Here is a 55,250-nt window from a genome sequence, read left to right on the forward strand (position 1 = left end):
GCACAATCGCTTCATCCGCAGTGCTGCCCTCAGTGCTGCCCTCAGTGCCGCCCTCAGCGAGTCGGTATCCATGCTCGGCTACCTCGGCAAATGGCTGTCTCTCGCCTCGCTTGCCGGCCTGCTGGCCGGCGCCGGCTCGTCCGCGCTGTTGCTGGCGCTGGACTGGGCCACGGCCACGCGCCTCGCCCACCCCGCCCTGCTCTGGCTGCTGCCCGTTGCCGGACTGGCCGTCGGCCTGCTGTACCGGCACTTCGGCCAATCGGTCGAAGGCGGCAACAATCTGCTGATCGACGAGATCCACGATCCCAGGCGCGTGGTGCCCCGGCGCATGGCGCCGCTGATCCTGCTCGGCACCGTCATCACGCACCTGTTCGGCGGGTCCGCGGGGCGCGAAGGGACGGCCGTGCAGATGGGTGGCAGCTTTGCCGACTACCTCACGCGGTGGTTCCGGCTATCGCACGACGACCGGCGCATCCTGCTCATGGGCGGCATCAGCGCGGGCTTCGCGTCGGTATTCGGCACGCCGCTCGCGGGCGCCGTGTTCGGGCTGGAAGTGCTGGCGATCGGCCGTCTGCGTTACGACGCCATCCTGCCCTGCTTCGTCGCGGCGGTGGTCGGCGATCTGGTGCCGCCGCTGCTGGGCGTTCACCATACGCACTACGCGATTGCCGCCGTTCCTCCTGTCGCGCCGGCCGCGCTGGGTGCCGTCGTGGTGGCCGGCATCGTGTTCGGTCTGGCGGGCATGGCGTTCGCCGGACTGACCCACAGCCTGTCGCGCCGCCTCAACCACGCCATCGGCTACGCCCCGCTGCGGCCATTCCTCGGCGGCTGCGTCGTGGTGGCGGCCGCGATGCTGCTGCCGGATAGCGGCAAATATCTCGGGCTCGGTATTCCGACCATCGTCGATGCCTTCCATCAGCCGCTGCCCGCCTACGACTTCGCCGGCAAGGCCGCCTTCACGATCGTCACGCTGGCATCGGGCTTCAAGGGCGGCGAGGTGACGCCGCTGTTCTATATCGGCGCGACGCTCGGCAACGCGCTGGCGTGTCTGCTGCCGCTGCCGTTTCCGCTGCTCGCGGGCCTCGGCTTCGTCGCCGTCTTCGCCGGCGCGGCCAACACGCCGATCGCGTCCACCATCATGGCGATGGAGCTGTTCGGTCCCGAGGTCGGCACGTTCGCGGGCATCGCCTGCGTGGTGAGCTATCTGTTCTCCGGCCATTCGGGCATCTATCGCGCGCAGCGCGTGGCGCACGCCAAGCGGGCGCCGGTAACCGCGGAACGGCACGACGGCTGAGCGCCGTCGACGCAAAAAGCCGCATGGCACACGGGTCGGCGCCATGCGGAAAGCCCTCACATCAATCGAACGTTCCTGCTCAAATCATCTGCACGCCGGCTTCCGTCATCAGCGCCTTCCAGCGGGGCAGCTCGTCCGCCAGGAACGACGTCAGCGCGGGACGCGTCAGCGGCGGGTACTTCAGGAAGCCCATGTCGTTCGTGGCCTTCTGAATGCGTTCCTTGGCCAGCGAGACGTTGATCTCCTTGTTGAGCAGGTCGAGGATGTCTTCCGGCGTCTTCTTCCGGGCGAACACCGCGTGCCACGACACGAGGTTGTACTTCTCGCGAATGGCGCTCTGGATCGTCGGCAGCTGCGGCGAGAACGGCAGCGGCTGGTCGCTCGTGACGGCGAGCGCCACGGCACGTCCTGCCTGCACCATCGGTGCCGCCACCGACCACGCTTCCAGCATGAACGTCAGACGGCCCTCGACGAGATCGCTCGTAATGCGGTTGTCCTTGTAGGGAACATGCACGATCGACGACAGCCCGACCTTCTTGAGGAAGATGGAGGCCGACACGTGCGACGACGTGCCGATGCCGTAGCTGCCGTAAGACGCCGCCTGCTGGTTGCGCTTCAGGTAGTCGATAAGGCCCGGAACGCTCGTGACGCCCGTCTGCTTGCCGACGATCAGCACCAGCGGCAACCCAACGGTACGCGCGATCGGCGTGAAATCCGCGATCGGGTCGTACGGCAGGTTCTTGTACAGCAACAGGTTCGTCAGGAACGCGGCCGTGGTGTACAGCAGCGAATGCCCATCCGGCTGCGCGCGCAGCACGCCGGACGTGCCGATACTGCCGCTCGCGCCCGGCTTGTTCTCGGGAATGAACTTACCCCCGAAGCGCGTGCCGACATCCGTCATGATCATGCGGCCCATATAGTCGGTGCTGCCGCCCGCCGTGAACGGGATGACCACATTGACCGGGCCGGTCGGATACTCGACGGCCTTTTCGGCCCAGGCCATCCGCGGCAGGACTGCCGACCCGCCGGCACCGACGCCGAATGCGGCCATCGCACGCAAGAAACTGCGACGCTGATTACTCACAACAAGCTCCCCTAGAACGTTAGCGTCGGCAGATCCGAATGGCGCTCCGCCAGTTCGGTATAGGCCGCATTGACCTTGGCGGGACCGGCATCGCCGATCTCTTCGCCGATTGTGGCGAAGATCGAATTCTTGACGTAGTGGCGCCACGTGATGGGCACCTGCGCAAGGATCTTCGTCAATGCATCGTAGCGGCTGCGCGTCCAGACCGCTTCGAACGCGTCGCGTTTCTCGCCATAGCTGAAGTGGGCACCGTCCTTCCAGAGCGGGCGGGCGGCGCGCAGCACACGCGTCTCGGTTTCGTTCACCGACAGGTCGTCGGTCAGCGACACCCCGTAGACCGATCGCGCGGCCTCGCGGCTCACGAAGCCCGCAGCCACGTCGCGTGCCACGGAATGCACGCAGCGCTCGAACGGGTCGCCGTAGCCGCCGCCGCCCGGGCCGATGATGCGCAGCACATCGCCGGGCATGCAGCTCACCACATCCGAGTTCACGAGGTCGACCTCGTTCGGCTGGCCCGGATTGCGCAGGAACTGCGAATTGCCACCCGCGTTGCCGCCGAGCACGCCCCACGTGCTGAAGCGCGTGCGGTTGCGGTTACGCGCGGTCACCACGGAGTTCGGCGAGAACACCTTGAACTCCATGACCATGCCGAGGCCGCCACGATAGCGGCCCGCGCCGCCGGAGTCCCGCACCAGGCCGTACTTCATGACCTTGATCGGCACCTCGGTCTCGATCATCTCCACAGGCGTGTTCTTCAGGAACGAACGGTTGCCGCCGCTGCCTTCGGCGCCGTCGTCCGACACCGAGCCGCCACCGCCGCCGCTGATCGGGCCGATGGACGCCATGATCAGGCGGCCGCGGCGATCGTTGGTCTTCACGTTCATCAGCGATGCGCTGCCGGCCGGTGCGGCCGCCAGGCGCTCGGGCAGCGCCTGCTGGAACGCGCCCAGCACGGCCAGCTGCGACACGGCCACGGTCAGGCTGCGCATGCCGCAGGCGGCGGGCGCTTCCGCGTTCATCACGGTCCCGCGCGGCAGGATCGAGTTCACCACACGAGACGTACCGGCGTTGAGCACGAGGTGCTCGTTCAGCGTGGCCAGCGTGTAGATCAACGCGGGCGTGACCAGCGCGTGCTGCGGGTGACCGCCGGTGGGCATGTTCAGCGACGAGGCCAGTTGAGGATCGCTGCCCGTGAAGTCCATCGTCAGCGCATCGCCCTTGACCGTGAGGGTCACCGCGATCCGGCACGGGTAGCCGTTGACGGAGTCCTCGTCGGCATAGTCCGCGAAGAAGTACTCGCCATCGGGAATGCCGCGCACGACTTCACGCGCCTGGCTTTCGGCGTAGTCGAGCAGTTCGCCCTGCGCGGCCTTGAACACGTCCACGCCAAAGCGGCGAATGATCTCGTGGATACGACGCTCGCCCGAGTTCATCGCGGCGATATGCGCCTTCAGGTCGCCCCAGTTCTGATCGGGCGTGCGCACGTTCAGCAGCAGGATGTTCAGCACGTCGTCGTTGAACTTGCCGCCTTCGACGAGCTTGGTCGGCGGAATGCGGATGCCTTCCTGATGCACTTCGTTCAACGAGCGCGACAGCGATGCGGGCACCGCGCCGCCCACGTCGGTGTTGTGCACGTGGCCAGCCACGAAGCAGACCAGTTCCCCTTCGTGGAACACCGGCTTCCACATATGGATGTCCGGCGTATGCGTGGCAACGAAACCGCTATACGGGTCGTTGGTCAGGCAGATGTCGCCTTCGCGGTAGTCCTTCACCAGCGGCAGCACGCCCGAGTAGTTGATGCCCGTGTACCACGTCGCGCCAAGGCCCTTGGGCGATGCGAACGTCTCGCCGCCGGGGGTCACCAGTTGCGTCGTGAAGTCTTCCGTTTCCTTGACGAACGAGGAGTGCGCGGTGCGCATCACCGTGTACGCCATCACCTCGGTCGCCGCCGCGCAGTAGTCGGCGAGAATCTGAAGCGTTGCTCGAGTGAGTTTCATCGTTTAATCCTGTTGAGCCGGGTTGGACGTGATGCGCAGGTTGCCGAATGCGTCCACGCGGACTTGCATGCGCTGCGGTACGAAGGTGGTCGTGTCGTCTTGCGTGACGATGGCCGGCCCCGCGAACGTCTGGTTCGCGAGCAGTTGCGCGCGGCGGTACACGGGGGTCTTGCGACGCGCGCCGTCCGACCACACCTCGACGGTCTTGACCGGATCGGGGCTGCCGGTGCCCTCCGCGATGCGCGGCATGTTCGGCTGCGGCGTCTTGCCGCTGACCACCAGACGCAGGCTCACGATCTGGATCGATGCCTCGGGATCGCTGTGGCCGTAGAGCTTCTCGTGCGCGTCGTGGAATGCCTGGCGGATGGCCTCGTAATCGCCCGTCTCGATCGCCTTTTCGTCGATCGTCGCCTCGATCTCGTACGACTGCCCGCGATAGCGCATGTCGGCCGTGTAGACGTACTGCTCCTCGCCACGGTAGTCCTGTTCCTCGCGCAGCCAGTTCACCGCGGTGCGCCGCAGGCGGCGATACTCGTCCTGCAGGATCTTCACGGTCTCCGGCTCCAGATCCTCGTAGACCGTCTTGATGAAGTCGTTCTTGAGGTCGGCGATCAGGCCGCCCATCGCGCTCAGCACGCCCGGCACCAGCGGCACGATGATCTCGGTCATCTCGAGTTCGCGCGCCAGCAGCGCACCCATCATCGGGCCCGCGCCGCCGAACGGCAGCATGGCCATCGAACGCGGATCCACGCCGAAGCGCGTCACCAGGCCGCTGACCTTCGCGAACATGCCCGACACCGCGATATTGATGATGGCTTCCGCCGTTTCCTCCACGGTCTGGTTCAGCACCGTTGCCAGCGTGCCCACGGCCGTGCGCGCGCGCTCGATGTCCACCTTCACCGCGTTGAAGCCGATCTCGCCCTGGCCCACGATGCCGCAGACCGCGAACGCGTCGGTGATGGTCGGGCGCTCGCCGCCGCGGCCGAAGCACGCCGGGCCGGGGCTCGAGCCCGCGCTATCCGGACCCACCTTGAGCACGCCGAGCGAGTCCACCCAGGCGATGGAGCCGCCGCCGTCGCCGATCGACGTCACGGACACCGACGGGATAAAGATCTGGTGCTCGCCGATGTACTCGCCGATGCCGTACTGCGGCTGGCCGTTCACGATCAGCGCCACGTCCGCGCTGGTGCCGCCGATATCGAGGCTCATGCACTCGGGCACGTCGCATTCCTTCGCCACGAACGCGGCGCCGATCACGCCGGACGCCGTGCCCGACAGGATCATCTGCACGCATTCGCGCTTGGCCTGCTCGGCCGTCATCACGCCGCCGTTGGACTTGGTCACGCGCGGCTCGGGCTGCACGCCGGCCTGCTTCAGGGCCTTCTGGAACGACGACAGGTAGTGCTCGACGCGCGGCTGCACGTAGCCGTTGATGATGGCAGTGGTGGTGCGCTCGAACTCGCGCACGATCGGCCAGATCTTTGCCGAGCTGAACACGGGCATTTCCGGCGCGAGGCTCTTGATCAGGTCGCACGCGGCCTGCTCGTGCGCGGCATTGCGATACGAGTGCAGGAACGAGACGACCACGCCTTCGGCACCGGCCTTCTTCGCCAGCGCAAGCGCTTCCGCCACGCTGTCGAGGTCCAGCGGCTCATCGACGGCGCCATCGCGGAACAGGCGTTCCTTGATGCCGAACACCATCTCGCGCGGCACCAGCGGCGCGGGGCGCTTCGACAGCAGATTGAACATGCTCGGCAGCTTCAGGCGGCCCAGTTCCAGCACGTCGCAGAAGCCTTCCGTCGTGAACAGCGCGAGCTTGAGGCCCTTGCGCTGGATAACGGCGTTCACGCCGACCGTCGTGCCGTGCGTGAAGTAGGTGACTTCCGCGGGATCGATGCCATAACGCTCGGTCAGCGTCTTGACGCCGGTGATCACTTCCGCGCCCGGCTCGTCCGGACGGGAGAACACCTTCAGCGCCTGCACCTGAAGCGTTTCCTCGTTCAGTACCGCAAAATCGGTGAACGAGCCACCAATATCCACACCAATTCGATAACCCATGATCGTCCCAACAGGTTGATTTCCCATGCGGGACCACCTGCGAGAGATGGCCACCACAGCGTTGCGGAACGTCGCGCGAAACAATGCGACGTCACGCTGTGATGACAACTGTAGGGGCGTGAAGAAGGACCAACAATTGATCCTTTTTCAGACGGTCATTCCAGAAATTCAGAGCCCCTGGAATGCGGCCGCGTCGAGGAGCCAGCGGCGGAACGCGGCGATGCCGGGCGCTTCGGTGCGGTCTGGCGAATAGAGCAGATAGTAGCGCTGCTGCGGCCGGAAGCACGCGTCCGACAACTTGACCAGCTGCCCCTGCTCGATCGCCTGCTCGGTGAGGTAGTCGGGCAGCAGCGCGCAGCCGAGGCCGCTGACCGCGGCCTGGAAGCCCAGCGAGAGAATGGAGTAGCGCGGGCCGCCGAGATGAGACCCCTTGCTCTGGCACTTGCCGAGGGTCGCCTCGTCGCCCTGCGCGCGGAAGAACTCGCTCCAGGCCTCGGGAAAGAGCGACTGGTGCAGCAGCGGCAGTTCCGCGATCTCGGCCAGTGACGGCATGCCCTTGCCATTCAGCAGCGACGGCGCGCAGACCGGATACGACTCGAGCCCCATCACGAGATCGCTGCCATACCGCGCGGGCGGGTTCGCGTTCGTGACGATGGCCACATCGAGGCCTTCCTCGTTGAGATCGGGAATGCCCGTGCGCGTCGTGATATTCAGCGTGATTTCGGGATAGCTCTTCGCGAAATCGGACAGCCGCGGCAACAGCCAGAACGACGCGAACGACGGGACGACCGACAGGTTGAGGCTGCCGGCCTCGCCGCGCATCGCCATCAGGTCCGCCGTGGCATCGTCGAGGTCGTCGATGATGCGCGTGACGCGCCGCAGGTATTCCTTGCCCGCGACGGTCGTGACGACGCCGTTCGGCGTCCGCTCGACAAGCTTGAGGCCGACGAAGGATTCGAGTTCCGAAACCTGCTTGCTGACCGCGCTCTGCGTCAGGGACATCTCGCGCGCCGCGAGCGTGATGCTGCCCAGGCGGGCGGTGGTGGCAAACGCGATCAGGTTCGAGATTGCCGGCAGGTTGCGTCGGCCAATGCGTTTCATCGGGCAGGTCGTTCCATCAGGCCGGAAGCGCAGCATCCGGAACTTTGGGGGGGCGTCGTGGGGGACAACAATCGCGAATCGTAGCATCGGCCCTCCGCGCCGCTCAAGACCGGCATGGCATTCGGCGATGGTAGGGAGCGCTACCGAACGAATTCCGCACCAACCCGGACCCCTGCAGTCGCAAGTTGGTGCGGAGATTCCCAATCGTGGGGAAGGACGGTCCGCTAGAACGTCACACGAATGCCCGGTCGCCGCGCTCAGCCGCCGCCCGACGAGGGCGGTGCCGCCGCGGGCACCGTCGTCGCGCGCAGCCGCTGGTATTCGGCCAGCTGCTTCTGCAACGAGGGATCGAAGAACGCCGGCGCGCCGTCGCCCCTGTAGCGGTTGCGGAGCCCTGCCTTCTCCCACGCCTCGAGATCGGCGCGCACTTCCTCGCGCGTGAGCCCGCGCGGCGCCCCCTGGTACGCGGGTTCGGCGGCCAGGGCGGCAACCGGTGCCAGCGCGCTAGCCAGCAACGTGACAGATATCAGGCGCTTCATGACGGCTGCTCCTCGCCGACACCCGGGTGCCGGCAAACGACATCGACGATACGACACGTATCAATGAAGCAAGCATAGACGCTATCGCCGATTTGCCTCCGCCAACTGTCGACGTTTCACAGGAATTTGCGCCTGAAGCAGATAAACGCCCCCGAGGATGCACGCGGCGGCAACGATATCGAACGGCCGCAGCGTCTCGCCCGCGATCCACGTGCCCATCGACAGTGCCACCACGGGTGGGATATAGGTTACGCCGGCGGCGGTCAGCGCGCCCAGCCGGCCCACGATGTAGTAGTAGAGCAGATAGGCGATGCCCGTGCCGCATACGCCCAGCCCCAGGACGATCCCGGCAAGCGCGCGCGGGTCTTCCGCGATGCGCCCCATGCCGCGAAAATCGGTCAACGCGGCCACGATGGCCAGCGCAATGCCGATCTGCCATGTGGAAAGCGCGAGCGGCGACATGCCGGTGCCAGACAGATACCGGCGGGCATAGACGAACGAACAACCGACGCTCAGGCATCCGAGCAGCATGCTGCCGACGCCAGCAAGGCTGACGCCATCGCCGCTCACCCGCCATGGCTGGGCAATCAGCAGTACGCCAGCGAAGCCGCACACGAGCCCCATCCCCATGCGGGGCGTGGGCCGCTCGTCCCGGAGCAGCAGCCACGCGCAGACCGCTGACACCAGCGGAATCGCGCCGCTGAGCATGCCGGCCGCGCCCGAAGCCAGCAGGCCCGTGCCCTTGGCGAACGCATAGTAATAGATGACCGTGGCCAGCAGCGACATCACGACGAAGTGGTGCGCATGGCGCAGATCCCGCCAGCGCAGCGCGCCTTTTGCCAGCGCGGACAGCAGCAGCGGCAGAAAGCCGCAAAGCACACGCAGGAACACGATCTGTGCGGGAGACAGGCTCGCACTGGCCCACTTCATGAACAGGAAGTTGGTGCCCCAGATCAGGCCGAGTGCCGCGAAGGCAAGTTGAGGAAGGTACATGACATGGGCAAGCGGATTGGTTCTTGCCCATTGTCTGCAGCGGGAAGATGGAGTACAAACGATTTGATCTGCCCCATGAGATAGAAAAACTGCATCATGAGCGCCATGCCTCCGCTGAAAGCCGTCATTGCATTCGAATCCGCAATGCGACATGCGAGTTTTTCTACGGCGGCCGAAGAGCTCGGGGTAACGCCGGGCGCGGTGGGCCAGCAGGTGCGCAAGCTGGAGGACTGGCTCGGCGTAGCATTGTTCCTGCGGCAGACAAGGCAGATCGTGCCCACGCCCGAAGCCATGACGTATATGGCGCAGATACAGCCAGCGCTATCGGAAATCGTGCACGCCAGCCGGCGCATGCGGGAACGCCGGCACAGCGCCGTGCGACTGTCCATGCCACCGAGTTTCGCCGCCAAATGGTTCGCGCCACGGATGGCGGACTTTCTGCAGCATCACCCTGGCATCGCGCTAAGTCTCAGCACGTCCACCACGCTGGTGGACTTCGAGCACGAAGGCATCGATCTCGCCGTGCGCCATTTCGGCGGCGACGATTCTCGGCTGGCCGTCCAGCTGCTCCATGCCGATGAAGCGCGTGCCTACTGCACTCCCGCGTACGCGCGAAAGTGGAAGCTCAAGGGGCCCGACGATCTGCAATCGGCAACGCTGCTGCACAACACGCTGCACCCGCACTGGGCCGCCTGGCTCGCGCGCTATAGCGGACTGAGCGCGCGCCGTATCCAGTCCGTCGCCGGTATTCAGTTCGACCAGTCGCTGATGGCCATCGACGCCGCGGTACGCGGTCAAGGGGTCGTGCTGACGAGTCCGATCCTCGTGGAGAACGAAGTATCGGGCGGGTTGCTGGTGGAGCCGTTCGGCAAGGGCCTGCCGCTGCCGAACGGCTATTACCTCGTGCATCCGCGCGCCGCGCCATTGCACGATGGCGCGGCCGCGCTCAGCCAGTGGTTTCTGGCACAACGACAGCGCGCGCCGTGACGCTATTCGAGCTTCACCCCCGCCTCCTGCACCACCTTGTGCCAGCGCGCGAGTTCCGCCTCGATATGCGCGCCGAGCGCGTCCGGCGTCGAGCCCACGGGTTCGTAGCCGCTAGCCGCGATCTGCGCGCGTAGTTCGGGCTGCGTCAGCACGCTCGCGATCTCGGTGCTGAGCTTGTCCACGATCGCGCGCGGGGTGCCGGCCGGCGCGAGGATGGCGTACCAGCCGTTGATGTCGAAGCCGGGCACACCGGCCTCTGCCAGCGTGGGCACGTCGGGCGCCATCGCGGCGCGCTTGCTGCTGGTGACGGCCAGCGCCGTCATGCGGCCCGCGCGGATCTGGGGCATCGATGTGGAGATGCTGTCGAAGGTCAGCTGGATATCGCCGGCCAGCATCGCGTTGACCACCTGCGCGCTGCCCTTGTACGGCACGTGCGTCATCTTCACGCCGGCCATCGCGTCGAACAATTCCCCGGCAAGATGACCCGTGTTGCCATTGCCCGCGGAACCGAACGTGATCTTGCCCGGTGCGGCCTTCGCGGCGGCAATCAGTTCGGGCACGGTGCGCGCCTTCAGCGATGCGCTGCCGGCCAGGATCAGCGGCAGGTTGGCGACCAGCGACACCGGTGCGAAATCCTTGCGCGTGTCGTAGGGCAGCTTCGGATAGAGGCTCGGATTGATTGCGTGCGCGGCCAGCACCATGATCAGCGTGTAGCCGTCCGGCTTGCTGCGTGCCAGCGCCTGCGAGGCGATGGTTCCGCCGGCACCGGGACGGTAGTCGAGCACGATCGGCTGGCCGAGCTTTTCCTGCAGCTTTGCACCAAGCGGACGCGCCAGCAGGTCCGCGCTGCCGCCGGGGGGATAGGGAATCAGCAGTTGAATCGGCTTCGTCGGCCATGCGTCCGCAGCCAAGGCGATCTGCGGCGCGGCGCCCGCCGCCACCATCGCCAGCATGGCACGCAGCACCAGCCGTCTGCTTCTCGTCAGCGTCGTCGTCATCGTCGTCTCCTATGGCTATTACGCGGCGCGCAGCACGCGGCAATCCGGTGCCAGCGTCAGTGGTGCGGCCGTTAGCGCCTGTACCGTCTCGAACGGCACGCCGTCGAGCAGTCCCGTCACGCGCAGCCCCTGCCCGGGCACCACGTCGATGATCGCGAGGTCCGTATAGATGCGGTCGACGACGCCCAGCCCCGTCAGCGGATAGCTGCACCGCTCGACGATCTTCGGCTGGCCGTCGCGCGTGACGTGTTCCATCATCACGAACAGCCTTGCCGCGCCGACCACGAGGTCCATCGCACCGCCGACGGCGGGAATCGAGTCGGGCTCGCCCGTGGACCAGTTGGCAAGATCGCCGGTCGCGGAGACCTGGAACCCGCCGAGCACCGTGATATCGACATGGCCGCCGCGCATCATCGTGAACGAGATCACGTGGTCCGAGATGGAAGCGCCGGGTACGAGCCCGATGTGGGCCTTGCTGGCATTGATCAGGTCCGGATCGGTCTCGCCCTCCCGAACGACGGGCCCCATGCCGAGAATGCCGTTCTCGCTGTGCAGCACGATCTCGCGATCGGGCGGCAGATGGTCCGAGACCAGCGTCGGCATGCCGATGCCGAGGTTGACGATGCTGCCGCCGGGAATATCGTGCGCGATGATGCGCGCCATCTCGGCGCGGCTCAGCCGGGGCATATCATGCATGGGAAGTTCCTCCAGCCAGCGCCACGGCCTGCACGAAGATGCCGGGCGTCATCACCGACTCCGGTGGCATCTCGCCGAGCGCCACCACCTCGTCCACCTGCGCGATCGTGTGGCGCGCCGCCGTGCACATCACGGGCCCGAAGTTACGCCCGGCGTAACGGTAGGTGAGATTGCCCCAGCGATCGGCCCGATGCGCCTTGATCAGCGCGAAGTCCCCACGCAGCGGTTGCTCGAGCACGTATCCCACGCCATCGATCACGCGGCTCTCCTTGCCTTCGGCCAGCGCGGTGCCATACGCCGTGGGCGTAAAGAATGGACCTAGCCCGGCGCCCGCGGCGCGGAGGCGTTCCACGAGCGTGCCCTGCGGCACGCATTCGAGCGCCACCTTGCCCGCGCGATAGGCGTCGATGAACGCTTCGGCATTCGTCGAGCGCGGATGCGAGCAGATGACCTTGCGCACGCGCCCCGCGCGGATCAGCGCGGCAATGCCCGTATCGCCGTTGCCCGCGTTGTTGTTGACGATGACGAGGTCCCTCGCCCCCTGCGCCAGCAGCGCGTCGAGCAGCGCATCGGGAACGCCCGAGCCGCCGAACCCGCCGACCAGCACCGTGGCGCCATCGCCGATGCCTGCCACCGCGGCTTCGAGCGACGGCGCGATCTTGTCGATCATGAATGCTCCTTCAGGGATGCTGCATGGCTACTGCTGCGGAATGCCGGTGTCCTTGACCACGCGCGCCCAGCGCTGGCGCTCCTGGTCGATGAACTGCCCGAAATGCTGCGGCGTGTCGCCGCCCGCCTGGCCGCCGAGTTCGGCGAGCCGCGTCTTGATCTGCGGCTCGGCCAATGCCGTGGACGCCGCCTTGTAGAGCTGGTCGATCACGGCGGGCGGCGTGCCCGCGCGCACCACCAGCCCGAACCATGCCGTTACCTGAAAGTCCTCGTAGCCGGCCTCTTTCATCGTTGGCACGTCGGGTAGCTCGGGCACGCGTGCCGCGCTGGTCACCGCGAGCGCGCGCAGCTTGCCAGCCTGTATCTGCGGCAGCGAGCTGGGCAGGTTGTCGACCATCATCGTCACCTGTCCGGCCACGAGGTCGGCCACCGCCGGCGCGGCACCCTTGTACGGCACGTGAATGATGTCGAGGCCCGCGCGCTTCTTGAACAGCTCCCCGGACAGATGCACGGACTGGCCCGTGCCCGACGAGCCGAACGACAGCTGTCCCGGCTGCGTCTTCGCATAGGAGACCAGCTCTGCCACGTTGTGCGCGGGCACCTTGGGGTTGACCACGAGGATGTTCGGCACCGAAACGACGAGCGTGATGGGCGCGAAGTCCTGCGGCTTGTAGGGCAACTGCTTGTAAAGCGCGTAGTTGATCGCGTTCGGGCCGATATTGCCCATCATCAGCGTGTAGCCGTCGGCCGGCGCCTGCAGCAGTGCCTGCGATCCGATGATACCCGCTCCGCCCGCGCGGTTATCGACGACCACCGGCTGCCCGAGGATCTCGCTCATGCGCTTGCCGACGAGCCGCGCGGCGATGTCCGTGGTGCCGCCGGCCGCGGCCGGGACGATCAGCCGAATTGGGTGGTCGGGGTAGGCGGCTTGCGCGTTGCTGGCGATGCCGAGCGGGAGCAACGATGCAAGCGCCCATGCGGCGGCCAGACGACCCGGGGTCATCGATGTGGTCATACCTGTCTCCTGTCCGGCATCGTTCCACCGTTTCGCTGGCAACGCCGTATTGTTTTATGGCGGGTTCACGATAGGCCACGCCGGGAGACAAGGGAATTCTTGATTCCGAAGACTGGGCTTCGGGTTCGTGAAAGGCGGTCAGCCGACCTTCCGGACCTCCGTGCCCGCGGCGGCGATGACGGACCCGTCCTTCGCCAGCGGCTGCATGGGCGGCACGGGCTTGCCCGTGCGCTTGTCGATCAGCACCGAATGCGGCTCGCCGCGCGAGAACAGATGGCGCTCCCCCCACTGACGCAGGGCAACGACGACCGGAAACAGCCGTTCGCCCGCGGGCGTCAGCACGTATTCGAGATAGGAAGAGCCGTCCGACGCGGGCTGCGTCTCCATGACCCCGGCCTCGACCAGCTTCTGCAGCCGGTCCGTCAGGATATTGCGCGCCATGCCGAGCCCGCGCTGGAAATCGCCGAAGCGCCGCACGCCGTCGAACGCGTCGCGCACGATCAGCATCGACCAGCGGTCGCCAACGACGTTGAGCGAACGCGCGACAGGGCACGGCTCTTCGCCGGGGGAACGGATTTTGGTCATGGCGGCGCTCGGCAGTGAATGTGGTTGCATTTTAAAACTGGTAGGCCTAGCATTCAACCAGTTTCGTTTTGCAACCACATAGACCATGACCAGCCTGTCGATGCCACGCGCCCTGTTGATGTTGTTTGCCATTGCCAGCGGGCTCAGCGTGGCCAACGTGTATTACGCCCAGCCGCTGCTCGATGCCATCGCGCGCGATTTCGGCCTGGCGGAGGCCGCCGTGGGCAGCGTGGTCACGATGACGCAGGTCGGTTGCGCGCTTGCGCTGGTGCTGCTGGTGCCGCTGGGCGACCGCCTCGACAGACGCAGACTGATGATGGGCCAGCTGGCGGCGCTGATCGTGGCGCTCGTCGCGGTCGCCGCCGCACGTTCCACGCCCTTGCTCTACGCCGGCATGATGGCCGTCGGGCTGCTCGGCACGGCCATGACGCAGGGGCTGATTGCCTACGCCGCGAGTACGGCCAGCGGCGACCTCGCGCATGAACAGGGCCGCATCGTCGGTGCCGCGCAAGGCGGCGTGTTCATCGGCCTGCTTGGAGCCCGCGTGTTCTCGGGAGCGATCGGCGACATCGCGGGCTGGCGCGGCGTCTACCTCGCATCCGCCGGGCTGATGCTGGCGCTGGCGATTCCGCTCTGGCGATCCCTGCCGCGGCTGTCCGCGCCACGGGTCGATGTCGGCTATGTTCGCCTGCTGGGGTCCATGCTCACGCTGCTGCGCGAGGAGCGCGTCCTGCGGCAGCGCGGCATGCTCGCGCTGCTGATGTTCGCGGCGTTGAACATCTTCTGGAGCGCGCTGGTGCTGCCGCTGAGCACGCCGCCTTTCTCGTTTCCGCATACGGTCGTCGGCGCCTTCGGGCTGGTCGGCATCGTCGGCGCGCTGGCCGCATCGCGCGCCGGACGCTGGGTCGATGGCGGCCATGAACGCCGCACGACGGGCATCGCGCTGATCGTGCTGTTGCTGGCATGGTGGCCCCTGTCGTGCCTGCAGGCGTCGTCGATGCCCATCGCGCTGTCCGCCCTCCTGCTTGGCATCGTGTTGCTCGACGCCGGAGCGCAGGCGCTGCACGTGACCAACCAGAGCATGATCCTGCGCAGCCGGCCACAGGCGTCGGGGCGGCTCATCGGGCTCTATATGCTGTATTACGCCGTGGGAAGCGGCCTCGGCGCGATCGGGTCCACAGTGGTCTATGCCCACGCCGGGTGGCAGGCGGTATGCCTGCTCGGCGCCGGCGTCAGCGCGCTGGCCCTCGGGTTTAATGGCAGAATCTCCAGCATTCAACGCCGTTTAATCCCTCGCCCATGATCAGCCTTGACGATCTGCGCCTGATTCGCGCCGTCGGCGCGTCCCCCTCGCTTGCAGCCGCCGCGCAGCTACTCGATCTGACGCCGCCCGCGGTCACCGTCCGCCTGCAGCGGATCGAGGCGCGGCTCGGCGTACGCCTGGCGGTGCGGCAATCGCGCGGCATTTCGCTGACCGATGAAGGTCATCGCCTGCATCAGGAGGCCATCGAGCTGCTCGACCGCATGGAAGCGCTGCCGGCGCGCATCTCGGGCGACGATGGCGGCATCCGCGGCAAGCTGCGCATCGTGGCGCCATTCGGATTCGGGCGCAAACACGTGGCGCCGATCGTGCGCGACTTTCATCGCCAGCACCGCGAACTCGAGATCTCGCTGCATCTGTCGGAAAGCCCGCTCTCCGATGCCTCCGGTGCCGATCTCGTGGTCACCATCGGCAAGCTCAAGTCTTCCTCGTGGGTCGCGCATCCGATTGCGCCGAACGAACGCATCCTATGCGCGAGCGCGGCCTATGCACGCCGCGTCACCGGCCTCGAACACCCGTCCGACCTCACGCGCTATGCCTGCCTTTGCCTGCGCGAGAACGAGGAAGACGTGACGCGCTGGCGCTTTCTGCCCGGCAACGGGCGGCACGCCGACGCACGCAAGGCGGTGACGATCCGCGTGCCGGGCGTGCTGTCGTCCAACGACGGCACGATCATTTCCGACTGGGCATTGGCCGGGCTTGGCATCGTCGAGCGCTCCGAATGGGACGTGGCGCCCCTGATCGCTTCGGGCAGGCTCGTGCGGCTGCTGCCGGGCTGGAGCCTGCCGCCTGCACCGGTCATGGCCCTATTGCCTTCGCGCACGGGCGTGTCGCTGCGGCAGCGCGCTTTCCTCGAAGCGCTGCGCGCGGCACTATCGCCGCCGCCATGGCGGAGCGTTAAATCCGCTTAAACGAAGCATTCATGCCGCATTAACCACGGCGGGACCGCGGGGTCCTATAGTGGCGGCATCTTTCATCGATAACGCCGCCTCGGCCGACATCATGCGCTTCGACACGCTGAACACCCCCGCCGCCCTGATCGACCTCGACCGCATGCAGCGTAATATCGCGCGCATGCAGTCGCGCATGGACGCCCTGGGCGTCGGGTTCCGCCCGCACGTCAAGACGACGAAGTGCCGCGAAGTGGCGGAAGCGCAGATCGCGGCCGGCGCGCGGGGCATCACCGTTTCCACGCTCAAGGAGGCGGAGCAATTCTTCGATGCGGGCGTCCGCGATATCGTCTACGCCGTCGGCATGGCGCCGACCAAGCTCGCGCAAGCGCTGGCGCTGCGCCGCAAGGGCTGCGACCTCAAGATCGTGGCCGATAGCGTGCAGACCGCGGAAGCCATCGCGGCCTTTGGCAACGCGCATGGCGAGGTCTTCGACGTGTGGATCGAGGTGGATGTGGATGGCCACCGTTCCGGCATTCCGCCCGAGAGCGGCACGCTGCTCGACGTGGGTCGCGCGCTCGTGTCCGGCGGCATGCGCCTCGGCGGCGTGATGGCCCACGCGGGCTCCAGCTACGACTACGACACGCACGACGCCCTCGTCAGGATCGCCGAACAGGAACGCGCGGGCACCGTGCTGGCGGCCGAGCGGCTGCGCGCGGCGGGCCTGCCCTGCGACGTGGTCAGCATCGGTTCCACGCCGACTGCGCTGACCGCCGAACAACTGGCCGGTGTCACCGAAGTACGGGCCGGCGTGTACGTGTTCTTCGACCTCGTCATGCACAACGTAGGCGTGTGCGAGACCTCCGACATCGCGCTGTCCGTGCTGACGACCGTGATCGGTCATCAGACGGACAAGGGCTGGGCCATCGTCGATGCGGGCTGGATGGCCATGAGCCGCGACCGCGGCACACAGCGCCAGAAGCACGACTTCGGTTATGGCCAGGTCTGCACCGAGCAGGGCGAGGTCATCGACGGCTATGTGATCAGCGGGGCCAATCAGGAGCACGGTATCGTCTCGCGCAACGGCGAGCCCGACCTTGCCATCGCCGAGACCTTCCCGATCGGCACGAAGCTGCGCATCCTGCCGAACCATGCATGCGCGACCGGCGCGCAGCATCCCGAGTACCAGGCCGTCAGTGCGGATGGCTCGGTGCGGACGTGGCCGCGTTTCTACGGCTGGTAGTCGCCCCCGCATTGCCGCGCGCGCCGAGCAGCAGCAGTCCGGTGGCCAGCGCGGCAGCGGTACCGAGCCACAACGCGCCCGGGATGCCGAGGCGGTCCGCCACGAGGCCGCCGACCAGCGCGCCCGCGCCGATCGCCACCTGCGCCATCGAGACGAACAGCGCGGCAATACTCTCCAGATGGTCGGGCGCGCTGCTGAACAGGAACACCTGCATCGCGATCGGCAGCATGCCGAATGCGAAGCCCCACGCGACCACCGCGCCGCTGGCGGCCCACATGTTCGCCCCGAACTCGAGCAGCAGCAGGATGGCCGTGCCCAGCAGCGCCACGGTGCCCAGCAGCGCGAGATGGCGATCGCGCGTGGCCGCCCAGCCCCCGAACAGGTTGCCGAAGAAGCCCGCCACGCCATAACCGAGCAGCACCGCGCTCAGGCCGCCGGCCTCGATATGCGACACCTGATTCAGAAACGGCGCGATATAGGTATAGGCCGCGAATTGCCCGAGAAAGATCAGGATCGTCGCCAGCAGGCCGATGCGCGCGGCGCGCCGGCGCAGCACGAGCGGAATGGCCTTGAGTCCCGACCCCGCCTGCGGCGGAATGCGCGGCAGCAGCGTGACGAGCGCCACCACGACGAGCGCGGCGATCGCGGCCGATGCCGCAAACGCGCTGCGCCATCCCATCAGGTTGCCGAGCAATGCGCCCGCCGGCACGCCTGCCACCGTGCCGAGCGATACGCCCGAGAAGATCAAGGCGGTGGCGCGCGGCCCTTCGCCGTCGCCGCGCAGGCGCGGCCCCAGCGAACCGCCCACGGTCCAGAAGCCGCCCACGCCGATGCCCAGCAGCACGCGGCCAGCCAGCAGCATCGGATAGTTGACGGCGGTGGCCACGAGCACATTAGAGATCACGAGCAGCCCGAGCATGAGCCAGAGCACGTGGCGGCGATCGAAGCCAGCCGCCAGCGCGATCGTGGACGGCGCCGCGATGGCCGCGAGCAGGCCGGGCACGCTGACCATCAGGCCGGCCTGCCCTTCGGTAATGCCGACATCGCCCGCGATCTGCGGCAGCAAGCCTACCGGCAGGAATTCCGTGGTCACGAGCGCGAAGGCACCGACCGCGATCGATGCGACCGCGGCCCATGAGGCGGCCCATGAGGCGGCCCATGAGGCGGCCCGCGACGCGGCCGGTCGTTGTGTGGATGGCGTTTCCATATCGGAGGCTAGTGGGTGCACCGTTTCACTGTGGACGGCACGAGAATCGGAATGGCATGCAGCGAACGCGCGGCGATCGCCTGATGGGCGAGTGCGGCTTCGGCAAGCTCGAAATGCACGACGTCGATGTCCCGGAAAAGTCCCGCCCGTATCGCGCCGAACAGGTCCGCGGTCGCCGCGCCGATCGTGCTGGCGTTGACGAACTGCGGGGTGCCACCGCGCAACACGTGCACCGCGCGCGCCTGCAGTCGCGCGGCGTCGTAGCGCTGCTCGCCGGACGCGCCGCCGATGGCAACGATGTCGCCGCCGTCGCGCACCGCTTCCACGGCAATCGCGGACGTGGCACTGCCCACCAGATCGAAGACCACATCGACACCGTTGGGCGCAATCGCGCGAATCCGCTCGGCCAACGCGGGGTCGCCCGCATGCAGGCCGTGGTGCGCGCCGGCGCGAACCCTGGCCAGCTTGTCGCGCGAGCCGGCCACGCCGATCACGGTGGCGCCCATCGCCTTGGCCCAGCGCGAGAGAATGCTGCCCACGCTGCCCGATGCACCGAGCACCAGCACGGTCTCGCCGGGCTGCAGCGAGTGCAGCGCCTTCAGGCCCATCCATGCGGTCAGGCCCTTCGCCAGAAACGTGGCCGCGTTGAACGTGCAGATGTCGTCGGGTAGCTTGACGAGCTTGGCGGCGTCGATCAGGCGCTCGCTGGCGTAAGCGCCCGCGGCAAAGAAGTACGCCACGCGATCGCCGGGCGCAAACCCGCCGGCATCCGGGCCGACCGCGGTCACCGTGCCCGCGGCCTCGAAACCGGGAATCGCCGGCAGCGGGAGCGGATAGCTGCCATCGCGCACCATCGTGTCGACGAAGTTCACGCCGATGGCTTCCTGCGCGATGCGCACTTCGCCGCGGCCCGGCGCGCCGATATCGGCTTGTTCGGCGTGCAGCACCTTCGGGGTGCCGTGTTCATGGATCCGAATCACCTGTGCCATGGTCATCTCCTTGGCGTGTGTTGTGGAACGTTGTGGAATGACGAAACTGTAGAGCGGCGATTCCGTTTTGATTAGGCGGTCTACAATTGATCCGTTTTCAAGCAATCATTGAAGGTGCCATGGAGACCCTCGCCAATCTGGAAAGCTTCGTGAAGAGCGCGGAACTGAGCAGCTTTTCGGAAGCCGCGCGCCGGCTCGGCCTGACGCCGGCCGCGGTCAGCCGCAACGTGGCCATGCTCGAACGCAATCTTGGGGTCCGGCTGCTGCAGCGCTCGACGCGACGCGTCACGCTGACGGAGGCGGGAGAACGGTTTCTTGGCTCGATCGGCACGAGCCTCGATGCGCTGCAGTCCGCGATCGAGGAGACCGCGTCGGGCGCGGCCGAGCCGGCGGGCGTGCTCAAGGTCAGCCTCAGCCCTTCACTCGGCAAGGACTTCATCCTGCCGCTGCTGCCCGCGTTTCTTGCCCAACATCCACGCGTCCGGCCCGAGTTCCATTTCGAGAACCGGCAGGTGGACCTCGTGCACGAGGGCTACGACCTGGCCATCGGTGGGGGGTTCGACCTCTCGCCAGGCATCGTCGCGCGCGCGCTCGCGCCCGTGCATGTCGTCGCGGTGGCATCGCCCGAATGCGTGCACAAGGGGGCGGCGCCGTCGCGCCCGGAAGACCTCGCGAACCATCGCGCGATCGTGATGCGCAGCGTGACCACGGGCCGCATCCGGCGCTGGACCATGACCGACCGGCAGGGCAACGAAGCGCCCGCGATGCTCGGCGAGGACATCGTGATGAGCGATCCGGCGTCGATGCGGGAAGCGGTGCGGCTTGGACTAGGCGTGGCGATGCTGGCCGTGCCGGACGTGCTGGAGGATTTGAGGGCGGGAAGGCTGATCCGGCTGTTGCCCGAGTGGCATGCGGATGCGGGGATGATTTCGCTCTATTACGCGTCACGCCGGCTGTTGCCGGGCAAGACCAGAGCGTTCGTCGATTTTGTCATCGAAGCGTTCAGGCAGCAAGGGCTGGCGGCAAAGTTCGATGCCACCGCCCCCGGATCGAATCCCACATCGAATCCCCCGCGCGCGCGCCGGCCACGCAAGCCGGCGCACCGCTGAGGTATCGACACCCAGCGTCAATCGGCCGTGGCGCCCGACCGCTTCACCACGGTCGCCCATTTGCGGATCTCGCTATCGACGAACTTGCCCGTCTCCGCGGGCGTCATCGGCATCGGCTCCGATCCGCGATCGGTGATGAACTTGTGCAGTTCCGGCGATTGCAGCGCCTTGACGGTCTCCGCGTTCAGCAGGCTCACCGTGGCCTGCGGCGTCCCGGCCGGCGCCATCATCACGGCCCAGCCCAGCGCTTCGAAGCCGGGCACGCCCTCTTCCCGCACCGTCGGCACGGCCTGCAGCTGCGGCACGCGCCTGGCCGTGGTCACCGCCAGCGGCACGGCCTTGCCGGTATTGATCAGCGGCATCGCGGCGGTAACGGAGTCCACCATCAGCGGAATCTGGTTGCCGAGGAAGTCCGCCTGCGCGGGGCCGCTGCCCTTGTACGGGATATGCACGATGAACACGCCCGCCTGCGCCTTCAGCATTTCCGCGGACAGATGCTGCGTGCCGCCGATGCCGGCGCTCGCATAGCTGTACTTGCCCGGCGCGGACTTTGCCTTCGCGATCAGATCATGCAGCGACTTGAACCCCGACTGCGGCGTAGCCAGGAACACCAGCGGCACGGAGAAGACGCCGGTAACCGGTACGAAGTCGTGAAGCGGGTCGTAGTTGACCTTCTTGTAGAGCGTCTGGTTGATGGCCATCGCGCTGCCGGCCATCACGAGCGTATAGCCATCGGGCGCCGACTTGGCCGCGACTTCCATGCCGATATTGCCGCCCGCGCCCGCGCGGTTCTCCACGATGACGGACTGGCCCAATTGCTTGCCGAGTTTCTCCGCCAGCGCGCGGGCAAAGATATCGGTAGCCTGGCCCGGCGGGAATGGCACGATCAGCTTGATGGGGCGGTCGGGATAGGCGGCGTGAGCACTGCCGGCAAGGCCAGCGATGGCGAACAGCAGCGCGGCGGCATGCGTGCGCGATGGCTTCAATGGAGTCTCCTTGTAGCATGCGTCGTCTGCGGACGACGTCTTGTCAAAGGAGAGAGGCTACCATGCCTGCATGCCGAGTTTGACCGCAAGCGCTACGAGCAGCGCGCCGACGATCCATCGCTGCGCCGCCAGCATGCGCGGATGGTCGGCCATCGCGGTCGCCACACGGCCCGATGCCACCGCCACGCACGCATTGACCGACGCAAACGCGATGGTCAATGCGGCGCCGAGCGCCAGCGACTGCGTAAGGATGTCTCCGGCCTTGTCGTCGATGAACTGCGGCAGCACGGAGAGAAACACGAGCGCGAGCTTGGGATTGAGCAGGCTCGTCATCGCGCCCATCGCCAGCAACTTGCGCGTGCCCGTGCGATGCGGCGGGGCATCGGGTTGCATCGTCTCGAGCGGCGAGCGGCCGCCGGGCCGCAGGATCTTCCATGCCATGTAGAGCAGATAGCCGGTGCCGAACAGCGCCAGCGCGCGGCCGGCGCCCGGAATCGCCAGAAACAGCGCGCTGATGCCGAACGCCGCGCCCAGCATGTAGGTGAAGTAGCCGAGCATGACGCCGCCGAGCGAGATCAGCCCCGCGCGCGTGCCCTGCGATACCGAGCGCGCCATCACGTACACCATGTTCGGTCCGGGGGTGATGGCCAGCAGGCCGCCCACCGCCAGAAAGTCGTACATTGCCCGCATGGCCGCCCCTTGATATCGCACGTTCGAGGGCTCCAGTATTGGTTTGCGCAATCGATAAGTAAAACGGAATATACTGAATTGATTACTCAGCTTTCCTGACGAATAGAACCCCCGGACGCACCCCTCATGCGCAAGCTCGATCTCGACGTGCTGGAGATGATCGTCGCCGTGGCCGACGCGGGCTCGTTCGCCCGCGCGGCGGAGGCGCTCCATCGCTCGCCCTCGGCGGTCAGCATGCAGATCAAGGCGATCGAAGATGTACTGGGCAAGCCGCTGTTCGTCCGCGACACGCGCAACGTCGCGCTGACCGATGACGGCCGCACGCTTGCCGACTATGGCCGGCAGTTGCTCGCGATGCGCGAGGAAGCCTGGTCGGCCATCATGCGTCCCGAGATTCGCGGCCGCGTCACGATCGGCGTGCCCGACGACTACGCGTCGTCGCTGCTACCCTCGGCGCTGCGCAAGTTCGCGGCGGCCCATCCGCGCGTGGAGATTCGCGTTATCGGCATGCCGAGCCATGCGCTCGTCCCGCTGCTCAGGGACAACACGCTGGACCTGGCGTGCATCACGAAATCGCGCGGTGTCAGCGGCGAATTCCTGCGGTACGAGCCCGTCGACTGGGTTGCGGGACGCGGCGGCCCGGCCGTCTGGAAGGAACGCCCGTTCCCCATCGCGGTCTTTCCTCAGGGCAGCGCGGCGCGCGCCACGGCCATCCATGCGTTGCAGCGCGCGGGCATCCGCTATCGCATGTCATACGAAAGTCCGAGCCTGCTGGGGCTCATCAGCATGGTCCATGCGGGCCTGGCCGTCGCACCGCTCGCGCGTTGCAGCGTGCCGGAGCAAATGACCGTGCTCGGCGAGGCCGACGGCCTGCCCGAACTGCCGCCGCTCGAGGTCATCCTCGCGCGCAGCGCCCAATCGTCGCGCCCGCCCTGCGATTTTCTGGCGGAGCAACTGCTTGCGGATCTGAAGACATAAGGAGCGATGACTTGATGACGGAGCTTCAAACCCCAACGTCCCCTCCCCCTCCCCCGCCCCGTCCACGCGCCATCGGCCTCGGCAGCGCCGCGCGCGATCTCTATCGCGCGCTGTGGCTGCATGCGGAGGGCGTGCGCGCGCATATGCTCGGGGCGGCGGCGCTGCTCTCCGCCGCGCAATTGCTGCGGCTGACCATGCCGTGGCTCGCCGCGCAGGCGATCAACGCGCTCCAGCAGGGCCAGATGGAAACCGCCGGCCGGTGGATCGTCTACCTCATCGGTATCTATCTGCTCTCGTGGCTGCTGCATGGTCCGGGCCGTGTGCTCGAACGCAATGTCGGCGTGCGCGTGCGCGAGCGTCTGGCCGACCAGCTTTACGCGCGCATCGATTCCGCGCCGCTCGCGTGGCGCGACGGCCATCACTCGGGCGAGCTCCAGCATCGCGTGGTGCAGTCGAGCCGCGCGCTCTCGGACTTCGCGCAGAACCAGTTCGGGTATCTGCAGAGCGCATTCAACTTCGTCGGCCCCATCGTCGCGCTGGCCCTGCTCTCGCGGACCAGCGGCATCATCGCGGTGACCGGTTATGTGATCGTTGCACTGATCATCCTGCGCTTCGACCGCACGCTCATGCATCTGGCCCGCGCGGAGAACGATGCCGAGCGCCGCTACGCGGCCGCGCTGCTCGACTTCGTCGGCAATGCGGGGACGGTCATCGGCCTGCGGCTGCAGGCGGCCTCGCGCAAGCTGCTCGATCACCGCATGGCCGCCGTCATGGCGCCGCTGCGCCGCGCGGTCATGGTCAACGAAGGCAAGTGGTTTGCCGTCGATCTGCTCGGCATGGGCCTTACATGGATTCTGGTCGTGGTATACGTGCTGCAATCGCGCCAGCCCGGGCAGGCCGTGCTGCTCGGCACGATCTTCATGATCTACCAGTATGCGCAGCAGGCCGCCACCGTCGTGGGTGCGATGGCGACCAACTTCCAGAGCTTCGCGCGCATGCATACCGACTACGGGAGCGCGGCGCCGATCTGGGACGCGCCGGGCGACCCCGAGGCCATCGTGCCGGCGGTGGTGCCCGATGCGCCATGGCGGACGCTGGCCCTGCGCGGCGCGACCTGGCGCTACGCAAACGATGCGCGCGGCGGCCTCCATGGCGTGGATCTGGAGCTCGCCCGTGGCGCGCGCGTGGCGCTGATCGGACCGAGCGGCGGCGGCAAGAGTACGTTGCTGCGGGCGCTCGCCGGACTCTATCGGCCGCAGCAGGGCGAACTGCTGCGCGACGGCGAATCACGCGACTGGAGCGAATTGCGGACGCTCGCCACGCTGATCCCGCAGGAGGCGGAGGTCTTCGAAGCCAGCGTCGAGGAGAACCTCACGTTCGGGGTACCGGCCGACGCGGCGGCGCTGCAGTCGGCCGTGCATGCGGGCGTGTTCGATGAAGTCTTGCAGCGCATGCCCGATGGGCTGGCCAGCACGCTCAACGAGCGCGGCAGCAACCTGTCGGGCGGTCAGCGCCAGCGGCTCGCCCTGTCGCGCGGGGCGCTGGCCGCGCAGGGCAGTTCGCTGCTGCTGCTCGACGAGCCGACCAGCGCGCTCGACCCACAGGCCGAAGGCCGTGTGTTCGACCGTATGTTCGCCGCATTCCCGACGGCCTGCATCGTGGCGTCGGTGCATCGGCCCAGCCTGCTCGCGCGCTTCGATACGATCGTGGTGGTGGAAGCGGGCCGCGTGGTCGATGCCGGCCCGCGCGATGCGGTGCTGGCACGGCGGCCGGCATGATGGCTGCGGTCTAGCGAATCTTGCCGAAGCCGTCGGCGGCCCAGCGGCCCGCGCTTTCGCGCGTGAGGCGGAAATCGGGCCGCACATTGACGGTCGCGAGCACGTCGCCGAGCGGGTTCACCGCCGTCAGCGTGCCGAACGGCTCGAACTCGTCGGGCGTGATCGCGAGCCTGACGGAGATCACGTCGTCGCCGAGCTCGATCGACACCTGCTTGTTCAGTTGCGCGTGCAGCTGCTGCTCGTGGCGGCGAATGACCTCGGAAGCCGTCTTCACCAGCGTCTGATGCGCGGTGGCATCGAGCGGCTTCGGATCGACCTTGTTGCGCCCCATGGTCCAGGGACCGACCAGTGCGGGTTCGGCACTGCCATCGCGAATCATCTCGACAGCCCAGCCTTCGCCGTCCTCATTCTTGATGACGCGCGCGGTCCAGCCCTTGTCTTTCCAGAGGCGCGGCTCGTGAATCTGCTCGGGTTCAGCCGAGTCGGGTGCTTCGGTATGCGGGTCCATGCGTGAGGCCGGGAATGCGGAAATGCGTGCGGGGCATGGATTTTAGCCCAGTCCGCAGCGCGCAATGCCCGATTCCGACCATTGCAGGCCTAACCCGGGCCGATTCGGTGGCGCGATCCTGCCATCGACGATCTCCAGCGGCGCCTCGAGAATCGCGTCCGCCCAGCTCGTGTATTCGAGCCAGTGCGCGGTCGGCGTGGCCGCCAGCAGATGAATGCTGATCTCGGGAAACAGATGCGAGGACACGGGCACGCCCCGCGCGGCGGCGATCGCCGCGCCTCGCATCCATCCCGTGACACCGCCGATGCGCGCGGGGTCGAGCATCAGGTAATCGGCCGCGCGCGTGGCCACGACGTCGAATACCGCCTCCGGGCCGTCGAGGTTCTCGCCAAGCTGGACCGGCGTATCGAGCGCCGCGGCAATGGCGGCGTAGCCCTGCAGATCGCCATGACGAATCTGCTCCTCGAGCCAGTAGACATTCAGGTCATCGAGGTCGCGGCCACGCTGGATCGCCTCGGGCACCGTCAGCGCCTGGTTGTAATCGACCATCAGCGCGGCATCGCTGCCGATCGCGCCGCGCACGGCGGCCGCAACCTCCCGGTCCACGCGCGCATCCGCGTGTCCCAGCCGCAGCTTCACCGCGTGGAAACCGGGTTCGAGCAGCCGCACGGCTTCCTCGGCCGCGTCCTTCGCGGGCATCAGGCCCAGGCCGTCGCTGTTGTAGGCCGGGATCGGATCGAGGGTGCCGCCGAGAAACGTGGCCAGCGGCATCTCCGCCGCCACGGCCTGCGCGTCCCACAGCGCGATATCGATGGCCGCGAGCGCCATGCGCGCGACGCCGGTCACGCCGAGCAACGCATAGCGGCGCCCCAGAAAGTCCGCGATCTTCGCGGGCGCGGCCTCCATGCCCGCAATCAGCCCGTTGGCCTCCGCGATGATCTCGGCGATGGCACGCGCGCCACTATCCCGATAGCAGAACAGATAGCTCCGGCCGATGACACCCTCTTTCGTCTCGAGATCGACGAGCAGCAGGGGCGCGGCGGTAACCCGGGCCGCGCTCGTGCCGAGCGGAAATTTCATCGGCACTTTGACGAACCGGGTCCGGATGGCGGAAATATGCAGGGCGGGCTTCACGGTGTTTCTCCAGGCGGGGGGCAGTGATAGAGTGTCAACCAATCGATCCGAAAATCTAACCAATCCTAGTCCAATGTCGTTCGATTCGCCAAATTGGTTAACCAAATGAGAGCCGACGCCGCAGTCGAGAAAGTCCGCAGCCATCTGCTGCGCGGCAATGCCGAAGACGGCGCGAAGCTGCCGACCGAACGCGCCCTCGCCGAATCGCTCGGGGTCTCGCGCAATGTCGTGCGCAAGGCGCTGGCCGCGATGGAGATGGAGGGCCGCGTGGTCCGCAAGGTCGGCAGCGGCACCTACCTCGCGCATCAGCCACGGCGGCCGGGCGGCGCGCTGCCGGGCATGGACGGCGAGGTGCTCGACCTCAGCCCGAAGCAGATCGTCGAGGCCCGCCTGGCCGTCGAACCGAACCTCGCCGCGGTGGCCGCGATGAACTGCACCACGCAGGATCTGGCCCATCTGACGGCATGCGCCGAGCGTTACCACGTGGCCGACGACTTCGAGGCGTACGAATTGGCCGACCATGGTTTCCATCGCGCGATCGCCATGGCCACGCACAATCCGCTGCTGATCCGTGCCTACGAAGCATTCATCGCGGCCGACGAAGGCGTCGAGTGGGGAAGCATCCGCCAGCGCCTGCTGACCGCGGAGCGCCGCGTGGACTCGCGCCGCGAGCATGACAAGATCGTCGCGGCCATTCGCAGCCGCGATGCGGCCGCCGCCTACGCGGCCTCGCGCGAGCACCTCGAACACATCACCTCCGCCCTCCTCCGTCCGTAGCGATCGTCGCCGCCATTTGACACGGGACGTTTGTCGTACCAAAATTGAACCAATCAATGTTATTGGTTAACCAATTGGAGGCGACAAATGAAGATTGCAGTCATCGGTTCGGGCGGCGTCGGCGGGTTTTATGGCTTCAAGCTCCAGCAGGCGGGCCATGACGTGACCTTCGTCGCGCGCGGCGCGCATCTGCGGGCCATGCAGGAAGGCGGCCTGCATATCGAGAGCGACAACGGCGAGCTGCAGTCCCTGAAGGTCAAGGTGACCGACGACATCCGGTCGCTCGATCGGCCGGACATCATCCTCATCGCGGTCAAGCTGTGGGATCTCGAATCCATCGCGCAGGAGCTCCAGGCCATTGCCGGCCCCGATACCGCGGTGCTCTCGCTGCAGAACGGCGTGATCAAGGACCACGTGCTGCGTCGCGTGTTCGGCGAAGCCGCCGTGATCGGTGGCGTGGGGTACGTGGCCACGACCATCGGCCGCCCCGGCGTGATCCGGCAGACCGGCGCGCTCCAGCGTGTCACGTTGGGCGAGTACGACGGCGTGCACCGCGAGCGTTCCGCGCAACTGGTCAAGAGCTTCGCGGAGATGGGCGTCGATGCCCTGCTCGCCGACGATATCCAGCGCGTGCTCTGGGAAAAGTATGTGTTCCTGGTCGGCCTCTCGTCGATGACCTGCCTTACGCATCTGACCATCGGACCGATCCGCGAGAGCGAAGGCAGCCGCGGCGTGTTGCGGTCGGTGATTGCGGAGGGTGTGCAGGTGGGCCGTGCCCTCGGCGTCCGGCTGCCCGAGGACTATGCGGACCAGTGCATGAAGCTCGTCGATAACCTGCCCTACACGATGACGTCGTCGATGTTCCACGACCTCGAGAAGGGCAATCGCATCGAGCTGCCGTGGCTGGGCGGCGGCGTGGTGTCGCTGGCGAAGGAAGCCGGCGTGGACGCGCCCGTCAACACGCTGATTGCCAACGCGCTGTCGCCGTATGTGAACGGGCGATAAGCGGCCGGCCCGAAACGCTAGTTGCCGGCCTGCAGCCGCTCGACGAGCAGCTTGCCGGTGCCGGCGATATGGGCCCGCAGCAGATTGCACGCGGCTTCCACGTCTCGCGCGCGACAGAGTGCCAGCAATTCGCGGTGCTCCTGCTGCGATCGCTCGACATGGGACGTCGCTTCCCACGTATATCGCAGGTAGCGCTCGAACCCGAGACGCAGCGTCTCCACGAGCGCGATGGTCCGGGCGCGGCCGCATGCCGCATATAGCGTGCGGTGGAACTGCGCGTTCAGCTGGATCAGCTGGCCCACATCCTTCGCGCGATCGAGTTCCTTCGACAACTGCTGTGCGGTATCGAGGTGGCTGTCCGTCATCAGCGGAATGGCCCAGGCCAGCGCCTGCCCCTCCACGAGAATGCGCAGCGCCGTGGTCTCTTCCGCTTCCTCTGCGGACATCAGCGCCACGCTGACGCCACGGCGCGGTTCGGCGACGAGGAAACACTCGCCGATCAGATCCTTGAATGCCTCCCGCGCGACCGTCTGGCTCACGCCGAAGCGGGTCGCGATGGCGTCCTGCTTGAGCCGATCCCCGGGCTGCAGCTTCCCCTGAATGATCTCGTTGCGGAGCGTATCCACGAGGATGCCGGCCGTCGAGCGGTCCGGCATCTCGGACGCCGTCGCGAGCAGTTGTGACGAAGGGTGCATGCGAAATCTCCTGATGGACCGAATTCTACACCAGAAGAATCCCTTTACCGATTATCGATAATCGCTTATCGTTAACTCACACCTTCCCAACCCAGAGACCACACGCATGACCACGCTTCGTCTTTCCGACTTCGACGCCATCACCTTCGACGTCTACGGCACCCTGATCGACTGGGAGCCTTCCATCGCGGCGTTCCTGCTCCAATGGGCCGCGGAGAATGGCATCTCCGCCGATGCCGGTACGCTTGTGATGGCGTTCGACGGCGCCCGCGCGCGCATCCAGAAGGAACGCCCCGCGCACCTCTATCCCGAGGTGCTCAATCGATGCTTCGACCAGATCTGCGCCGAGTTCGGCGTGCCCGTAAACGAAGACCGCCGCCGCCAGTTCTCGGCGAGCCCGCATACGTGGCCCGCCTTCGCCGATAGCCACGAAGGGCTCGTGCGGCTCCAGCAGTCGGCCCGCATCGGCGCGCTCAGCAATATCGACGTGGCCTCGCTCAATACCTCGTGCCGCGTCCTCGATTTCCAGTTCGATGTGGTCGTGACCGCCCAGCGCGTCGGCGCCTACAAGCCGGACTGGCCGCACTTCGATACCGGCATTGGCGAACTTGCCCGCCTTGGCGTGCCGCGCGAGCGAATCCTGCACGTCGGCCAGAGCCTGCGCGCCGATATCACACCGGCCAACAAGCTCGGCCTGCGCTGCGCCTGGATCAACCGGCCGGAGCGTCTGCTCGGCCTGTCCGGTGAAGGCGCCGCGGAAGCGCGCCCCGACCTCACGGTGTCCAGCCTCGCCGAGCTCGTCTCCGCGCTGACGGACTAGCCCACGCCAGCGCGCCTGCCATTTCCCCTTCACGCGTTCCGACCCAGAGAGTTCCTGCCATGAAGACACTTCGACCGTTCTCGCGCCTTCTGCCCGGTGGCGCGCTTGCCCTGCTGGCCCTGATCGCGGCGGTTCATATTCCAGCCGCCCGCGCGCAGACTTCCGACGCGGTGCTCGACCGCATCAAGTCGAAGGGCGCCATCACCCTTGGCTATCGCGAAACCTCCATACCGTTTTCGTATCTGAACGACGACAAGAAGCCTGTCGGGTATGCGATCGACCTCTGCATGAAGGTGGTCGCGGACGTGAAGCAGCGGCTGAAGAATCCGGCGCTCAAGGTGGACTTCGTGGCCGTGAACCCGCAGAACCGCATTCCGCTCGTCGCCAATGGCACCGTCGATATCGAATGCGGCTCCACGGTCAACACGCTGGGCAGGCAGGCGCAGGTCGACTTCAGCGCGCCGCACTTCATCTCGACCACGCGTCTGCTCGTTCGCAGGAACGCGGGCATTCGCGAAGTGGAGGACCTCAACGGCAAGGCGGTGGCGTTGCCCATCAACACGACGCCCGAGCGGCTCGTGAAGTCGCTGATCGAAGCGAAGAAGCTCCAGGTGCGCGTGGTCCCCGTGCGCGACAACGCCGAAGGCTTTCTCGCGCTGTCCACGGGCCGCGCGGACGCGTTCTCCACGGACGACATCCTGCTCTTCGGCCTGCGCAAGAGCGCGCCAAACCCCACGGACTTCGAGGTGGTGGGCCGCCCGCTGTCGTTCGATCCGTACGGCCTCATGATCCAGAAGAACAGCACGGTGTTCCTGAGCCTCGTGAACGCGACGATCGCGCGAGCCGCGCGCGACGGGGAACTGAAAGCGTCGTACGACACGTGGTTCACGCCGCTGCAGGTACCGATGTCGCCCGACCTCGTTGCCGCGTTCAAGCTGGCCGCGCTGCCCGAATGACCCCGGCCGGAGCCCGACCATGAATTACGCGTGGAACTGGTCCGTGCTGGTCGCGGAACCCTACTTCGAATGGCTGCTGACGGGACTGCGCATGACGCTGGTCATCTCGCTTGCCGCGTGGGCGATCGCGCTGGCGCTCGGCACGCTGCTCGGCGTGGTGGGATCCCTGCCCGGACGCGTGCGCCTGATCATGCCGGCCTATGTGGCGGCCTTTCGCAATGTGCCGCTGCTGCTGCAGCTGTTTCTATGGTTCTTCGTGCTGCCCGAGCTGTTGCCCGCCGCCGCGGGTCACTGGCTCAAGCGCGACCTTCCCGCCCCCGAACTGTGGACGGCGATCGCGGCCCTCGGGCTCTTTACGGCGGCACGCGTCGCGGTGCAGGTGCGCGCGGGTATTCGCGCGACGCCGCGCGGGCAGCGCATGGCCGCGATGGCGTCGGGCATGACACTCGCGCAAGCGTACCGGCACGTGGTACTGCCGCAGGCCATTCGCACGGTGCTGCCGCCGCTCACGTCGGAATTTCTCACGGTGTTCAAGAACTCCGCGCTGGCGCTGACCATCGGGGTCTACGAACTCACCGCGCAGAGCCGGCAGATCGAGAGTTTCACCTTCAACGGCTTCGAGGCGTTCACCGCGGCCACGGTGGTGTACCTGGCCATGGCGCTGATCGTGACCGGCGGCATGCGGGCGCTCGAGAAGCGGCTGATGGTCCCCGGCATGCGGAGCGCCTGATCATGACGAACGGTTTCGATATCTCCATCATCGCGCGGTCGTGGCCCTTTCTGCTGGACGGGCTCGGCACCAGCGTGCTGGTGACACTTGTCGCCATGGTTGCCGGCCTGTTCCTCGGATTGCTGCTCGCGCTCGCGCGGCTCTCCGGCCGGCCCTGGCTCGCGCGTCCCGCCGCGCTGTACGTGAACGGCTTTCGCGCCGTACCGCTGATCCTCGTGATCTTCTGGTTCTACTTCCTTGTGCCGCTGATCGTCGGCCGCCCGGTGGGCGCCATGCCTTCCGCGCTGATCGCGTTCTCGCTGTTCGAGGCCGCGTACTACTCGGAGATCCTGCGCGCGGGCCTGCAGAGCGTGCGGACGGGCCAATGGCAAGCCGCCGCGGCCTCCGGCCTGCGTCCCGCGCAGGCGCTGCGCTTCGTCGTACTGCCGCAGGCGCTGCGCAACATGCTGCCCGTGCTGATCACGCAGGCGGTCATCCTGTTCCAGGACACCTCGCTCGTGTACGTCATTTCATTGCGCGACTTCATGACATCGGCCGGCATCGTCGCCACGCGCGAGAACCGCCTCGTCGAGATGTACGTGTTCGCCGCGCTCGTCTACTTCACGCTTTGCGTGTCATTTTCCGCGCTCGCGCATGTCGCCGAACGCCGATGGAGCCATGCATGACTGCCGCAACGCATACCCCGTCCTTCGCCCGCTCGCCCGTCGAATCGCCGCCGTCCGCCAGCGACGCCATGATCGCCGTACGGCAGCTGAACAAGTCGTACGGCGATACCCCGGTGCTCAAGGGCTGCTGCCTGACCATCCGCCGTGGCGAAGTCGCCGTCATCTGCGGCCCCTCCGGTTCCGGCAAGAGCACGCTCATCAAATGCTTCAACGGGCTGGAGCCTTTTCAGGGCGGCAGCATCGAAGTGGATGGAAAGTTGCTGGGCGACCCACGCACCGATCTGCACAAGCTGCGCGCACGCGTGGGCATGGTGTTCCAGCACTTCGAGCTTTATCCGCACCTCAGCGTGCTCGACAACCTGTGCCTCGCCCCCGTGCGTGTGCTCGGCAGGGATCGCGCCGAGGCCGAGACCCGGGCGCGCGCGTTGCTCGACCGCGTTGGCCTGCCGACGAAGATCGATGCGTACCCCGGCCAGTTGTCCGGCGGTCAGCAGCAGCGCATCGCGATCGCGCGGGCGCTTGCGATGGATCCCGCGGTCATGCTGTTCGACGAGCCGACCTCCGCGCTCGATCCCGAGATGATCGGCGAAGTGCTCGCCGTGATGCTCGAGCTGGCGCAGGACGGCATGACCATGGCCGTAGTCACCCACGAGATGGGCTTCGCGCGGCGCGCGGCCAGCCACATGATCTTCATGGACCACGGCGAAGTCATCGAGGACGTCTCTACGGAGGCGTTCTTCACCGCACCCGCGACCGCTCGCGCACGGGACTTCCTTTCCAGACTGATGGCCCACTGAACCTCATGCGCAACGACATCATCGCCTCCCATATCGAGCACGAAACGCTCGGCACGCTGCGCGTACCGACCTACGCGGATGTGCAACGTGCCGCGGCGGTCATCGCGCCGCACGTCGTCCGCACGCCATTGCTGCGCTCGCCCACGCTGGACCGCATTGCCGGCGCCCGAATCTGGCTCAAACCCGAATGCCTGCAGGTCACCGGTTCGTTCAAGGCGCGCGGCGCCTTCCACGCGCTGCTGGCCATGGACGCCGCACAACGCCGGCGCGGGGTCGTGGCCTACTCCACGGGCAACCACGGGCAGGCGATCGCCTGGGCCGCGCGGCAGCTTGGCATGCCCGCGACCATCGTCATGCCCGCGGACGCGCCGCGCAACAAGGTGGCGCGTGCCGAGGCACAGGGCGCGCGCGTGGTCCATTACGATCGCCGGACCGAAAGCCGCGAGGCCATCGGCATGCGCCTGCTCGCGGCGACCGGCGGCACGCTGGTGCCGCCCGGCGACAATCCCGATGTGATTGCGGCGCAGGGCACCGTGGCGCGCGAGGCACTGGACGACCTGCCCGCCGATGCGCTGGCGAACCTCGGCACGTTCGCGGCGCCATGTGGCGGCGGCGGCCTGCTCGCGGGCTGCGCGCTTGCGCTGGGCGGACGGCGCATGGACACGCAACTGGTCGCCGTGGAACCGCGAGACTTCGACGATACCGTGCGCTCCCTGCGTGGCGGCCAGCGCGCGCGCAACACGCCCGATGCGACGTCGATCTGCGATGCCCTGCAGGCCGTCTGCCCCGCGGAGCTGCCGTTTGCGATCAACCGCCACCGTCTCGACGCCGCCCTTGCCGTGTCGGACGACGAAGTAGCCGCCGCCATCCGCTTCGGCCTCGAGGAGCTACGCCTCCTGCTCGAGCCCGGCGGCGCCGTGGCGCTGGCCGCGTTGCTCGCGGGCCACCTGCGACCCGGCGGTCGCGACACACTCATCGTGCTGTCGGGCGGCAACATCGATCTGCCGATGCTGGCGTCGCTGATCTAGCGACATTGTTCCCAGCCCTCACAAGAGTTGTACGCCCGGAACCGTTCCGCTTTGGCTGCCGCTTTTCCATACTGGTCTCAACCCGCGGCATTCATGCCGCGATCGAGACAAGAAACAGGAGCTGGCATGTCAACCGATCGCTTTCCCCAAACTTCCCCGCTGCACGCATCACGGCGCCACTTTATCGGCGCGGCGGCGGCCGCTGTCGCAACGGCGTCCTTCAGTGGACTGGCCTTTGCCGGCGGCGATGCATCGATCACGCAGATCTCCAGTCAGGCGGGCAGCACCGCCATTCGCCCGCTGCGCGTGCACGTGCCGGAGGCACGCCTGACCGACCTGCGCCAGCGTATTCGCGCGACGCAGTGGCCCGAGCGCGAAACCGTTGCCGATGCCTCGCAGGGCGTGCAGCTCGCGACCATGCGCAAGCTCGCGCAATACTGGGCCTCGGGCTACGACTGGCGCAAGGTCGAGGCGCGTCTCAATGCCGTACCGCAGTTCGTGACCGAGATCGACGGGCTCGATATTCATTTCATCCACGTTCGCTCCAAGCATCCGAATGCGTTGCCCATCGTCATCACCCATGGCTGGCCTGGGTCGATCATCGAACAGTTGAAGATCATCGGTCCGCTGACGGACCCGACCGCGTATGGCGGGTCGGCGGCCGATGCGTTCGATGTGGTGATTCCCTCCCTGCCCGGCCACGGCTTCTCCGGCAAGCCCACCGCCACGGGCTGGGACCCCGCGCGCATTGCACGCGCGTGGATCACGCTGATGCAGCGGCTCGGCTACGCGCGTTACGTTGCGCAAGGTGGCGACTGGGGAAATGCCGTCACCGAGCAGATGGCGCTGATCGCGCCGCCGGCGTTGCTTGGCATTCATACGAACATGCCCGCCACGATTCCGGACGATATCGCCAGCGCATTGAAGGCCGGCGGCGATGCCCCCGCTGGCCTCGGTGACGACGAGCGGCATGCGTACGCGCAGCTCGACACGTTCTACAAGCACGGGCTCGGCTATGCGCTGGAGATGGCGAACCGCCCGCAGACGCTCTACGCGCTGGCCGATTCGCCGGTGGGCCTCGCGGCATGGATGCTCGACCACGACGCCGCGAGCCAGGCGCTGATCGCCCGTGTGTTCGATGGCCAGCAAGAGGGACTCACGCGCGATGACGTGCTCGACAACGTGACGCTGTATTGGCTGACGAACACCGCCGTCTCGTCGGCGCGCCTGTACTGGGAGAACAAGCTCAACTTCTTCGCGCCGAAGCATGTGGCCATTCCGGTCGCGGTGAGCGTGTTCCCCGATGAAATCTACGCGGCGCCGCGCAGCTGGGCCGAGCGTGCGTATCCGAAACTGATCCACTTCAACCGGCTGCCCAAGGGCGGGCACTTCGCGGCATGGGAGCAACCGCAGGCGTTCACGGCCGAGGTCCGCGCGAGCTTCCGGTCCCTGCGATGAGATCAGGCGATAAACCCTGAAGGTGGCAGGCCTCCCGGCATCGTGTTAGCATCGGCGTGTCTTAGGGGAGTAGCTTGCCTCCACATGCTGGAGGCGCCGGCGTCAACACACTTGGTCATCTGGCCATGGCGTCGGCGGCAGGCTTCTGCAAGGGAAGCCCGTTCTGCGAGACCTTTGACTTTTCGTTCACCAGCCGGGGCTGGCACTGAACGACAAAGTCATTGGTCCATCTGTTGCCGGCCCCCGTTTGTTATCCATGACACTGGTATCGATCATCCTGCTGGCATTCGCCATGGCCACGGACGCGTTTGCCGCGGCCATCGGGAAAGGGGCCGCGCTCTATCGGCCCAGACTGACGGAAGCCATCAAGACGGGCCTTATCTTCGGCGTTATCGAAGCGATCACACCCGCGGTGGGCTGGGCACTTGGCAGGGCGGCGTCGAGCTATATCACCGCGTGGGACCACTGGATTGCGTTCGGGCTCCTCACCGTGCTTGGCCTGCGCATGATCTTCAAGTTCTCGAGCGACCAAGCGCATGAGGACAAGCCGCAATCGCACTCGTTCTGGAATCTCGCGGTCACGGGTTTCGCCACCAGTATCGATGCGATGGCGGTCGGTGTGGGCCTTGCCTTCGTGAACGTCAACATCATGCTCGCCGCCGGTGCCATCGGCCTCGCCACCACGCTCATGGTCACGCTCGGCGTCATGATCGGACGCCTCGTCGGCCCCGCGCTGGGCCGCTGGAGCGAGGCCATCGGCGGCGTGATCCTGATCGGCATCGGCGTCATCATCGTTGTGGAGCATCTCCAGCTTCTGGGATGATGCGCGGCCGATCAGGCGACACCCGCCTTTATGGGCCCCGATATCAGCCGTCGATACCGACGATCACGCTCGATGCCTTGAACATGGCAGCCGCGGCCGAGCCGACGGCCAGGCCGAGGCGATCCACGCTGTTGTTGGTGATGATGGCCGACACCGCCAGGCCGTTGGAACCGGTGATGGTCACGTCGGCGTTGACCGCGCCCTTGGTCAGCGCGGTCACCTTGCCGTCCACGACATTGCGCGCCGATACCTTGCTGGCGTCGGCATCCACCATGACGATCACCGACGTCGCCTTCACCAGCGCGACGGCCCTGGCGCCGGCCTTCAGACCCAGACGGCTGGCGCTGTCGTGCGTGACGGTCGCGACGATTTGCGCGCCGCCGTCTGTCTCGATCGTGACTTCGTCGTTGACGGCGCCTGCGGTGACCTGGCCGACGATACCGGAGAACTGGTTGCGTGCGCTGGTTTTCATTTCAAGGTTCCTTGTTGACCACGACCCGTCCTGCTCGCAGGACTGCGCAGGGATGAGGTGCCGCGCTTACTTGCGCGCCTGGTAGAGCTTGTCGAACTCGCCGCCATCGTTGAAGTGGCGCGCCTGGGCCTGGGCCCAACTACCGAACACTTCGTTGATCGAGAACAGCTTGATGGGCTTGAACACGTCGGCATGCGCCTTCAGCGCGGCGGCCGAGCGCGGGCGGTTGAACTGCTTCGCGATCTGTTCCTGGCCGGGCTCCGACCACAGGTATTGTAGATAGGCCGTGGCGACCTTGCGCGTGCCGCGCTTGTCCACCACCTTGTCCACGACGGCAACCGGTGCCTCCGCGATGATCGACTGGCTTGGGTAGACCACCTCGAAGTTGTCGCCGAGTTCCTTGCGGATCTGGTGAACCTCGCTTTCGAACGTGGCCAGCACGTCGCCGATCTGGCGCTGGGTAAAGGTGGTGGTCGCGCCACGGCCGCCGGTATCGAGGACCGGTACGTTGCGGAACAGCTTCGTCACGGCCTCGCGCGCCTGCGCTTCGGTACCGCCCTTGCGAATCGCCGCGCCCCACGCGGCCAGATAGGTGTAGCGGCCGTTGCCCGAGGTCTTGGGGTTCGGCACGATGACCTGCACGCCGGCGCGGCCAAGGTCGTCCCAGTCGTGGATCTGCTTCGGATTGCCCTTGCGGACAAGAAACACGATCGTCGAGTAGTACGGCGACGCATTGTTGGGCAACCGCGTCTTCCAGTCGCTGGCGACGATGCCGCGCTGGACCAGCAGGTCGATGTCGGTCTCCTGGTTCATCGTCACGACATCGGCTTCCAGACCGTCCGCCACGGAGCGCGCCTGCTTGCTGGAGCCGCCGTGCGACTGATTGACCGTCACGGTTTCGCCGGTATCCTTCTTCCATTGCGCGACGAAGCCCGGATTGATGTCCTTGTAGAGCTCGCGCGTGACGTCATAGGCCGCGTTCAGGATGGTGGTGTCCGCGAGCGCGGCGAGCGACAGTCCCGACAGCGAGGCCGCGACGAGGATATGGCGAAGACTGCGACGAAGTTCGAGTACGGACATGATCGGTCTTGTAGGTGGCCGCCGTGAACCCGGCGAGGTCGCGCATCGGCGGTCGGCCTCTGCGCGATGCCATTCTCCAATGGCACTCATGGCCCCGCAAAGATGATTTCCACATGTCGATAGATCGATTGGGTTATTTGCCGGCGCCGGCGCGACCGGAGACCCGCGATCCATCCGGTGTCTCGAGGGCGACGACGAGCAACGCCTCCAGTTGCCTGCCGAGACGCTCCGGCGTTGCGCGCCGCAGCGAAGGTACGTCGATCACCTGCCGCATCAGCTGCACGCCGGCGATAACGGCCAGGAAGACCGCGGCCCGTTGCGCGGCGTCCGCGCCCGGCAGCAGCGCCGCCAGTGGCCGCGCGAAGTGCGTATCGATTTTCTTGCGCAGGATGGCCGTGGCCTGCGGGTTGTTCGACGATCGCAGGAGGATCAGGAATCCATCCATCGGCGTCGACGCGGGCGAGGTACGCGCCAGCAGCGCCCCGGCGACCTCGCGGCACAGCGTGGCAAGATCGGGCGCATCCTTCATCGTCTCGCGCGTCAGGATGCCGGGCGCCGACAGCACCGTATCCACGACCTCCTCGAACAGCTGCTCCTTCGAGCCGAAATAGCGGTTGACGAGCATCGCGGTGACGCCCGCGCGCTCGGCAATCTCGCGGACGCCGGCGTCATAGCCCGATTCGGTGAAGACCCCGCGCGCCGCGTCGAGAATCGCTTGCCGCGTCGCGGCACCCTTCCTGCCAAGCTCTTGCATAATCACACACCCGTATACTTTTGGCTCATGAAATTCTACACTAGTAGAAATTTTGAAGCAGGAAATCGTTCATGGATCTGAATCTGAAGGGAAAACGCGCGCTCGTCACGGGGTCGAGCGCCGGGCTGGGCGAGGCCATCGCGAAGCTGCTGGCCGCCGAAGGCGCCACGGTCGTCGTGCATGGCCGCCATGCCGGACGCACGGAAGCCGTCGCGGCGGAGATCGCGGCAAAGGGCGGCATCGCGGAAGTGGCGCTGGGAGACCTGGCCACGGACGATGGGGCCGATGCCGTGGCCGCCATGGCCAGCGAGCGCGGCGCGATCGACATTCTCGTCAACAACGCCGGCTACTATCACCACCTGAACTGGACGACCGCGCTGCCCGATACATGGGTCGAGACCTATCAGGTCAATGTCCTCTCCGGCGTGCGCATGATCCAGCGGCTGGTGCCCGCGATGCGCGCGCGCGGATGGGGTCGCGTGATCCAGATCGGCGGCGGCCTGGCCGGGCAGCCCATTCCGATGCAACCGGATTACAACGCGTCTCTCGCCGCGCGCCACAACCTCGCCGTGTCGCTGGCACGGGACCTCAAGGACACCGGCGTGACATCGAACGTGGTCGCGCCGGGTGCGATTCTCGTGCCATCGGTCAGAGAACTGCTGGAGACCATTGCGCCGAAATACGGGTGGGGCGAAGACTGGGACGATATCGAGCGCGGCTGCGTGCGCGACCTCGTGCCTAACGACGTGGGCCGCCTCGGCCGCCCGGAAGAAGTCGCCGGAGCCGTGGCCTACCTCTCGAGCCCGTTCGCGGATTACATCAGCGGCGCCACCGTCCGCGTCGATGGCGGCACCATTCGCGCGGCATTCTGAGCCGTCGGCGCGATCATTTGTCGATGCGATAGCGTTCGATGACCTCCGGCCGGAGCCTGATGCCGAGGCCGGGTTCCTGCGGGACATCCATATAGCCGTTCCGGATGTTCGGGAAGCCATCGGGAAGCTCCCAGAGCAGCGGATCGCGCTTGCGGTTCGCAAAGATCTCCACATACAGCGCATGGGGGTTGGCGGCAATCAGATGTACCGCGACCTGCGGCTCTTCATGGTGCGCCATTTCGACGTTCATCAGCCTGGCCATGTCCGCCACGCGCTGCCATTCGGTGACGCCGCCGCACAGCGTGCAATCGAGGTTGAGGATCGACACGCCGCCCTTGGTGATCAGGTCCCGGCACGCGCGGCCGCTGATCTCGCCCTGCCCCACGTTGATGGGAATCGACGTCTTCATCGCCAGCAGCATCAGCCCGTCGGTCTGGTCATACCATTTGCAGGGCTCCTCCATCCATCGCACGCCGAGGTCCGCGCGTTCCATGGCCACGCAGAATTTCACGGCATCGAGCGGATCCCATCCCTGATTCGCGTCCACGGTGATGATGAAGTCCTTGCCGCCGGCCTCGCGGGCCGCGCGGACCCGCGCAAAATCTTCTTCGAGCGTCGCGCGGCCCACCTTCATCTTGATGCCCATGCAACCGGCGGCACGCACCATATCGACTTCTTCCGCGATGGCCTCGAGCGGATCGCGGCCGTCCTTCGGGTAGTAGCCGCCGATCGAGATCACCGGCACCTTGTCGCGCACGCCACCGAGCAGCTTGTACACGGGCGTGCCATAGAGCTTGCCGCGCGCGTCCCACATCGCATTGTCGAGGCAACTGATGGCCTGCAGCAGGATGCCGCGCGGGTGCATGTCGAGTTGATGCAGCCCGCGGTTGCCGAGGTCCAGGTCGATATGGAACATCTTCTCCCACAGCCGCTGGAAGTCACGCACGTCCTCGCCGGCCAGCAGCGGTCCGAGGTGGTTGCGCATGACATCGACGATCTGGCCCTGCGTGTGGAACTCGTCGCCGCCATAGGTTTCGCCGACGATGCCGTTCTCCAGATGCACGCGCGTGACGATGGTCGGGCGCGTGGCGACCTGATAGGTGCCTCCCTTGAATACTTCGCTCAGCTCCATGTCGAGCGGAATGGCTTCGATGTGGCGGATCTTCATGTCTGGATATTCCTGTTATTGCGGCGGGATGCCCGCGTCCTTGATGACCTTTTCCCATTTCACGGCCTCGCTGGCCGTGAACGACTTGAGCGCTTCCGGCCCGACCTTGTCCACCGGCAGTACGTCGATACCCTGCTTCCTGAGCGCGCCCGTGAACTCCGCATCGGCCAGCGCCTTCGTATAGGCCTTGCTCAACGTGTCCACCACGTTCTGCGGCGTGCCCGTGGGCGCATAGATGCCGTACCACGTGAATGCGAGGAATCCGGGCAACTCGCGCTCCGTGAGGTTCGGCACGTTGGGGAACATGTCCATGCGGGCGCGCGAGGTCAGCGCCAGCGCGGTGAGCCTGCCGCCCTGCGTCTGCGGCAGGCTCACGTTGGTCTGGTCGAGCATCGCGTCGATCTGCCCGCCCATCAGGTCGCTCATCGCGGGACCGGTGCCCTTGTATGGGATAAAGGTGAACTTCACCTTCGCCGTGGACGCCAGATGCTCGGCCGCAAGGTGGGAGGACGAGCCGACGCCCGCCGTGCCAAAGGTCAGCTTGCCGGGGTTCTTGCGCGCCTCGTCGAGGAGTTCCGTCGCGGTTTTGAAGCGCGACCCGTTCTTGACCAGCAGCACCATGGGGGTGTCGGGGAAGCGGAACACCGGCACGAAGTCCTTCGCGGGGTCATATTTCAGCGTCTTGAATAGATAGGGGGCCGCGGCCATCGTGCCCGTATGGCCCACGAACAGCGTGTAGCCATCGGGCCGGGCCCGCGCGACCTTGGCCGCGCCCACGGTGCCGCCGGCGCCCGGCACGTTCTCGATGACGATGGTGTTGCCGAGCACCGTGGACACGCGCTGGGCCACGTTGCGCGCGATCGCGTCGGTGGGCCCGCCCGCCGCAAAGGGCACGACCCACGTGATGGGCCGCGAAGGATAAGGGTCCTCGGCGAGTGCCGGCTGCATCGCCGTGGCCAGCAGAAGGCTACCTAGCGCCGAGCGCCACGCCGGCCATATGAATGCATTGAATGGGTTCATTGTCTCCGTCCCAACTTGATGGGTCCGCCTTCGGTGAGGCGGTATCGAGATGTTCATCGATGACGGATCAGAATAGAATCCCCTGATTGTCACTTTATGATCCACGAATCGTGTTCAATGTCCCCGACCTTACCGACCTGAAACTGTTCGTGGAAGTGATGCGCCTGGGCAGCTTTGCGCGCACCGCGAGCGAACTGGGCATGTCGCCCTCGTATGTCAGCAAGCGCATCTCGCTGCTGGAGCGCGACCTCGGCGTGCGGCTGCTGCACCGGACGTCGCGCCGCGTCAGCCCCACGGCGCAGGGGGAGCGGGTGTTCGAGGCGGCGCGCGGCATTCTTGGCAACGTGCAGGAGTTGCAGGACGCGCTTGCCGAGGAAGAGAGCGAGCCGCAGGGCCGGTTACGCGTGAGCTCCAGTTTCCGGCTCGGACGCAAGTACGTTGCCCCGGCCATCTCCGAACTGGCCAAGCGATTCCCAAAGCTGGAGGTCTCGTTCGATGTGCTCGACCGCCCCGTGGATCTGCTGAGCGAAGGCTATGACGTCGATATCCGCATCGGTGGCGTTCCCGAGCCGCATCTGGTCGCGCACCGGATCACGCAATGCAATCGGATACTCTGCGCGGCGCCCGAGTACATCGCCCGCCATGGCGCGCCGGGCCAGCTGGCCGAGTTATCGCAGCACGCATGCCTCGTATTCCGCGAGCGCGATCAGCCGTTCGGCACATGGCGCCTGGTTGGACCCAAGGGACTGGAGGCGGTCAAGGTCACGGGCGCGCTCTCGTCCAACAACAACGACATCATCCGCCGCTGGGCGCTCGACGGCCACGGCATCATCCGGCTCGCGGAATGGGATTGCGCGGCCAGCCTGCAGGCCGGACAACTGGTGCATGTGCTGCCGGCCTACCGGTGGCCCATCGACATCTGGGCCGTGACCACGGGCAAGCTGTCGGAGTCCGCGAAGATCAACGTCTGCGTCAACTTCCTGCGCGATCAGCTGACCGATGGCCCGAACTCGCTGTGGCCACCTGGTTTTGGTCCGCAGGCGAGCGGCTTCGCCGCACCGATGTAGGACAGTCGCCGATTGCGGGCGACACGCCGCGCAACCAACACTACGAGCACACGCTTCGACGCGGCATCCGGAGGGCGAGCATGCATGACGCACATGAGGTCGCGCATTTTTTGATGCGGCGCGGGATGACGCTGGCCACGGCGGAGTCATGCACGGCCGGCCTCATTGCATCAAAGTTGGCGGAAGTGCCGGGTTGCGGCAGTTGCCTGCGGCTGGCCATCGTCACGTATGCGCCTGAGGCAAAAATCGACGTGCTCGGGGTAGCGCCCGCGTTGATCGAGCGGCATGGCCTGACGAGCGAGGCCGTCTCGCTCGCGATGGCGCGCGGTGTGCTGAACATCTCCGACGCCACCATCGCGGTGGCCAACACCGGCGTCGCCGACGAGGGCGCCGATGACGGCACGCCCATGGGAACGCAGTGTTTTGCGTGGATCGTGCGCGCGGCCGGGCGCGGCCAGGAGCCCGCGGCGTTCAGCGAGACGAAGCGGTTTCAGGGTGAGCGCAACGAGATTCGCGACGCCGCGGCGGAGTGGGCTCTTGCGCGCATTCCGCACTACCTCGCTATGGCGCGAGGTAGTACTTGACGCACGCATCGCCCGAGTCGGTCAGGCAAGCTCCCCAAGCAGTTCCATCTTGCGCGCCTCGAGTTGCTTCGCCACGTCGCGCAGATCGATCTTGGCCTTGATCACCGCCGTGAACATCTCGCCCTCTTCTTCCTCCACATGGTGTCCGACGTACTCGGTCAGCACCTTGTAGTTGGCGTCGAGCATCTCCGGTTCTCCCGACTCGATCTTGGCGATCAGCGCCTTGGCCACCTCATGCTCGACCTTGGCCTCGTCGAGCATGTCGTCGATCTTGTCCGATACGCCGCGCAGCGCGGGATAGAAGATCTCTTCCTCGATCTGCGCATGCACGGTCAGCTGGTGGCAGGTTTCCGTGGCGATGGCCTGCTTGTCGGCGTCCTTCTTCGCGCCCTCGAACTCCTTGAACAGCTTCTTGACCGCGCGATGGTCATCGAGCAGCAGTGCGAGTGCGGGCCGTTGTTCGACGGGAATTTTTGACTTGTCCATGTTGAATCTCCGTGGGGAAGTTGCAATAGCTTGGGAAAAACCTCGGCAAATACGCCGTTTGCCGCTGCGGCCTGACTCCTGAGCAAAATGCGTACCGTTCGGGATTACGCGTACATGTGGCCGATTGCTGCATTTTTGCCCGGCCTTTTCTCCGGCACGCACACGCGACAGGCGCGGTGAAGCCCGCGCCACAGCGGCATCCATCGCTGCCATGCCATCACGGTATGGAAATTGCGCGTAGGCCTTCTGAACTTATCGGAGCAAACATCATGAAGCGATTCGAGAACAGGGTAGTCATCGTGACCGGGGCCGGCTCCGGCATCGGTGCCGCCACCGCGCGAAGATTCGCCGTGGAAGGCGCGCGCGTCGTCCTTGCGGGCCGCACCCGGGAAAAGCTGGAGAAGGTCGCGGCCACGCTGCCGAACGACAAGCATCTGGTGCGCGTGGCCGATGTCAGCGACTACGATCAGGTGGAAGGGCTCGTGCGCGCGGCGGTGGACAAGTACGGCAGGCTCGATGTGATGGTCAACAACGCAGGCGTCGCGTCCGAAGGCCGCGCGACCGAGGACAGCGTGGACGCCTGGCACAAGGTGATCTCGATCGACCTCGACGGCGTGTTTCATGGCGCGCGTGCCGCGCTGCCGCACCTGATGAAGACGAAGGGCTGCATCGTCAATACCGCGTCAGTATCGGGACTCGGCGCGGACTGGAACATGGCCTTCTACAACACCGCCAAAGGCGGCGTGGTCAACCTCACGCGCTCGCTGGCACTGGACTACGGCCGCGACGGCGTGCGCATCAACTCGGTGTGCCCGACGCTCACGCGAACCGACCTCACGGTGGATATGTTCAAGGACGAAAAGCTGCTCGACAAATTCCGCGAGCGGATCGCGCTGGGCCGCACGGCGGAACCCGAGGACATCGCCGATGTCATCGCATTCCTCGCCAGCGAGGACGCGCGCTTCATCACGGGCGTGAACCTGCCAGTGGACGGCGGGCTCAGCGCATCGAACGGCCAACCACCGCAATAAGAAAGGAACAGGTGACTGCATGCTCCACGGGATGATCAAGACGTACATTGACGACGCAGTGCCGGACAGCCGCAACGGCGCGGAGAACGACGAGTATCTGACGCGCGAAGAGTTTGGCAGACGCTTCCGCGCGCGCTTCTACGATCCCGCGTTCCGCGCCGAGGACGCCGCGCTAGAGCGCATCGAAGCGATTGCATGGGATGCCTACAGCAATGGCCGCAGGGCAACCAGCCCCGATAAGGCTGACGCCGTCAGGGCCGATCCCGACTACGCACTGTTCGTCGAATGGCGGCAGGCGCGCAATGCCCTCCACCGCAACGACTAGACGGCGTGCCGCCGCCCGGTTGCGGCAATCACGCGGTGGACGAAGTGCAGTTTGTCCACCGCGGCCGGCGATAGCGAGAAGGGGTAAGCATCGGGCACCCCCAGGCTGCGATTGAGGCTGTTCATGGCATACGTCAGCGGCTGCCACCGGGCCATCAGGCCCTGGAAGTCCGAGCGACCCACGGGCGTGCGATCGGTCGTTCCGGGATCCTGCCGTGCCGGCGGCTGCAACGTCAGTCCGCACCAGTTCGCGGTATCCAGCGTATCGACCATATGCAGGTAGTGCGCCCACGTCTCTGCCCAATCCTCGAACGGATGCATCGCGGCGTAGGCGCTGATGAACCGGTCGGCGTGGTCGGCGGGCGGCCCGGCTTCGTAATAGTGCTTCTGCGCGGCCGCATAGTCGGCCCGCTCGTCGCCGAACAGCTTGCGAAAGGGCCCGATACGGCGGGTGCGGGCCACGAGCTGCTGGAAGTAGAAGTGACCGGACTCGTGCCGCAGGTGCCCGAGCAGCGTCCGATACGACTCCCCCGCCCACGCGCGCGTGGTTTCACGCTCGACGTCGTTCGCTTCCTTGACGTTGACGACGATGCTGCCGTTGTGGTGGCCCGTCATGATGGGTTCGGTGACGGACAGGTCCTCCAGAAACTGGAACGTCAGCGCGCCCCCGTCCGCGTTGAACCGCGTGGGCAGGCGCAACGCGAACAGCGAATACAGCAGGCGGCGCTTGGCCTGCTCCAGCCGATACCAGTAGAGCCGGTTGTCCGGCTTGGCAAGCGAGGGAATGACGCGCGTCAGCCGGCAGGATTCGCAGAACGGGTTCGGGTCGTCGGCGGGCACCATCCAGTTGCAGACGGCTTCCTGCGCGAAATTGGCGCATCGTTTGAAGCGTTGTCCGGACGCGTCCGGTAGTTTTTTCCACCCTTCCGCATCGCCGCCCTCGAACGCGCAGATCTCCCCGTCGCCGGGCACATAGCCGAGCAGCGCGTGACAGCGGTTGCAAACGAAGCTCTCGAAGAAGACGAGACTCTGGCAGTGCGTGCAGTGGAAGGTCTTCATCCCCATAGTATCGCAAGCTCCGTGCCATGCTGCGCGGCTATTCGCGAACGGGCCTCGGATACTATCCTGCGACCCCATCCCAGAGCAGCTTCATCGCGGTCACCACCAGCAGCCCATAGCACACCCTGTACATCTGCCGCTGATCCAGCCGGTCGTGCAGGCGCCATCCGAGCCAGACGCCTGACGGCACCGCGAGCAGGCTGATGGCCATCAGCGTCCAGGTGGCACCCGCCGGCCTGGCCAGTGCCAGCCATGGAATGGCCTTGAGCAGGTTGCCCACGGTAAAGAACAGGCTCGTCGTTCCCGCATAGACCTGCTTGCTCAGCCCGAGCGGCAGCAGGTACATCGCCAGCGGCGGCCCGCCCGAGTGCGCGACCATCGTGGTGATGCCCGACGTGAGGCCGGCCGCGACCGCCTTGGACGAAGACCGCGGGCGGGTCACGACCTCTCCGCCGCGCACGAGCCACAAGCCTACGAAGATCAGCGTTACCGCGGCCATCACGATGGAGATCGCGCGATGATCCAACACCTGGAACAGCGCATACCCGATGCCGATACCGATGACGAGCCCCGGCACGAGCCGCAGCAGGTCGGGCTTCGACCACGTAGACGGCTTCCAGTAACGCAGGCCGTAGAGGTCCATGGCGATGAACAGCGGCGCCAGCAGTCCGCCTGCCGTGACCGGATCCATCACGAGCGACAGCAGGGGAATGCCGATGATGGCGAAGCCCCCACCGAACGCGCCTTTCATGAAGCAGATCAGGAAAACACCGAGAAATGTGACGAGGATGGTGGTGACGTTGAGATCCATGGCGCGGACAAGCCCTAGTAATGGTTGTCCGCATCGTATGGCGTAGTTCCATGACAAACAAATTATTGTCATGGATACAATACGGGCGATACCTGCATGCCGGGAGGCGCCGATGCCCAAGCTCCGCTACAAGACCCTCGTCGACCGATACGCCGCCGATATCCGCGAGGGACGGCTGCGTCCGGGCGCACAATTGCCGACGCACCGTGACCTGGCAAGACGGGAAGGGCTTGCGCTGGTAACGGCGACACGCGTCTACGCGGAGCTGGAAGCCATGGGGCTCGTGAGTGGCGAGACGGGACGCGGCACCTTCGTGAAGGAGGTCCTGCCGGTCGGCCACGGCGTGGATCTGCTTGCGTGGAGCACCGACACGATCGACCTCGGCTTCAACAATCCGTCCGTGCCGGGGCAGTCGGATCTGCTGCGCGCGGCGCTGCGCCAGATTGCCGGATCCGGCGATATCGAAGCGATGCTTCGCTACCAGCCGCATGGGGGACGCGCGCACGAGCGAGCGATCATGGCACGTCATTTGGGCACCCGCGGCGTGTCGGCCTCAGCCGCCGACACGGTGCTGGTCAGCGGCGCGCAGCACGGATTGACCGTCAGCGCCATGGCGCTGTTCGAGCCCGGGGATGTGATCGCCGCGGATGCCATCACCTATCCCGGCTTCAAGCTCGCGGCGGAAGCCTGTCATCTGGAACTGGTACCCGTCCTGGCGGCCGGGCGTGGCCCGGACCTCGATGCATTGGCCCAGTTGTGCAAACGGCGGCGTGTGCGCGCGTTCTATACAATGCCCACGCTGCACAACCCGCTGGGATGGGTCATGGGTGCGCAACGCCGGCGGGAACTCGTCGCCCTCGCGAGGCGCCACGGACTCACGCTGATCGAAGATGGCGCCTATGCATTCCTTGAAGAACGCGCGCCGCCACCCCTCGCCGCGCTGGCGCCGGACATCACGGTCCACGTGTCGGGCCTATCGAAGAGTGTCGCCACCGGGCTACGGGTCGGTAGCGTTCACGCACCGCCCGCGGCGATGGCGAAGATCGAGCGCACGATCCGCGCGACCACCTGGCACACACCCGCCCTCATGACCGCCATCGCGTGCGGATGGATCGAAGACGGCACGGTGACAGCGCTGGAGGCCGAGAAGCGTCGCGACGCCAGACAACGGCAACAGATCGTCAGCGACGTGCTGGGTCACCTGAAACCCATCCGCCATCCGGCCTCGTATTTCGTATGGCTGCCGTTACCGGAAGACGTCCGCGCCGACGTCATAAGCAAGGCGTTGATGCAGGCGCATGTGCTGGTCTCCACGGCCCATCCGTACGCGACATCGAGGCATGTCCCGCACGCGCTGCGGCTTGCCCTCGGCTCGGTGGACAAGGATATGCTCGGGCAATCGCTTCGGACGGTGGCGAATGTCGTGGCGGAGTTTGCGTATTGAGCGACGCATGCCTTATTCCTTGAATCGTTCGAGGCGCTCCGCGAACGATTCCAGCACCGCGCTGCCCTCGCCATCCTGCGCGGCCGCCGATGCCACCGACTCGATACCATGCGCGGCGAGCAGCCGGACCATTGCGTCCGGCAGGACCTGTCCGTCCTGCATGAGTTGATTGGCCACGGCCTTGAATACCGCGCGATGCCGCCGGAGCAGGTCGGTCGCGCGCGTGTATTGCTCGCGCAGGAGTTCCTCCATGGCAACGTTCGACGGCTCTACGTCGGTATTCACGTGATCGTCGGGATTGCTCGTGACATCGGTGCGGCTGATGCGCTCGCCGAACCCGTGATAACGCAGATATCGCGATGCGGCCTCCGTCGCCTGGCGGTAGTCGTGCTCGGCCCCGGTCGTGCACGCCATCTCGCCGAACACCAGGGACTCCGCGGCACGCCCCGCGAGGATGGTGCAGATCCGGTCCAGGCTGTTCTGGCGCGTGACCGCCTGCAACCGGCTAAAGCTGTTGTAGCCGACGTGCGCATACATTTCGTCCAGATAGCCGCTTACGAAGATCAGCAGCCGGCTGTAGTCGGTCTCCCAGGACTGTTGCGAGCGCTGGAATTCCTGCAGCAATGCATGCACGCGCGCGGCGGGCCACTCCATGATCTCCAGCAGCGGCTCCCTGAGCTTGAGCATCTGCCGGATATCCTGCGCATCCCACGGGTCGAGGCGATACCGCAGCGGCGCGGCACGACGACGCTTGTCACTGTCCGGTTCATCGTCGTCGTGCTCGCGGGCGGCGCGCTCCTCGGTATGGCGCATATCGGCCAGCTTGCGCTCGATCTCCTGCAACGACCCTACCGCGGGCGGCAGACGGCCATCCGACAGCAGCGCCCACACGTCCTGATAGCGCAATGCGGTCAGATCCTTACCCTTGTCATCCACGGTGCGAAAGCGCTGGAACTCGTCGAGCACGAGGATGCCGGGCTCGCCTTCCGTGATGCCGGAGTTGCCGAGCATGCCCGACACCGTCGTGCCCCGGCTGCCCGAGCCGTTGCTGAAGCCATCCATCTGCACTTCCACGAAGCGATCGTAGAAGCCGAGCAATTGCGCGAGCCGGCGCGTGAGTTGCGTCTTGCCGGTCCCCGTCAGCCCCCAGAGGCAAACGATGACCGGGCGCGTGATGACCTGCGGCAGCACATACCATGCGCGCACCGCGTCGATGACCTGATCGATGACGGCATCGATGCCGTGCAATTCGAGCTTGAGCTGTGTGGCGGCGTCGGGCAGACGACGCTGCCGTTCCGCCATCGCCGCATCGAACGGCGTGTGGGCTTCCCTGCCCGGATCGGGGGCGCGGGTTTCCATCGTGACACTCATGTCGCGTTCCTTAAAACAAAAAACCCCGGCTGCGATGGGCCGGGGCTTGCGGAACGCGAGCTCACAAACGAGCCGCTGCCGCGCCGGGCCGAATCGGGAATCCACACGATCCGGCCGGGACGCAGGAATCGGGTGTCAGTAGATGATGGAAGCGGTACAACGCATAGGGAGCTCTCCTTCGGAGCGGTGGCCGATGCAAGGTCGCTCGTTGCATCGGCAGAATCAACTGCTGGAGGGGGATTTTGATATGAGCCGCACGTGGCTCGCAACCCCCGGCAGCGGGGCGTTGCGTGAATCCAACTACGCGGCCGCCGACCGACTGGTTTATCGTATGTGACCCTTATCGAAACCAATCAGTGAGCCGGTATTCATGCCAAGACGCCGTCAAGGTACGGAACTGCCCTTTATGGGCAAGCTCGATCGCACGAAGGGCGAGCTGGGTCGGCAGCTGACGCTGGTGCTCAGGGAGGCCATTCGCGCGGGGGAACTGAAGCCCGGCGAATCGCTTCCCTCCACGCGGTATCTCGCTGGCACGATCGGGATCTCGCGTGGATTGGTGACCAATGCATTCGAGCAACTGATCGCGGAAGGTTTTCTTGAAGCGCAGGCGGGATCGAGCACGCGCGTGTCGAGCAGCCTGTCTGCGGTGCCGGTATCGACCGCGCAAAGGCGGACGAGGAAACCCGCCGCCGCGCCCAAGCTGCCGCCCCGCGCGGCCGCATTCGCGGAGGTGGCCCGCCAGTTCACGCCACTACCGTCCGTTCCGTTCGCCGTGTCGGTCCCGATCGGTCCCACTTCCCCTGACGACACCTGGCGCAAACTCGGCAATCGCACGCGTGGACTGCGCGCGGCGGCGCCGTCCGGCTACGACGATCCGCAGGGCGTGCCCGCATTGCGCGCGGCCATTGCCGATTACGTGCGCAAGTCGCGCTCCGTGCATTGCGCACCCGAGCAGGTCATCGTCACCGCGGGCACCCAGCAGGGACTCTACCTCGCCTGCCAGATACTTCTGGAGCCTGCGGACCTTGCATGGGTCGAGGATCCCGCCTATCGCGGCATCACAGGGATACTGGAAGCGACCGGCGCGGGCGAGCGCATGATGCGCGTACCCGTCGATGAATCGGGAATCGACGTGGACGCGGGCATTCGCGCCGCGCCACACGCGCGCGTGGCGTTCGTGACGCCATCGCATCAGTATCCCCTCGGCATGCCGCTCAGCATGGCCCGGCGCACCGCGCTCGTCACGTGGGCCAGGGAGAACGGCGCATGGATCGTCGAAGACGACTACGATAGCGAGTTGCGATACGTCGGGCATCCGTTCCCTTCGCTGCAAGGCCTGGCGCCCGATCGCACGATCTACCTCGGCACGTTCAGCAAGATCCTGTTTCCGTCGCTGCGGCTCGGTTATGCGATCGTGCCGGAACATCTCGTCCCGGCATTCTGCGGCGCACGCGGCCTCATGGACCGGCATCCGCCGAGCGCCGACCAGCACACCCTCGCGGCGTATATCGCGGAAGGCCATCTGGATCGGCATATCCGGCGCGTGCGGCTGGTCTATGCGGAGCGTCGCCAGCACCTGATCTCGACGATCGAAGCGCGTATTCCGGCAAAACGCGCATGGCTGCAGCCCGGCGACCAGGGCATGCACGTCGTCCTCTGGCTTGCCGACGGGATCGACGATGTGGCGGTCGCGGCGAAGGCCATGGAATCGGGCGTGGCCGTCCGGCCCGTCTCGCCGCTGTACACGCCAGGCCGTCGCCGGCCCGGCCTGATCCTGGGCCTGGGTGGCTACCCCGACGCGCAAACAGAAGAAGCCGTGGAACGGCTCGCCGCGGTGATCGCCACGGCGGCCAGGGCGCGCAACAGCAGCGCGCGCCGTACGGTGGCACAGAAACGCCGGCCTGGAATACTGGTCCAGTGAATTCGATCGAAAATGGCCCTTCACGGTGGCATGAAGAAGGGCCATCATGCCTGCATGCGGTTAGCCCCTCCCAACAACGCCCCACGCGGAACCGAACATGTACGTCCCTGCCCATTTCGAAGCCACCAACGTCGAAGACCTCCATCGGCTGATGCGTGAGTTCCCGTTCGCGATCCTCATGACCCATGGCAAGGCCGGCCTCGACGCCAATCACCTGCCTTTCGAGCTCGATGCGGCCGCTGGCAGGCACGGCATCCTCCATGCCCATGTCGCGCGCAACAACCCGGTCTGGCAGGACGTGAAAAGCGGCGATGACGTACTCGTCGTGTTCCGCGCGGAAGATGCCTATATCTCGCCGAACTGGTATCCGAGCAAGCAGGAGACCCACAAGGCCGTGCCGACATGGAACTACCGCGTGGTGCACGCCCACGGCAAGATCACGATCCGCGACGACGAGCGCTACGTGCGCGGTGTCGTCGCCAGGCTCACGCGCACGCACGAAGCCACCCAGCCAAAGCCATGGAAGATGGGCGAGGCGCCGGCCGATTTTCTCGACACGATGCTCAAGGCCATCGTGGGCATCGAGGTGGAAATCGAACAGCTCGTGGGCAAGTTCAAGTTGAGCCAGAACCGCGATGTGCGCGACAAGGTGAGCACCGGCGAAGCGCTGAAGGCGCAGGGCCACGTCGCGATCGGGCAGGCGTTGCTGGACGCCATTCCCGCGGACCAGCGGTAACGCGCGCGGCAACGCCCGGGCGCTTCGCCTGTAAGATCGGGGGCCTTTTGTCATGTGCCCCCGGTTTTGCAAGCGATGAAGCTCACCTACCTGCCCCTGAACCCCGCCAACCGCATGGCCCGCATCGGCTTCGGCAAACACGACGGCCACTGGTTCGCGCGGGTCGATCTCTGGTGGTTCGGGCTACGGCTCACGGCCTAGGGCATGGCTTGCCCTGACTGATTACGTCATCCAGTTCTTCGCGCCGATACGCGCACGGAAGTGGCCCTCGGACGAAAAGTGACCCTCGGACGAAAGGTGTTGACGAGCGGAATCATAGCGTCTATCTTTCACCCTAACAAACGTTAGGTAGACAAACTTGTCATCCCGGGACCGCCGCGTTTGCCCAGATCCCCCCCATCGACGAGGCCACTCCAATGACATCCGAACTCATCCATCACGACGCCACCAAGCTGGCCGAACTCATTCGCACCAAGGCGGTCTCTCCCGTCGAGGTCGTGCAGGCCCATCTCGACCGTATCGCCGAGGTCGATCCGAAGATCAACGCGATCGTCACGATCGCGGATGACGCGATGCAGGCCGCCAGGGCAGCCGAAGCGGCGGTGCTCGCCGGCGAAGCGCTCGGCCCCCTGCACGGCGTGCCATTCACGGCAAAGGATTCGATCGACACCGTGGGCGTGCCGACCCAGCGCGGCTCGCCGATCTTCAAGGGGCGCATGCCGGACGCCGATGCGACGAGCGTCGCGCGCATGAAAGGCGCGGGCGGCATCCTGCTGGCGAAGACCAACCTGCCCGAGTTCTCGTACTGGATCGAAAGCGACAACCTGCTCTCGGGCCGATCGAACAACCCGTGGAATCTGGATCGCACGCCGGGCGGCTCCAGCGGCGGGGAATCCGCGGCGATTGCAGCCGGCATGTCGCCGATCGGCCTCGGCACCGATCTCGCGATCTCCGTGCGAGGTCCGGCCGCGCAGACGGGCATCGTCTCGCTCAAGGCCACGCACGGTCGCGTGCCGATGACCGGTATCTGGCCGCGCGCACCCCGCCGCTTCTGGCACGTCGGCCCGATGGCCCGGTCGATTCGCGACCTGGCCCTGGCCTTCTCGCAGCTGGCCGGCCCCGACGGCCTCGACGCCTTCGCAACGAGCACCGCGCCGTTCGATGCCGGTATCGGCCGTTCGCCCTATCGTCAGCTGCGGGTGGGCTGGCTCGTCGAGCCGGGCTTCGGTCCCATCGATGCGGAAGTGGCCGCCACGGTGCGCGCCGCCGCGGACGCGCTCAGGGATACCGGTGTCTTCGTCGAGCCCGTGCGCATCCCCGCGCTCGAGCAGGACTTCGCGCTGGACGTGTTCAATCGCCTCCATGTCATGGAAATGAAGCCCGCGTTCCAGGCCGCAACGGCAGGCCGCCGCGACGACGAGCTCTACATGATGGCCAAGACCATGCTCGCGCTGCCCGATACGTCGATGCAGGACTACATCGAAGCCGAACAGGCCGCCGAACGTCTGCGCGACGGCTACGCCGATTACTTCTCGCGCTACGACGCGTTGATCACGCCCGTCCTGCCCATCCCCGCACACAAGCACGGCCAGTCGTCATTCACGATCAACGGCCAGACCGTCGATGCCACCTATCTGCAGGGTGCCACCGTCCCGCTCAATGTGACCGGACTGCCGGGCCTGTCGATGCGGTTCGGCACGAGCAGCGAGGGCCTGCCGATCAATGTGCAGATCGTCGGCAAGTGGCTCGCGGAGTCCACCCTCCTGCATCTGGCATCCCTGCTCGAATCGGTGAGCCCGGTCCGCAACCTGCGCCCCGCGCTATGAAACCCGCCGTATGAGATCCGCGGGCGGATAGGCCGACAACGGCGCGGTACCCGGTTGCATCGCCTCCAGATGCCTGCGCGCTTCCTCTCTCACCAGGTGCAGCGCATGGGCGCGGATGGTGCCGTACGCCGGGTTCGTGGCCAGTGCCTCCGCGTCGCGCGGATACTGGAATGGCACGCGGATTTCCTCGCGGATGCGGCCGGGACGCGCGGACATGACAAGGATGCGCGTTCCCAGCAGCAGCGCTTCATCGACGTCGTGCGTCACGAACAGGATGGTCGTGCGGCGTTGCGCCCAGGTCTGCAGCAGCAGTTCCTGCATCAACGCGCGTGTCTGCGCATCGAGCGCACCGAATGGTTCGTCCATCAGCAGGATGTCGGGCTGCATGATCCATGCGCGCGCGAGTGCGACGCGCTGGCGCATGCCGCCCGACAATTCCCACGGCGACGCATGGCGGTAGGGCAGCAGCCCCATCTGCCAGAGCAGGAGTTCGGCCTGCGGGGTGTACGCCGCGGCCTTCGTGCCACGCATACGCGCGCCGAACGTAACATTGCCCCAGACATCGAGCCACGGATACAGCATCGGCTGCTGGAACACCATGCCGCGCTCCGGGGATGGCGC

The 55,250-nt window shown here is 66.3% G+C and carries 56 protein-coding genes and 1 riboswitch (1 of these 57 only partly in view); of the genes, 28 read left to right on the plus strand and 28 right to left on the minus strand.

The window, feature by feature from the left end:
- Window positions 1-70: 70 nt before the first annotated feature.
- The gene (locus AAHB16_RS18585) at window positions 71-1,294 is read left to right on the plus strand and encodes a voltage-gated chloride channel family protein (RefSeq protein ID WP_446718113.1); all 1,224 of its coding nucleotides are present in this window, start codon (window positions 71-73) and stop codon (window positions 1,292-1,294) included.
- A gap of 79 nt (window positions 1,295-1,373) precedes the next feature.
- On the opposite strand, the gene AAHB16_RS18590 is transcribed toward AAHB16_RS18585, so the two are convergent.
- The 6 genes from AAHB16_RS18590 to AAHB16_RS18615 all read right to left on the minus strand — a co-directional run bounded on the left by AAHB16_RS18590 (window position 1,374) and on the right by AAHB16_RS18615 (window position 9,066).
- The gene (locus tag AAHB16_RS18590; RefSeq protein ID WP_150375235.1) at window positions 1,374-2,378 is read right to left on the minus strand and encodes a Bug family tripartite tricarboxylate transporter substrate binding protein; all 1,005 of its coding nucleotides are present in this window, start codon (window positions 2,376-2,378) and stop codon (window positions 1,374-1,376) included.
- Window positions 2,379-2,389: 11 nt separating this feature from the next.
- Window positions 2,390-4,375 carry a hydantoinase B/oxoprolinase family protein gene (locus AAHB16_RS18595; RefSeq protein WP_150375236.1) on the minus strand — a complete coding sequence of 662 codons (1,986 nt, stop codon included), beginning with the start codon at window positions 4,373-4,375 and terminating at the stop codon, window positions 2,390-2,392.
- 3 nt (window positions 4,376-4,378) lie between these two features.
- On the minus strand, window positions 4,379-6,433 hold the full coding sequence (locus AAHB16_RS18600) for a hydantoinase/oxoprolinase family protein (protein WP_342051665.1): 2,055 nt from the start codon (window positions 6,431-6,433) through the stop codon (window positions 4,379-4,381).
- Between the two features lie 168 nt (window positions 6,434-6,601).
- Window positions 6,602-7,534, minus strand: coding sequence for a LysR substrate-binding domain-containing protein (locus AAHB16_RS18605; RefSeq protein WP_191002398.1), 933 nt, complete (start codon window positions 7,532-7,534; stop codon window positions 6,602-6,604).
- Between the two features lie 257 nt (window positions 7,535-7,791).
- A complete protein-coding gene (locus AAHB16_RS18610) occupies window positions 7,792-8,073 on the minus strand; it encodes a DUF4148 domain-containing protein (protein WP_150375239.1) in 282 nt (93 codons plus the stop codon).
- An 81-nt stretch (window positions 8,074-8,154) separates the two neighbouring features.
- Entirely contained in the window at window positions 8,155-9,066 is a 912-nt protein-coding gene (locus tag AAHB16_RS18615; RefSeq protein WP_342051666.1) for a DMT family transporter, read from the minus strand.
- 96 nt (window positions 9,067-9,162) lie between these two features.
- Here AAHB16_RS18615 and AAHB16_RS18620 point away from each other — a divergent pair, with 96 nt between their 5' ends.
- Window positions 9,163-10,053: a LysR substrate-binding domain-containing protein gene (locus tag AAHB16_RS18620; RefSeq protein WP_342051667.1), complete on the plus strand. Its 891-nt coding sequence runs from the start codon at window positions 9,163-9,165 to the stop codon at window positions 10,051-10,053.
- A gap of 2 nt (window positions 10,054-10,055) precedes the next feature.
- Here AAHB16_RS18620 and AAHB16_RS18625 read toward each other — a convergent pair whose 3' ends face one another.
- The 5 genes from AAHB16_RS18625 to AAHB16_RS18645 form a co-directional block, all read right to left on the minus strand.
- Window positions 10,056-11,051: a Bug family tripartite tricarboxylate transporter substrate binding protein gene (locus AAHB16_RS18625; RefSeq protein ID WP_342051668.1), complete on the minus strand. Its 996-nt coding sequence runs from the start codon at window positions 11,049-11,051 to the stop codon at window positions 10,056-10,058.
- Between the two features lie 18 nt (window positions 11,052-11,069).
- Window positions 11,070-11,747 carry a 3-oxoacid CoA-transferase subunit B gene (locus AAHB16_RS18630; RefSeq protein WP_317889564.1) on the minus strand — a complete coding sequence of 226 codons (678 nt, stop codon included), beginning with the start codon at window positions 11,745-11,747 and terminating at the stop codon, window positions 11,070-11,072.
- Entirely contained in the window at window positions 11,740-12,417 is a 678-nt protein-coding gene (locus AAHB16_RS18635) for a 3-oxoacid CoA-transferase subunit A (RefSeq protein WP_342051669.1), read from the minus strand. The genes AAHB16_RS18630 and AAHB16_RS18635 overlap by 8 nt, the downstream gene beginning before the upstream one ends.
- A gap of 27 nt (window positions 12,418-12,444) precedes the next feature.
- Window positions 12,445-13,431 (minus strand): Bug family tripartite tricarboxylate transporter substrate binding protein, encoded by a 987-nt coding sequence (locus AAHB16_RS18640; protein ID WP_342051670.1) that lies wholly within the window; start codon window positions 13,429-13,431, stop codon window positions 12,445-12,447.
- 138 nt (window positions 13,432-13,569) lie between these two features.
- Window positions 13,570-14,016, minus strand: a complete 447-nt coding sequence (locus AAHB16_RS18645; RefSeq protein WP_342051671.1) for a winged helix-turn-helix transcriptional regulator — start codon at window positions 14,014-14,016, stop codon at window positions 13,570-13,572.
- An 85-nt stretch (window positions 14,017-14,101) separates the two neighbouring features.
- Between AAHB16_RS18645 and AAHB16_RS18650 the strand changes: the two genes are divergently transcribed.
- The 3 genes from AAHB16_RS18650 to AAHB16_RS18660 all read left to right on the plus strand — a co-directional run bounded on the left by AAHB16_RS18650 (window position 14,102) and on the right by AAHB16_RS18660 (window position 17,470).
- Entirely contained in the window at window positions 14,102-15,319 is a 1,218-nt protein-coding gene (locus tag AAHB16_RS18650) for an MFS transporter (protein ID WP_342051672.1), read from the plus strand.
- The gene (locus AAHB16_RS18655) at window positions 15,316-16,248 is read left to right on the plus strand and encodes a LysR substrate-binding domain-containing protein (protein ID WP_150375246.1); all 933 of its coding nucleotides are present in this window, start codon (window positions 15,316-15,318) and stop codon (window positions 16,246-16,248) included. Before AAHB16_RS18650 ends, AAHB16_RS18655 begins: the two co-directional genes overlap by 4 nt.
- 91 nt (window positions 16,249-16,339) lie before the next feature.
- Entirely contained in the window at window positions 16,340-17,470 is a 1,131-nt protein-coding gene (locus AAHB16_RS18660) for a DSD1 family PLP-dependent enzyme (protein WP_150377378.1), read from the plus strand.
- Here the strand turns inward: AAHB16_RS18660 and AAHB16_RS18665 are convergent.
- A complete protein-coding gene (locus tag AAHB16_RS18665) occupies window positions 17,421-18,677 on the minus strand; it encodes an MFS transporter (RefSeq protein WP_150375247.1) in 1,257 nt (418 codons plus the stop codon). The two genes, AAHB16_RS18660 and AAHB16_RS18665, sit on opposite strands and share 50 nt — an antisense overlap.
- 8 nt (window positions 18,678-18,685) lie before the next feature.
- On the minus strand, window positions 18,686-19,666 hold the full coding sequence (locus AAHB16_RS18670) for a zinc-binding dehydrogenase (RefSeq protein WP_342051673.1): 981 nt from the start codon (window positions 19,664-19,666) through the stop codon (window positions 18,686-18,688).
- A gap of 119 nt (window positions 19,667-19,785) precedes the next feature.
- Between AAHB16_RS18670 and AAHB16_RS18675 the strand changes: the two genes are divergently transcribed.
- On the plus strand, window positions 19,786-20,775 hold the full coding sequence (locus AAHB16_RS18675; RefSeq protein WP_342051674.1) for a LysR family transcriptional regulator: 990 nt from the start codon (window positions 19,786-19,788) through the stop codon (window positions 20,773-20,775).
- A 17-nt stretch (window positions 20,776-20,792) separates the two neighbouring features.
- Here the strand turns inward: AAHB16_RS18675 and AAHB16_RS18680 are convergent, their stop codons facing one another.
- Both AAHB16_RS18680 and AAHB16_RS18685 read right to left on the minus strand, forming a co-directional pair.
- Window positions 20,793-21,761: a Bug family tripartite tricarboxylate transporter substrate binding protein gene (locus AAHB16_RS18680; RefSeq protein ID WP_150375250.1), complete on the minus strand. Its 969-nt coding sequence runs from the start codon at window positions 21,759-21,761 to the stop codon at window positions 20,793-20,795.
- A 57-nt stretch (window positions 21,762-21,818) separates the two neighbouring features.
- Window positions 21,819-22,451 carry a LysE family translocator gene (locus AAHB16_RS18685; RefSeq protein ID WP_342051675.1) on the minus strand — a complete coding sequence of 211 codons (633 nt, stop codon included), beginning with the start codon at window positions 22,449-22,451 and terminating at the stop codon, window positions 21,819-21,821.
- 126 nt (window positions 22,452-22,577) lie between these two features.
- Here AAHB16_RS18685 and AAHB16_RS18690 point away from each other — a divergent pair, with 126 nt between their 5' ends.
- Entirely contained in the window at window positions 22,578-23,429 is an 852-nt protein-coding gene (locus AAHB16_RS18690) for a LysR substrate-binding domain-containing protein (RefSeq protein WP_342051676.1), read from the plus strand.
- Window positions 23,430-23,443: 14 nt separating this feature from the next.
- Complete coding sequence (locus AAHB16_RS18695) at window positions 23,444-25,207, plus strand: ABC transporter ATP-binding protein (protein ID WP_342051677.1); 1,764 nt, start codon at window positions 23,444-23,446, stop codon at window positions 25,205-25,207.
- A gap of 10 nt (window positions 25,208-25,217) precedes the next feature.
- Here the strand turns inward: AAHB16_RS18695 and AAHB16_RS18700 are convergent, their stop codons facing one another.
- Window positions 25,218-25,715 (minus strand): hypothetical protein, encoded by a 498-nt coding sequence (locus AAHB16_RS18700; RefSeq protein ID WP_150375252.1) that lies wholly within the window; start codon window positions 25,713-25,715, stop codon window positions 25,218-25,220.
- Between the two features lie 42 nt (window positions 25,716-25,757).
- Window positions 25,758-26,849, minus strand: a complete 1,092-nt coding sequence (locus AAHB16_RS18705) for an enolase C-terminal domain-like protein (RefSeq protein ID WP_342051678.1) — start codon at window positions 26,847-26,849, stop codon at window positions 25,758-25,760.
- Window positions 26,850-26,954: 105 nt separating this feature from the next.
- Here AAHB16_RS18705 and AAHB16_RS18710 point away from each other — a divergent pair, with 105 nt between their 5' ends.
- Complete coding sequence (locus tag AAHB16_RS18710) at window positions 26,955-27,626, plus strand: FadR/GntR family transcriptional regulator (RefSeq protein WP_342051679.1); 672 nt, start codon at window positions 26,955-26,957, stop codon at window positions 27,624-27,626.
- A gap of 87 nt (window positions 27,627-27,713) precedes the next feature.
- Window positions 27,714-28,631 (plus strand): ketopantoate reductase family protein, encoded by a 918-nt coding sequence (locus AAHB16_RS18715; protein ID WP_342051680.1) that lies wholly within the window; start codon window positions 27,714-27,716, stop codon window positions 28,629-28,631.
- Window positions 28,632-28,648: 17 nt separating this feature from the next.
- Here AAHB16_RS18715 and AAHB16_RS18720 read toward each other — a convergent pair whose 3' ends face one another.
- Window positions 28,649-29,326, minus strand: a complete 678-nt coding sequence (locus AAHB16_RS18720) for a GntR family transcriptional regulator (RefSeq protein WP_223851790.1) — start codon at window positions 29,324-29,326, stop codon at window positions 28,649-28,651.
- Between the two features lie 106 nt (window positions 29,327-29,432).
- Here AAHB16_RS18720 and AAHB16_RS18725 point away from each other — a divergent pair, with 106 nt between their 5' ends.
- The 8 genes from AAHB16_RS18725 (at window position 29,433) to AAHB16_RS18760 (ending at window position 36,603) form a co-directional block, all read left to right on the plus strand.
- A complete protein-coding gene (locus tag AAHB16_RS18725) occupies window positions 29,433-30,146 on the plus strand; it encodes an HAD-IA family hydrolase (RefSeq protein WP_342051681.1) in 714 nt (237 codons plus the stop codon).
- Window positions 30,147-30,205: 59 nt separating this feature from the next.
- On the plus strand, window positions 30,206-31,102 hold the full coding sequence (locus tag AAHB16_RS18730; RefSeq protein ID WP_342051682.1) for an amino acid ABC transporter substrate-binding protein: 897 nt from the start codon (window positions 30,206-30,208) through the stop codon (window positions 31,100-31,102).
- Between the two features lie 19 nt (window positions 31,103-31,121).
- A complete protein-coding gene (locus AAHB16_RS18735; protein WP_342051683.1) occupies window positions 31,122-31,832 on the plus strand; it encodes an amino acid ABC transporter permease in 711 nt (236 codons plus the stop codon).
- Between the two features lie 2 nt (window positions 31,833-31,834).
- A complete protein-coding gene (locus AAHB16_RS18740) occupies window positions 31,835-32,497 on the plus strand; it encodes an amino acid ABC transporter permease (RefSeq protein ID WP_150375259.1) in 663 nt (220 codons plus the stop codon).
- Window positions 32,498-32,565: 68 nt separating this feature from the next.
- The gene (locus AAHB16_RS18745) at window positions 32,566-33,294 is read left to right on the plus strand and encodes an amino acid ABC transporter ATP-binding protein (protein WP_342051706.1); all 729 of its coding nucleotides are present in this window, start codon (window positions 32,566-32,568) and stop codon (window positions 33,292-33,294) included.
- A gap of 5 nt (window positions 33,295-33,299) precedes the next feature.
- Window positions 33,300-34,322, plus strand: coding sequence for a threonine ammonia-lyase (locus tag AAHB16_RS18750; RefSeq protein ID WP_342051684.1), 1,023 nt, complete (start codon window positions 33,300-33,302; stop codon window positions 34,320-34,322).
- A 126-nt stretch (window positions 34,323-34,448) separates the two neighbouring features.
- Window positions 34,449-35,780 carry an epoxide hydrolase family protein gene (locus AAHB16_RS18755; RefSeq protein ID WP_342051685.1) on the plus strand — a complete coding sequence of 444 codons (1,332 nt, stop codon included), beginning with the start codon at window positions 34,449-34,451 and terminating at the stop codon, window positions 35,778-35,780.
- A gap of 52 nt (window positions 35,781-35,832) precedes the next feature.
- Window positions 35,833-35,984, plus strand: a riboswitch (yybP-ykoY riboswitch).
- Window positions 35,985-36,036: 52 nt separating this feature from the next.
- Entirely contained in the window at window positions 36,037-36,603 is a 567-nt protein-coding gene (locus AAHB16_RS18760; RefSeq protein ID WP_342051686.1) for a manganese efflux pump MntP, read from the plus strand.
- Between the two features lie 43 nt (window positions 36,604-36,646).
- On the opposite strand, the gene AAHB16_RS18765 is transcribed toward AAHB16_RS18760, so the two are convergent.
- The 3 genes from AAHB16_RS18765 to AAHB16_RS18775 all read right to left on the minus strand — a co-directional run bounded on the left by AAHB16_RS18765 (window position 36,647) and on the right by AAHB16_RS18775 (window position 38,909).
- On the minus strand, window positions 36,647-37,075 hold the full coding sequence (locus AAHB16_RS18765) for a TOBE domain-containing protein (RefSeq protein WP_342051687.1): 429 nt from the start codon (window positions 37,073-37,075) through the stop codon (window positions 36,647-36,649).
- Between the two features lie 66 nt (window positions 37,076-37,141).
- Window positions 37,142-38,155, minus strand: coding sequence for a sulfate ABC transporter substrate-binding protein (locus tag AAHB16_RS18770; RefSeq protein WP_150375264.1), 1,014 nt, complete (start codon window positions 38,153-38,155; stop codon window positions 37,142-37,144).
- 133 nt (window positions 38,156-38,288) lie between these two features.
- Entirely contained in the window at window positions 38,289-38,909 is a 621-nt protein-coding gene (locus AAHB16_RS18775) for a TetR/AcrR family transcriptional regulator (RefSeq protein ID WP_342051688.1), read from the minus strand.
- Between the two features lie 71 nt (window positions 38,910-38,980).
- Between AAHB16_RS18775 and AAHB16_RS18780 the strand changes: the two genes are divergently transcribed.
- Entirely contained in the window at window positions 38,981-39,781 is an 801-nt protein-coding gene (locus AAHB16_RS18780; RefSeq protein ID WP_342051689.1) for an SDR family NAD(P)-dependent oxidoreductase, read from the plus strand.
- Between the two features lie 13 nt (window positions 39,782-39,794).
- Here the strand turns inward: AAHB16_RS18780 and AAHB16_RS18785 are convergent, their stop codons facing one another.
- Together AAHB16_RS18785 and AAHB16_RS18790 are read right to left on the minus strand one after the other, a co-directional pair.
- Window positions 39,795-40,949, minus strand: a complete 1,155-nt coding sequence (locus AAHB16_RS18785; protein ID WP_342051690.1) for a mandelate racemase/muconate lactonizing enzyme family protein — start codon at window positions 40,947-40,949, stop codon at window positions 39,795-39,797.
- 15 nt (window positions 40,950-40,964) lie between these two features.
- Window positions 40,965-41,969, minus strand: a complete 1,005-nt coding sequence (locus AAHB16_RS18790) for a Bug family tripartite tricarboxylate transporter substrate binding protein (RefSeq protein WP_342051691.1) — start codon at window positions 41,967-41,969, stop codon at window positions 40,965-40,967.
- 110 nt (window positions 41,970-42,079) lie between these two features.
- Here AAHB16_RS18790 and AAHB16_RS18795 point away from each other — a divergent pair, with 110 nt between their 5' ends.
- Window positions 42,080-43,036, plus strand: coding sequence for a LysR family transcriptional regulator (locus AAHB16_RS18795; protein ID WP_191002401.1), 957 nt, complete (start codon window positions 42,080-42,082; stop codon window positions 43,034-43,036).
- 80 nt (window positions 43,037-43,116) lie between these two features.
- Entirely contained in the window at window positions 43,117-43,620 is a 504-nt protein-coding gene (locus tag AAHB16_RS18800) for a CinA family protein (protein ID WP_342051692.1), read from the plus strand.
- Between the two features lie 21 nt (window positions 43,621-43,641).
- Here the strand turns inward: AAHB16_RS18800 and AAHB16_RS18805 are convergent, their stop codons facing one another.
- Complete coding sequence (locus tag AAHB16_RS18805) at window positions 43,642-44,106, minus strand: hemerythrin domain-containing protein (protein ID WP_150375271.1); 465 nt, start codon at window positions 44,104-44,106, stop codon at window positions 43,642-43,644.
- Window positions 44,107-44,375: 269 nt separating this feature from the next.
- Between AAHB16_RS18805 and AAHB16_RS18810 the strand changes: the two genes are divergently transcribed.
- Complete coding sequence (locus AAHB16_RS18810; protein WP_150375272.1) at window positions 44,376-45,137, plus strand: SDR family NAD(P)-dependent oxidoreductase; 762 nt, start codon at window positions 44,376-44,378, stop codon at window positions 45,135-45,137.
- Between the two features lie 19 nt (window positions 45,138-45,156).
- Complete coding sequence (locus AAHB16_RS18815) at window positions 45,157-45,462, plus strand: hypothetical protein (RefSeq protein WP_342051693.1); 306 nt, start codon at window positions 45,157-45,159, stop codon at window positions 45,460-45,462.
- Here AAHB16_RS18815 and AAHB16_RS18820 read toward each other — a convergent pair.
- On the minus strand, window positions 45,459-46,520 hold the full coding sequence (locus AAHB16_RS18820; RefSeq protein WP_342051694.1) for a zinc-binding metallopeptidase family protein: 1,062 nt from the start codon (window positions 46,518-46,520) through the stop codon (window positions 45,459-45,461). The genes AAHB16_RS18815 and AAHB16_RS18820 overlap by 4 nt on opposite strands.
- Before the next feature lie 61 nt (window positions 46,521-46,581).
- On the minus strand, window positions 46,582-47,331 hold the full coding sequence (locus tag AAHB16_RS18825) for a sulfite exporter TauE/SafE family protein (protein WP_150375274.1): 750 nt from the start codon (window positions 47,329-47,331) through the stop codon (window positions 46,582-46,584).
- Between the two features lie 112 nt (window positions 47,332-47,443).
- On the opposite strand from AAHB16_RS18825, the gene AAHB16_RS18830 reads away from it, so the two are divergent.
- Window positions 47,444-48,775, plus strand: coding sequence for an aminotransferase-like domain-containing protein (locus AAHB16_RS18830; protein WP_342051695.1), 1,332 nt, complete (start codon window positions 47,444-47,446; stop codon window positions 48,773-48,775).
- 12 nt (window positions 48,776-48,787) lie between these two features.
- Here the strand turns inward: AAHB16_RS18830 and AAHB16_RS18835 are convergent, their stop codons facing one another.
- Complete coding sequence (locus AAHB16_RS18835; protein WP_342051696.1) at window positions 48,788-50,146, minus strand: AAA family ATPase; 1,359 nt, start codon at window positions 50,144-50,146, stop codon at window positions 48,788-48,790.
- Between the two features lie 370 nt (window positions 50,147-50,516).
- Between AAHB16_RS18835 and pdxR the strand changes: the two genes are divergently transcribed.
- From pdxR to AAHB16_RS18855, 4 genes are all read left to right on the plus strand, one after another.
- On the plus strand, window positions 50,517-52,067 hold the full coding sequence (pdxR, locus tag AAHB16_RS18840; protein WP_342051697.1) for a MocR-like pyridoxine biosynthesis transcription factor PdxR: 1,551 nt from the start codon (window positions 50,517-50,519) through the stop codon (window positions 52,065-52,067).
- A 97-nt stretch (window positions 52,068-52,164) separates the two neighbouring features.
- Window positions 52,165-52,803 (plus strand): FMN-binding negative transcriptional regulator, encoded by a 639-nt coding sequence (locus AAHB16_RS18845; RefSeq protein ID WP_150375278.1) that lies wholly within the window; start codon window positions 52,165-52,167, stop codon window positions 52,801-52,803.
- A 75-nt stretch (window positions 52,804-52,878) separates the two neighbouring features.
- Window positions 52,879-53,004: a hypothetical protein gene (locus tag AAHB16_RS18850; protein ID WP_263364840.1), complete on the plus strand. Its 126-nt coding sequence runs from the start codon at window positions 52,879-52,881 to the stop codon at window positions 53,002-53,004.
- Between the two features lie 215 nt (window positions 53,005-53,219).
- Entirely contained in the window at window positions 53,220-54,629 is a 1,410-nt protein-coding gene (locus AAHB16_RS18855) for an amidase (RefSeq protein ID WP_342051698.1), read from the plus strand.
- On the opposite strand, the gene AAHB16_RS18860 is transcribed toward AAHB16_RS18855, so the two are convergent.
- Window positions 54,624-55,250: the 3' portion of an ABC transporter ATP-binding protein gene (locus AAHB16_RS18860; protein WP_342051699.1), read on the minus strand. 222 nt of this gene lie beyond the right edge of the window; only the last 627 of its 849 coding nucleotides appear in the window; its start codon lies off the right edge, out of view; the stop codon is at window positions 54,624-54,626. The two genes, AAHB16_RS18855 and AAHB16_RS18860, sit on opposite strands and share 6 nt — an antisense overlap.

The organism is Cupriavidus sp. OTU4054, from assembly GCF_038440175.1.
GTDB classification, from domain to species: domain Bacteria; phylum Pseudomonadota; class Gammaproteobacteria; order Burkholderiales; family Burkholderiaceae; genus Cupriavidus; species Cupriavidus pauculus_D.

Coding starts and splice junctions, on each gene's coding strand:
- AAHB16_RS18635 (WP_342051669.1), bottom strand. CDS start 12,417: ATGATCGACAAGATCGCGCCGTCGCTCGAAGCCGCGGTGGCAGGCATC.
- AAHB16_RS18845 (WP_150375278.1), top strand. CDS start 52,165: ATGTACGTCCCTGCCCATTTCGAAGCCACCAACGTCGAAGACCTCCAT.
- AAHB16_RS18750 (WP_342051684.1), top strand. CDS start 33,300: ATGCGCAACGACATCATCGCCTCCCATATCGAGCACGAAACGCTCGGC.
- AAHB16_RS18740 (WP_150375259.1), top strand. CDS start 31,835: ATGACGAACGGTTTCGATATCTCCATCATCGCGCGGTCGTGGCCCTTT.
- AAHB16_RS18780 (WP_342051689.1), top strand. CDS start 38,981: ATGGATCTGAATCTGAAGGGAAAACGCGCGCTCGTCACGGGGTCGAGC.
- AAHB16_RS18785 (WP_342051690.1), bottom strand. CDS start 40,949: ATGAAGATCCGCCACATCGAAGCCATTCCGCTCGACATGGAGCTGAGC.
- AAHB16_RS18640 (WP_342051670.1), bottom strand. CDS start 13,431: ATGACCACATCGATGACCCCGGGTCGTCTGGCCGCCGCATGGGCGCTT.
- AAHB16_RS18745 (WP_342051706.1), top strand. CDS start 32,566: ATGATCGCCGTACGGCAGCTGAACAAGTCGTACGGCGATACCCCGGTG.
- AAHB16_RS18825 (WP_150375274.1), bottom strand. CDS start 47,331: ATGGATCTCAACGTCACCACCATCCTCGTCACATTTCTCGGTGTTTTC.
- AAHB16_RS18805 (WP_150375271.1), bottom strand. CDS start 44,106: ATGGACAAGTCAAAAATTCCCGTCGAACAACGGCCCGCACTCGCACTG.
- AAHB16_RS18615 (WP_342051666.1), bottom strand. CDS start 9,066: ATGTACCTTCCTCAACTTGCCTTCGCGGCACTCGGCCTGATCTGGGGC.
- AAHB16_RS18610 (WP_150375239.1), bottom strand. CDS start 8,073: ATGAAGCGCCTGATATCTGTCACGTTGCTGGCTAGCGCGCTGGCACCG.
- AAHB16_RS18720 (WP_223851790.1), bottom strand. CDS start 29,326: ATGCACCCTTCGTCACAACTGCTCGCGACGGCGTCCGAGATGCCGGAC.
- AAHB16_RS18695 (WP_342051677.1), top strand. CDS start 23,444: ATGACGGAGCTTCAAACCCCAACGTCCCCTCCCCCTCCCCCGCCCCGT.
- AAHB16_RS18755 (WP_342051685.1), top strand. CDS start 34,449: ATGTCAACCGATCGCTTTCCCCAAACTTCCCCGCTGCACGCATCACGG.
- AAHB16_RS18715 (WP_342051680.1), top strand. CDS start 27,714: ATGAAGATTGCAGTCATCGGTTCGGGCGGCGTCGGCGGGTTTTATGGC.
- AAHB16_RS18585 (WP_446718113.1), top strand. CDS start 71: ATGCTCGGCTACCTCGGCAAATGGCTGTCTCTCGCCTCGCTTGCCGGC.
- AAHB16_RS18595 (WP_150375236.1), bottom strand. CDS start 4,375: ATGAAACTCACTCGAGCAACGCTTCAGATTCTCGCCGACTACTGCGCG.
- AAHB16_RS18790 (WP_342051691.1), bottom strand. CDS start 41,969: ATGAACCCATTCAATGCATTCATATGGCCGGCGTGGCGCTCGGCGCTA.
- AAHB16_RS18850 (WP_263364840.1), top strand. CDS start 52,879: ATGAAGCTCACCTACCTGCCCCTGAACCCCGCCAACCGCATGGCCCGC.
- AAHB16_RS18625 (WP_342051668.1), bottom strand. CDS start 11,051: ATGACGACGACGCTGACGAGAAGCAGACGGCTGGTGCTGCGTGCCATG.
- AAHB16_RS18700 (WP_150375252.1), bottom strand. CDS start 25,715: ATGGACCCGCATACCGAAGCACCCGACTCGGCTGAACCCGAGCAGATT.
- AAHB16_RS18650 (WP_342051672.1), top strand. CDS start 14,102: ATGACCAGCCTGTCGATGCCACGCGCCCTGTTGATGTTGTTTGCCATT.
- AAHB16_RS18815 (WP_342051693.1), top strand. CDS start 45,157: ATGCTCCACGGGATGATCAAGACGTACATTGACGACGCAGTGCCGGAC.
- AAHB16_RS18620 (WP_342051667.1), top strand. CDS start 9,163: ATGAGCGCCATGCCTCCGCTGAAAGCCGTCATTGCATTCGAATCCGCA.
- AAHB16_RS18760 (WP_342051686.1), top strand. CDS start 36,037: ATGACACTGGTATCGATCATCCTGCTGGCATTCGCCATGGCCACGGAC.
- AAHB16_RS18605 (WP_191002398.1), bottom strand. CDS start 7,534: ATGAAACGCATTGGCCGACGCAACCTGCCGGCAATCTCGAACCTGATC.
- AAHB16_RS18735 (WP_342051683.1), top strand. CDS start 31,122: ATGAATTACGCGTGGAACTGGTCCGTGCTGGTCGCGGAACCCTACTTC.
- AAHB16_RS18725 (WP_342051681.1), top strand. CDS start 29,433: ATGACCACGCTTCGTCTTTCCGACTTCGACGCCATCACCTTCGACGTC.
- AAHB16_RS18835 (WP_342051696.1), bottom strand. CDS start 50,146: ATGAGTGTCACGATGGAAACCCGCGCCCCCGATCCGGGCAGGGAAGCC.
- AAHB16_RS18685 (WP_342051675.1), bottom strand. CDS start 22,451: ATGCGGGCAATGTACGACTTTCTGGCGGTGGGCGGCCTGCTGGCCATC.
- AAHB16_RS18800 (WP_342051692.1), top strand. CDS start 43,117: ATGCATGACGCACATGAGGTCGCGCATTTTTTGATGCGGCGCGGGATG.
- AAHB16_RS18810 (WP_150375272.1), top strand. CDS start 44,376: ATGAAGCGATTCGAGAACAGGGTAGTCATCGTGACCGGGGCCGGCTCC.
- AAHB16_RS18855 (WP_342051698.1), top strand. CDS start 53,220: ATGACATCCGAACTCATCCATCACGACGCCACCAAGCTGGCCGAACTC.
- AAHB16_RS18710 (WP_342051679.1), top strand. CDS start 26,955: ATGAGAGCCGACGCCGCAGTCGAGAAAGTCCGCAGCCATCTGCTGCGC.
- AAHB16_RS18670 (WP_342051673.1), bottom strand. CDS start 19,666: ATGGCACAGGTGATTCGGATCCATGAACACGGCACCCCGAAGGTGCTG.
- AAHB16_RS18770 (WP_150375264.1), bottom strand. CDS start 38,155: ATGTCCGTACTCGAACTTCGTCGCAGTCTTCGCCATATCCTCGTCGCG.
- AAHB16_RS18765 (WP_342051687.1), bottom strand. CDS start 37,075: ATGAAAACCAGCGCACGCAACCAGTTCTCCGGTATCGTCGGCCAGGTC.
- AAHB16_RS18600 (WP_342051665.1), bottom strand. CDS start 6,433: ATGGGTTATCGAATTGGTGTGGATATTGGTGGCTCGTTCACCGATTTT.
- AAHB16_RS18645 (WP_342051671.1), bottom strand. CDS start 14,016: ATGACCAAAATCCGTTCCCCCGGCGAAGAGCCGTGCCCTGTCGCGCGT.
- AAHB16_RS18820 (WP_342051694.1), bottom strand. CDS start 46,520: ATGAAGACCTTCCACTGCACGCACTGCCAGAGTCTCGTCTTCTTCGAG.
- AAHB16_RS18655 (WP_150375246.1), top strand. CDS start 15,316: ATGATCAGCCTTGACGATCTGCGCCTGATTCGCGCCGTCGGCGCGTCC.
- AAHB16_RS18630 (WP_317889564.1), bottom strand. CDS start 11,747: ATGCATGATATGCCCCGGCTGAGCCGCGCCGAGATGGCGCGCATCATC.
- AAHB16_RS18665 (WP_150375247.1), bottom strand. CDS start 18,677: ATGGAAACGCCATCCACACAACGACCGGCCGCGTCGCGGGCCGCCTCA.
- AAHB16_RS18690 (WP_342051676.1), top strand. CDS start 22,578: ATGCGCAAGCTCGATCTCGACGTGCTGGAGATGATCGTCGCCGTGGCC.
- pdxR (WP_342051697.1), top strand. CDS start 50,517: ATGCCAAGACGCCGTCAAGGTACGGAACTGCCCTTTATGGGCAAGCTC.
- AAHB16_RS18730 (WP_342051682.1), top strand. CDS start 30,206: ATGAAGACACTTCGACCGTTCTCGCGCCTTCTGCCCGGTGGCGCGCTT.
- AAHB16_RS18775 (WP_342051688.1), bottom strand. CDS start 38,909: ATGCAAGAGCTTGGCAGGAAGGGTGCCGCGACGCGGCAAGCGATTCTC.
- AAHB16_RS18675 (WP_342051674.1), top strand. CDS start 19,786: ATGGAGACCCTCGCCAATCTGGAAAGCTTCGTGAAGAGCGCGGAACTG.
- AAHB16_RS18830 (WP_342051695.1), top strand. CDS start 47,444: ATGCCCAAGCTCCGCTACAAGACCCTCGTCGACCGATACGCCGCCGAT.
- AAHB16_RS18660 (WP_150377378.1), top strand. CDS start 16,340: ATGCGCTTCGACACGCTGAACACCCCCGCCGCCCTGATCGACCTCGAC.